This window comes from Legionella massiliensis, assembly GCF_000756815.1.
Taxonomy (GTDB): domain Bacteria; phylum Pseudomonadota; class Gammaproteobacteria; order Legionellales; family Legionellaceae; genus Tatlockia; species Tatlockia massiliensis.
In genome coordinates, this window is the sequence record NZ_CCVW01000001.1 from 749,727 (window position 1) to 807,397 (window position 57,671).

Genomic DNA, 57,671 nt, shown 5'->3' on the forward strand with positions numbered 1-57,671 from the left:
ATACAAGTCAATCTAACTAACCAGGGTTCTGTCGCAAAAAATTTTATGCTCTGTTAGCTTATTGAAATTTTTTGGATTTTTGATAATGCCCAATTTCAAATGGAAACATTTCAAGCAGGATATGATATTGATGTTGGTCAGGTGGTACCTAGCCTACTCCCTGAGCTACCGAGATATTGAAGAGGTTGCAATGGAGCTCAGACTAAAAGTTGACCATTCGACCATTAATCGCTGGGTAGTTGAGTATTCCCCTCTTCTGGAGGAAGTCTTTCGCAAACGCCACAAGCATGCGACAGGGATTTCCTGGAGGATGGATGAGACGTATATCAAGATAAAAGGGCAATGGATATACTTGTATCGTGCAGTTGATAAGGAAGGCCATACCATTGACTTCATGCTTTCTGAAATAAGGGATGAGCCTGCAGCACAGGCATTTTTCAGCAAAGCTATTGGTTCAAATGGTGTTCCAGAGAAGGTAACAATGGACAAAAGCGGCGCCAATAAAGCGGGTATTGATATCATCAACTGTAAGCTGGCTTTCCTGTTCTTGATGGGTGGTGTGTTCCTTCAGATTGATGTGAGACAAATCAAGTACCTCAACAATATCGTGGAACAGGATCATCGGTTTATCAAGAAAATCGCAAAACCCATGAAGGGATTCAAGGCTTTTCATTCAGCTCAAGCGACGCTGGCAGGTATTGAGCTTCACCATATGCTCCGAAAAGGACAGCATCTTCAGGCAGGAAATCAATCTATTTTTGAACAGTTCTATGGGCTTACTGCATAAACTCGTCCAGCCTGCCTCTAACCTGATTCTGAAAATTTTTCGCGACAGAACCCAAGTGATGGAACACTAGGCGGTTACTTCGGCGGTCTGAACATAAAAAAAAGGCTTCTCGCGCTTGAACAAGGAGACTCGCAGTGAAATGCCTGAATGGGGCATTATGCTTTTAAACCAGAGTGCGCTGAAGGAGATTCCAGCAAGTAAATTACCGTAGATATCCGCTATAAGAAAACTGTCTTCTTTAGCCCTTAAGAAGTTCAAAAGCGGGAAAACATGAGCCTCTATTCTCCGTTGTGTTATTAACTGCATCACTTCGAAAAGACTGCCTAGTTGAAATACAGGTCACTTTTCTCAATATGTCATATGCGGAAATCTCATATCATTGTCAGATAGATGAATATACTTAAAAATTGTCCCTTGGATAATATTTCCATAATAAACAATTAATATTTCATTAATTAATTCTGTATAGACTTATTATCACCGCAAATATAAAGAGTTTAATTATGAAAAATTTATCTTACGAAGATCGAGTAAAATTAGTTAAGCTAATGCATAAAACCTATGAAGAAAGTCATAGCATAGAAGAGCTAATCAGCCTTCGTAATGAAGGGCTGTTAATCATATGTGAAAACCCTGAGCAAATACAAAATTGGATCAGTAAAGGGACAGCTAATCTCCATGAGCACAGGGAATTCAATAAACTGATTAGCGAATTAAATGATTATCAAATGAAGCTAAAAAAAGCGGAGGAGAAAATCTTATCTGCTGGAAGCAAGTTAAACTCTGATTTTTCTGGTGCCGAATTAGATGCTAAAGAGGCAATTCGCCTCGCAAGTGGTAATCCCAAAAAATATGATGAAGATGAAATGGCAGTTAACAGCTATTTTGCCTCTAGTGAAGCAGCAGATATTAATAATCGAAAAAAAGCGGGTGAAAAAGTCGAGCACCCGAAAGAAATTTTAGCTAAACAACAATTCATTAAAGAATCAAAAAACGTAGTCAATACCCTCGCTAATTCGCTAATGGTAAGATCTCCTGCTTTTAGGGCAGCGAGGATTGATTTTATAAAAAAATCCTTAGAAGACCCGCAATATAATGCAAAATTCGTTGATAGAAATGGTCAAATGCAATTTAGGACAATAAGACCAGATGGTGACTATGGAAAACCTGAAGTCACTTTTAAAGAAGGATTAGCACCTCAATTTGTTAGTATCTGGGCGTTTCAGAGTGGGGTAATAAGCAAGCCTTATGTCAATGATATTTATGCCAACAGTGGCGAGAAAGTGGGCTGGTCAGGAGGTATCACTTCAACTTCTGCAAATTTAAAATTTTGTGCAGCCTATGATTTTGCTGCAAGTTATGGAATGCAAGAAGGTTTAATTTATATCTATGCCTGTGATGAAGCAGCGTCGATCGCTCGCCATATTACTTTCGGTGTTGGATATGATGGAAAAGTAGATCAAAGCATGGGGATTGATCGAAGTAATGCGGAAGCTGCAATGGAATATATGCTTCCTTATCTATCGCCAGAGAGGATTATTGGAGCAAGAGAGGTTCATAAAGATGGTAGTCTCGGCGAATTTTTTCCTAATCCCAATGTTAAGGAAAGTGCCTACGGTGATGTTGAATACTTAAAATTAATGTTATGTGAATCCGTTGATGAAATTAAACTGATAGAGTTTCTGGAAAGAAGAAGCGTTGAAATTATTCATAATTCTAAAAATGCATCTTATGTTAATCAAATGGTTTCATTATTTACTAATCTTCCACCAAATCGCCAAGCTGTGGTATTAAAAATAGCCCAGGCTAGCTTAGTTGCTTTAAACCAACAATTAGCAATGAGCTTTGACCAAAACCTTGAAATCGATGATCCTAATAAATGGGAAATGCTCAATAATTTAAAATTTGCTGATGATCTTTCGCAACCCCTGGAAATATTGCCAGAAACAATAGTGAATATGTTATCTCCAACAAAGAAAGATGAATTAAAAGAGCATTTAGAAACAGAAACGAGTATTCAGGTGCAATCACATTTCATTTATGAGTTTGAGAAAGATAAGCGAACAGATAAAAATATTCCTGCTACACAAAAAATTAATTATCCAGCCCCTCGCTTCTTTAAACAAGAAAAACCTGTAACACCTGTGACTGAAGATGATCTTGCTGAAATTAGTAAAATCGCTCCCCAAAGCTCCAAATAGAAATTGGAAACTGGCTAGAAAATACTCCGAGAAAGGAGTAACTATAGCCAGTTTAGGGCCATTTGATTAAAAAATAAATTCTCTGTATAATTTTCGAATTAAATTGATAGGGAATTTATATGAAAAACAGTACAGAACTAGTTAATAGCGATCCTTTGTTAACACTATTCAACGAAAGCTATAACAACTATGGCCGTGAAGTATTTGAAGATGTGTTTACATCTATCTCTGACAACATAAAAGCAATTTATGAGGTATATCAAAAATTTCCCTCTACTTGCATAAATTTTCTCGAGCAACTGAAACTACCTTTTCAAGAACTTGAATATTTACAACAAGTAACTAATCCAATTAGATTTTATAGTATAAAGCGGAGAAACCCCTCTCTCGAACAGTTAGCCATAAGCCTTGATGCATTACGTGCAATTATTAACGGTAATCAGCAGATGTTCCAAGTACTCTATGAAGCGAATATAAACAGACTTGATTGCGAAAATAAAACGGAGACTTTCAAAAAGGTTGCAAAAGAAGTTTGTATGGCTGTAATTGATATTACTATACACAAACTTGAAACGGATAAGATACATGGACAAGCAAGAATAGAAAGAATGGAACCATCCGACAATAGTTATATAACCTTATCTTAGCAGGTGAGCTTTTCGCTCTTAGTTCACCACACTCCCTCAATAATAGCACTCATCATTGAGTAATAGGTTAACCTCTCATTCCAGTATCGAATTCCCGTGGCTTAGCCGCGGGAATTCGGGATGGGGGTGACCTATTAGATTATTGAGGTGCAACTCTTGCTCATCTAAATCAACAAGACCTTAAATTAACCATCAGAATGCTTAGGGAGCATTTGTTTCAAGTTCACCACAATAACATTTTACATCATAACTTCCTTCATCTAACACGCAAGGTTGAACTGGGAAATTAGCATTCGATGCAACATAACATCCTTGGCTTTTACAGCCAGAAATATAAGAAAAATCGGTTCCAATACAATGTGCTTCACATGAAGAAGTAGTTGCATGAGAGCTCCATGCCGTCACATTTATAGAGCGCCCAGATTGAGGACAAACCGGTAAATTTGGAGGACAGGAGTTCCACTGAGTTGGGCAAGTCGAACTTGCGCAATCATTTTGACAAACACAATACGCATAGGAAGGATAAGTTCCAGAGCAATACTCCCCTTTCCCAGCCGTGAAATACCAACCATTTCCTTTGCTGTTACAAAAATCCTGACAGGTTGTATGAATTGTTTCGTTATTAGAGCCAAAACACTCTTGCTGGGAAGAATAACTTTGGTTTGTATTTACTGTGCCGCTAGGGCAAAAATGATCAGTAGCCCACGCAACGCTAATGCATCCCAAATAGATTGCTATCCCTATTAATTTAAAAATAGATTTCATTGTTTCTTCCTTATTCGTTAGAGTGTCTGAATCATACTGAGAATGCTTTTGTTTTACCTTAACAAACTGCTAGCCTCTATTCTCGTAGGCTATAGACTAAACAACTGAGCTTTATTTAATCACAGACGATTGTCGCAAATTCAGAATGTAATTCGCAGAAAATTGTATCGAGAAGTTCAAATAAAAGAAATGCTGAAACCTATCTATATTTCTTAATAAATTAGTACTATATGTATTTACTAAAAAATATTAACCACCTATTATTTTTAATACTTACTTAGATACCAGCCAGTTTTTGCGGGTTTATTTACCGCCAATAAAAGACAATGAAAGACAACCAAGAGGTAATTCCAAGATCTTTGTTTAGATCATATTTTATATAGTCTCTCGTGGTCTTTGATAATCTTTCATAAAAAGCTAAAAAATCATGGTAGCGGGTTCAACTCCCGCCGTCTCCACCATAAGTTATTGATTTATAATAAAATATTCAATTAATTTTCTCTTGCGGCACCATAAAGGTACCAAAAGTAAAGTTTTTTAGCTCCTTTCCAATTATGAGAGCAGTATCGAACACTTCACTCTAACTTTATAATTTTCTAAATTTCAGACTATAAAATAGGCACAGAATGAGTTTTTTCTCTCACTGAAATCTATTTCAATCAGTTATTCTCAAGATATTGGAGTTGGATTTTATATATTTAGACAATTTCGGAGATAAAGCTCCGAAATTGTTCATTATAATATTTATATCGAGTTAGTCTTCAACTGAGATATCTATTTTTTTCTGGGTTGCTGCTTCTTTTTTAGGTATTGAAATTTCCAATACGCCATGAGCATAACGAGCAGTAATTTTTGCATCATCAGCTGTTTGTGGAAGGCTAAAGCGGCGATAAAACTGCCCGTGAGCTCGCTCCCTTCGTGTATAGCCGTTTTGATGTTCTGTTTTATCGAATTGGCGAATTCCTTTTAATGTCAAAACATGTTGCTCTAGTGAGATATCTACATCTTCTTTTTTTACTCCAGGGATATCTGCAATAACTAGGAAGCGTTCTTTCTCTTCTTTAATATCAACAAGAGGGACCCAGGTTCCTGTTTCGATAAAGGAAGCATCGTCCTGTAGCTGAGGATTTAAAAATTGCTCCAGTAAGCTACTAATGTCACGAGCCATAGGGAATGTTCTGCGTAAATTATTCATAGCATCTCCTTAATTTGTCGTTGATAGACTAAAAATGGTGATTATTTTTAAAAAATCAAGAGTGTCAAACTAAGGGGTTGAATTATAGAAGTAAGGCAAAAGCGAATAAGATAATATTTAATTAATTAGAATAAATTTAAATATGTTTATCATTTCGCTTTTGCCCCACTTCTAAGCTTTGTAATAAACCTGGACGTATGCCGTCTAAGCTCCAGCTATATCTATAGTTTTCATTTGCATATCCATTTGCTTATTACCACGTACAATAGTAACCGTCACTTGGTCGCCTACACTTATTTCCGTAAGCATATTATATAAAACATCATAATTACGAACTGCGTGACCATTAAGCGCTACAATAATATCGCCTAATACTATTCGTCCCCAAGCGTCTCGATGAGTTCCCCTTAAATGTGCTTGAGCAGCTGGGGTATTAGGTAAAACATCTGCAATCAAAATTCCTTTATGTATACCTAATTGACGTGCAATAGCAGATGGGATTCTTCGAATTCCTATTCCTGACAATACTACTCGTCCATTTTCAATAATTTGCGTTACGATTCTTTCAATATCATCAGCAGGAACAGCAAAACCAACTCCAGCAGATGAGCCTGAAGGAGAATAAATCATGGTGTTCATCCCAATCAATTGCCCAGCACTGTTTAATAAGGGGCCACCTGAATTGCCAGGGTTAATTGGAGTATCTGTTTGAATCATATTCCGTATCGTCACACCACCGATCCCTGGTACTTTTCTATTCAAAGCAGAAATCACCCCTTTGGATAAACTATGATCCAAGCCATATGGATTGCCAATTGCAATCGCCTTTTGCCCCACTATTAGATCATTAAGATGTACTATTCGAAAGGGTGTAAATTGTTTTAATAAAGACAATGCTTCCAGTGCCTCGATCTTTAAAACCGCAATATCTTTACGAGGCTCTACTCCCACCACTTTCGCTGGAACTGTCATTTTGCCCAAAGTAATTGCCAACTTATCCGCTCCGTTAATAACGTGATAATTTGTGACAATATATCCGCTGTTATTCCAGATAATTCCAGAACCAGCTCCATCTTTAACTTGCATTTTCTCAAGAGAAAGATTGGTGACTGTTGCCAATCTGTGCACATAAACTACTTTAGGGGACGCCTCATGAAAAACTTTTACTGTATTTTGTTCATCAGGAAGAAGGGTATTTATATCTAAACTATACCCTGGAAAAGCAAGAAATAAGAATATAAAAAAAGAAGTAAAATATATAAACAGTTGTTTAGCCATCGATATATCTCCACCAAATTACATTAGCCTAGGAACCTTGCATAACCAGCATTAAAAAGACAAAACATCTAAAAAGGGAAATACCCTAGATCACGAAAAATATTTTGTAACCTATCAAAAATGCTGTCAATAACCAAATGTGGTCAATTTTTTTACTTATTATTCTTTAGCCTAGCACTCTGGAACTTGCACCCTATTGACTTGGTGTGTACATTGGGACTGTTTTTGGACTAGATTAAGACTTTTAGTTAAAATCGTTTTTACTAACTACCATAGACGTTGTATTTTTTATAAAGGTAGATGTATTACCGATCTCATATCCATCATTTTAAAATTGATATGACTTCAAAAAACAAGGTAAATAATTAAATTATTGTTATTCGAACATTTACGAAAACCATTAGTAAAAGTGATCAGCATAATATAACCCTAGACCAAGTAATTGATTTGCTGCACAAGGGAAATCAACGGTTTATTCAAAACTTGCGATTTACTATAACAAGGTGTGCCTGACGACAGGCCTGTCATATAATCGTGAGGTTTCTGCAAGTAGAGATTATTCTTAGCGAATCACTTTCAATAGCCTTCGACTATTACAATCAATTAAAAAAAAGAATAGCCCATGAGGCCTTGTTTTTTCATTTTTGGCTTTGGTTACACCGCAAAAGCGCTCGCCCCCAAACTCATTGCACAGGGCTTTAAGGTTATTGGAACTTCTCGTACTCCTAATGAGAAAAAACAAAATAATGTAGATGTTGAGCTAATTGATTTCGATATCCCCTGATATGCAGGATTACTTAAGCTTAGCAACACATCTTTTAATTTGTATTTCTCCTACCAGAACCCTGAGTGAGATCGTATTAATTAAATACAGTGAATTAATTAAAAAACAAGCCCCATATCTTCAATGGCTTGGCTACCTTTCTTCCACGGGTGTTTATGGCGATCATCAAGGGAGTTGGGTGAGTGAAGAAAGTGAATGTATTCCACATACTGTAACAGGAGTTGCACGCTTAAAAACAGAGCAAGCCTGGTTTTTGTTCGCTCAAAAACATCAATTGCCACTCCATAGTTTTAGGCTATCAGGAATTTATGGCCCAGGAAGAAATGCGCTTGAACGACTCATACAAGGTAAAAAGCATAGTATATTTAAAAAGCATCAGGTATTTTGTCGCATTCACGTGGAAGACATTGTTACTACTCTTCTTGCTTCAACTCAACTACCTAATCCCTTACCGATTTATAATGTCTCTGATGATGAACCAGTGCCAGCCCATGTAGTAGACCACTACGCCGCTAAACTCCTTTATCGAGATCCACTGCCTTTGATTCCTTTTTCAGAAGCTGAATTATCACCCATGCAGCAAGAGTTTTATGCGAATAATCGTCGAGTATCTAATTTAAAAATTAAAAGGGATTTGCATGTTTCTTTAAAATACCCAACTTATAAAGAAGGGCTAACTCAAATTTGGAGAAATGATTTTGAGCGCAAATAGGCCAATGAAATTTCAGGTAGTCTAAAAAACACACAAAATCATTGTAATTCCTTATATGCTTTGGCCGGTGAATTAAAGAATTACCGATAGCATACAATGGCAATTAAAGACGCAATTTAATGATTTTGAAAAAGAATCTTCCTGCTAATGCTAAACCAGTCTAATCAGAGAAGGGAATGAGAAATCGTTTTTGACTTTGGTGAATCACCTTTATAAAAAGATATTTAAATACTCTTGAAAAAAATATTTTTAACCTAATATTAAGTAAACCATTCAATATTTTGGAGATTTTTTCAATTAATTCATAATGTTATGAACTCAAAATAGAAAGGCACCTTAATTTTTTGTTATTTTTTAGTTTTTATTAAAAATGAGAATTAAGAGGATTTAAACTATGACAACCGTTCAAACAATCGTTCGTGGTATTTCAACAACCTCAGGAATCAATTTCCAGATCAATAAGCATTTCAATAAGCTTAAAAGAGCCTACTGCAAAATAAAGAAATGTAGGGTAAGCATTGAGTTAGCAAAAAATAATACACACAAAGACAAACTTTATTGTGTGTGCATTAGTATTACTATTCCTGGGAAACAACTAATTAGTAAAAAGTAAGAGCCTAATTTATTCATAGCCATTCGAGATGGTTTTTTAGCAATCGAGCAAATATTAGAGAAAAATTATAAAAAGAAAGTGTTTTTCAAAAAGAGTTACTCTCATTATCTGTGTGGTGCAAATGAGACAATCAATGACTCGAGGCAGTTGATCTAATACCCAATTGAGGGAGTAGGCATCGCCTAGGCAGGGCTAAAAGCCCTTGCCACTAAATTTTCAAAAGTTAGAACCCAATTACTCTAAAGAAAGAGGCTGATATGAAGAAAGGGCTGATTCTAGTTTTATCTTGTGCACTCATATTCGCAGCAGTAAGGAGATGCTATGAGTAATTTACGAGAACCATACCCTATCATTCGTGATATGGGCAGTTTACTGGAGCATTTTTTAAGTCCTCAGTTACAGGATGATGCTTCACTAATTGAAACTGGAACTTAGGTGTCTCTTGTGGACATCAAAGAAGAAAGAGATCGCTTTCTAGTTATTGCTGATATCCCTGGCGTTAAGAAAGAAGATTTTGATATTTCTTTAGAGAAACATGTTCTGACATTAAAAGGATTCCGATATTTTGATAAAGCAGATCAGCAAAATGGCTATACAAGAAGAAAGCGGATTCAAGGGCAGTTTTATCGTCGCTTTAGCCTTCATCAAACAGCCGATGATGCAAAAATTACTGCGCGATATGCACATGGAGTATTAGAAATCTCGATTCCCAAAAAAGATACACTCACTCAGAAAAAATAGAAATTTCTGTGGAATAGAGCAAATAACCACAAAGGCTTATGTGCCGTGTCTTATCTGTTTCTGTTAGTGGTTACTATGCCTGTCGTAATCGGAAACCTTCCGCCCTTTCAGAAAAAGATAAGGAGCTATCTAAAAAGATAAAAGCCATTTTTGATGATGAGAAATCACGTGCTGGACCCCCAACGATCGCTAAATGCCTAAAGAGCGAAGGTGAGCGAGTCGGAAAGCATCGTGTTGCTCGAATCATAAGTGAACAGGGTTAGAGAGCGAAAGCAGCTAAGAAGTTTAAGGCAACAACTAATAGTGAGCATCAATTACCGGTTGCGCCTAATTTGTTACAGCAAAATTTCTTAGCTCATAAAACCAATGAAAAATGGGTAAGTGATATCACCTGTTGTTGGACGGAGGACGGTTGACTTTACCTTGCTGTTGTGATGGATTTGTACTCACGCAAAGTGGTTGGATGGGCACTATCCGAGCGTATGACAAAACAGTTAGTTAATGTGTCCGATTTTCCGGAGCAAGATCATTGTTGACTACTATCCGTAGACTATCTGAAATTCGGTGACCTTAGTTGATCTTCGTCGATCTCCTTTTCATCGGAGGCCGCTTCCGCTCTTTCAGTAATATCGCTTAATTCTCGACGCATATCAGTAGTAATTCCAGGTTGTACTTTTGGGGGTTCACTGGGATGGGGTGCAGATGGTACAGCAGATGGCACTGTTGGAGCTTGCGCTACCGGAGTTGCAGGGTAATGGTGTTCTCTGGCTAAACGGTTAATGTGACTTAGGCTTGTCTGCGCTTCGAGCAAACTCATGCGGTTTGCAGGTTCCAAGGCTGTCATCTGAGAGATCACTGTTTTCATGGCTTCCCCTTGAGGGGTATTAAAATAGGGATGACTAAAGTCCAGAGGATTTTTTTGAGACCATTGAGCCTTAACCCATTGATATTCGCCCCAATCCTCCGGAGGAGGTATAAATAAAAGTTGTGGGCGCACAAGATAATCATAAAGCGCCAATCCAAATTGATAGCTCATGAATGCTTCTGCACTAGATACTGGAGAACGAGATTGTGTTCCTATATGTTCAGGAGGAAGATAAATTTTTGTAGCGGCACCTATTTGACGAAGCTCATTATTTTCATTGCATGTCACAATTCCCTTGGTATCACTCACGACTATCTTACCCTCTTTAGCAAGAAAATTAGTTAATTTGATATCTGTGTGTGCGCAATTATTGGCGAGTAAGTGTTGCCCAAATTGTGTTAATTGACTAAATATATCAGTAGCTTGAATGGTCAATTCATTAGGCTCCGGTACATCTCCCAGGCGATTCCGTTGTGCTTGTAAGTCTCCCTCCGGAATGTATTCTGAAATTGAAATTGAATGATTTCCAAGAGAAACAGGATATGAAATATTTTCATCAAGAGTAAACATAGTCTCTATATTCTCAGGTAAAGTTGATATATATGTTTTTGCAAACAACTGTTGAGCGGGACCTAGAGAGAGTTTGTGCAATATGTCTGCATTAGGGGCTCCCATAGGTTTAGCACAACGAAGCATATATTCACGGCCATTGTGCTCATCTAATATTTTCCAATTTGAATTATTACTTCCTCCCAAGCGGGACAGTTGCAAATGAGGTAAACCAGGAAATAACAGCTGTTTTAGTTTGGGGATATCTTCTTCAGAGGGAGGCTTTTTTCTCATCACTGTGTAAATCTCTTTTAATTGATCTCGCGTCAAACTCTCGATTGCGGAAGACCATGTTGCTTGATTTTCATCGCCGATGAGCTGCTCTATGTATTCTTCTTGCAAATGCGGAATACGCTGCATGCAAACGTTTAACTCATTGTTAACACTGCGAAGTGCTCTTTTGCAATAGCGAATGCAATCGGGATCAGTGAGTTCAAACGCAAGTTTTTGAAGTAAAAAGTTTTTGAATTTTCTCAGGTCATAATAATAATTTTCTTGTTGCGCTGCTGTACTATCGGCTTTTGGTTTTTGAATGCAAACTCTTGCTAGCGCATCAGCTATCTCGCGGAATTCGCCACCGGTTGTTCGTGTAGCCTGTAAGACCTCAGTTAGATTTTCTCGAGATTTTGATAATTGAATCAATTGCACTTCACTATTGTAATCCGTTGTGAATGCTTGGGAATAATATGCAATCTCATCAGTGATCCCTGAATATTGAACAAGCCCATCTAATGCTAGAGTATCAGCAGAACTGCTAGATTCCTGGCACCCCATGTTGAACGTAACTTTAAGAGCATTAATCATAAAATTGATTTCTTCTAGAAGCATCGCTTTTTGAACTATTAATTCTGCGTAGGGTAAATCTTCGGAAATTTCATTGTAATTTTTTATTTTATCATTCAATTTTGCTATGCGAGGATCATTTAGTTCATTGGCTACCAAGTGCAACATTGAAAGAACTCCCTGCCCATATGATATTTACAATTACCGAACATATTTCATTAATCTTTTTTCCCGCAAAGATTAATGAAATCAAGCTCTCATTCGACTCACAATTTCTCTTTAGAGAATAGTGTAGCCTGATTGATCTCCATGGAATTAAATTTTCGATACGATAAATCGCCTAATATTTGCTAATCTTGTATTAGTATAGATCATTAAATTAAAGGTAATCAGAAGATACAATCAAAACGGAGATTCATATAAAAAAAGAAGCGCAAGCCAGGCGCATGCTCTAATAGATTTTGCTCCTGTATTCGAGCAACAAATGTATTGAAATGTCAGGCCGTGCAAAAAATAAATAGGTATATTCAAATTCAATCTGATTTTACCCTTGAAATTGGCTTTTAAAGAGGTAACTAAGGCCGAATTTTAATATACCCATTTGTTTTATATATAATATTTGGGGAATATTTGGGGTCAGACCCCCATAGTAAGATGCAACCTGGTCCTCGAGATAAACTGCAGAGGACCGATTGTCAGCATATCCTAATTTTAGCGAGGGTTAAAGCCATTTGTTTCTCTTTCTTCCTTGGTTTCTTCATCAATAGCAGGACACTCAATAAAAGGCATTCTCTTGAAAAATGCATCCCAATAGGCTGGATTTTCAAGGTACTCTCTTCCGTATTGAATACTTTTATAGCGCAATATCCTGAATTTAATGTCAGTTGCTCGCTGAGGGAATGGTAACATACCGGTTTGGTTAACAGTGGGCAATGATTGATTCGCTGCATTTGCTGGATGTTTGTTAGCGGATATTGTACTAGAAAGTCCATCATTCGGGGTTTTAGATGGGACTTGTTGTTGAAGACTATCATTAGAATGGATAGCTGTGGTTGGTCTATCAATAGTAGGGTTGCTACTGTTAGAAGAGAGAGCCCGATTATTATCCTTAGAACGGTTACTACCAGGCTGAATAGAGTTAGTTACCACCATCGGTAAAGCAAACGCTCCCTTTGGTATTCTGGCACAATTTATTGCTTTTTTAAGCATATCTTTTACTGCACTCTCTTCCATTTCATTGAACACTTCATTAAAAAGATCAAGTAGTGGTTTTTTGTGTTGATTTCTGGCTGGCCAGTTCTTAAATTCTTCATCAATGATATCTTTTAAGCTATTAAATTCCTCGGCTACAACAAGTTCTCTGATTGCATTAGCTATTATTCTCTCATTATATTCCCAGGTGCTGATGACTGTTTTTGCACTGTTTAATGTACTTCTAATCAGCTGCAGTGCATTTACGGTAGATGCTTCTTCTTTCTCACGGCGTAACATAGCTCCATTCTCCTATAAATTAGATTCTTGTAAATTATCGAGGGGCAGTATGAAAGAGGAATATTAAGAGTTAATTAGCTAGCAATGAAATATACGAATTAAACAAATTTGGTTTTGGAAATCCCTGACATATCCTGGCTAGGCACCCTAAAATAAATTAGGTTATCTTTTGAAAAACTTGGGCTAAAGCTCGGATTGCAAAGTGTAGAAATAAGGCCGCTTTCTAATCAAGGCTCTAGTAGCTGTAAGAAATAACGCGTGGTTTTAAAGCTTTATGTGTTATATTTGCTAATTTTGTATTATTGTGTTCCATCCAGCTGAGAGTAATAAGGGCTGTGTTGCAAAAAACATCATAACCGCAAAAATCTGAATTTTAGGAACAGTTCATCAATATAGTCCAACTTGCTCATTAATAAATGAAATTTCATTACGATTTCCATACATCGAAATATTAAACTGCCCCTTTTTAAACATTCGCATGACTTCAAAACCCTTGATGGTTGCATAGGCGGTTTTCATGGATTGGAATCCTCGGACAGGATTGATAAGTCGCTTGAGCTTTCCATGATCGGCTTCAAGCCGGTTATTGCGATATTTTATCTGTGAATGACTTACGTGAGAAGACAATTTTCCTTCCTGTTTTAACTCCTTAATTGCCTGACCATAAGCCGGGTTTTTATCTGTATCTATGATGCTGATGTCACAGGATGGATTGTTCTTGATAAGTTTTTTCAGAAACCGCTTCGCAGCAATAGCATTGCGTCGATGAGATAGATAGAAATCAATCGTATTCCCTCGCTCATCAATTGCACGGTAAAGGGATTTCCATTCGCCCTTTACTCGGATGTAAGTTTGATCTAGGTGCCACCTTTGGGAATAGCTCCTTTTGTACCATTCCCGCCGTTTCTTCAATTCCGGCGCATAGTGCAGAACCCAGCGATACATAGTGGTATGATCTATTTTCAAGCCGCGTTCTAGCATCATTTCTTCCAGATCACGATAGCTAATTCCATATTTACAATACCAGCGTACGCATTGCATTACTACTTCACTATGAACTAGAACTCTAGAGCAGTATCTATGGACTATCGGATTAGTATTTGTCTTTCTGTACAATAGTAAACGAATCGAAACTAGTTTTGACAAAAATTTAGAGTTAGTAACCGTCAAAACAACCTGGGTTATTAGTTGGACTCAAACCTATTCATTGAGTGATGTAAAAATAATTGCATTCCAACAGACTAAGGGTGATAGGATGCACCTTATAATGAAGTTAAGCTTTAACGCCGTTGATTTAGGTGACATTTCAGACCTGAGTGTTATAGAACAGAAACAACTTCGCCGCTCAATCAATGACTTTTTAGGTCTGTCTGTTCCCACTGCCTAGTACCCCGCTCCCAAAGAGCTTCCTTCATTTTTTCCCGAAGATGAGTCCTTTAGTAGTCACGCAGGTGTAATTCCTTTAATTAATCAGGAAGTTAATCCTCGGTTATCAAAGGCTATTGCTGTTTGGGCAATCTTATCTTTGATATCTTTGAGTAATAGCGTATTCAGGGTAGATTTGTCATCACTAAATTAGGTTTTAAGGGTAATAATCAGGATGAATTTGAATATATGTATTTATTTTATAAAACATATTTTTTATCCGACCCGAGGTATTTGTAGAAACTCTCTTAAGTATTTCAATTCAAGAGAGTTTCTGCATTATGGATTACGAGAGTAGCTTGACTAATGCTTGTGCGCCAGCGGTTGAAGATGCGGGGTTTTGCCCTGTAATTAAATGGCCATCAACGATAACAAAACTTTGCCAATTAGGTGCTTTTTCGAATAGGCCTCCTAATCGTTTCAACTCATCTTCTACGAGAAATGGAACTACTTCTGTGAGCTGTACTGCCTCCTCTTCACTATTAGTGAAGCCTGTCACTCGTTTTCCTTTGACTAGGGGAGCACCTTCATAATTGACATGCCGCAGCACTCCTGGCGCATGACATACTAAGGCAATAGGTTTTTCAGAACTATAAAATGATTCAATTAAATTGATTGAGTCAGAACTCTCAGCAAGATCCCATAAAGGGCCATGACCGCCCGGATAGAATAGCGCATCAAAATTTTCTGCTTTCACATCCGTAAGTTTGGCGGTTTGGGATAGTTCATTTTGGGCTTGCTTGTCTTGCTTGAATCGTTGCATGGCCGGGGTCTGACTTTCAGGTAAATTACTTTTTGGATCAATAGGAGGCTGGCCTCCTTTAGGTGAGGCTAAGGTGAGCTCAATACTTGCATCTTTAAATACAAAATAAGGAGCTGCAAACTCCTCCAACCAGAAGCCTGTTTTACGCCCCGTATTGCCGAGCATATCATGTGAGGTTAGCACCATTAATATTTTCATTCATTTCTCCTTAATAGAATGCTGAAGATGGCAATGCTCTTTCAGTATAATATACAGTTAAGCTACATGAAGCATGGCTATAAAATTGTTAAAACTGTTTCTGCCTATATAGGTGCTGAATACCCAGATGCATTCAGATGTATTATGGAAAAAAATTTATCTGAAAAAATAGCAAATTTAAAGACTGTAAATCGCTGTAAAGTATCCGTCTTGGATGATGTGCAATTAACGCAACTAACGAATAATGGAACTTGCTTTATTAGAGACACCAATCAAATCGTATTCGAGCTCATGAAAAATGCCTAGATGAACTTTTACCTTTAAAAATTTAATTAGTGGTTGCGCTGAAGAGCCATTCAAAATGGCGGCGTGGAATATAGCTCTATTGTGGTATGCTGTGATTCAATTACTAGATTGAATAAAGGATAATCCATGAAAGCAAGATTTATTTGCTCATCCTCGCTACAACATTATGCAGCTTTTCTCCAGCTTATGCCTCTTTAGCTAAATATGAGTCCACTTGTAATGTTTAAAGAAATATCCAAAACAGAAATCCAATTGGCTCGGCAAGCGCTATGTCTTTTGGATACTTCACTCTTCAAAGCAAATGAGGCCATCCCTATTGATGATTGGCGAACAAAAGAGGGAGGGTTTAAAGGTCTTGTAAGACTTATATTGGAACAACAGGTATCAGTTGCTTCTGCCAATGCGATCTGGAATCGGCTTGAGGTTGGACTCGGGATTGTTGAGCCACAGCAGATACTTACTAAAACAATTGAAGAGTTAAAGGGTTATGGCCTATCAACACCAAAAGCACGCTATGTGCATGGAGTTGCCCTGGCACATGAACAGGGTGAAGTCGATTTTAATGAACTCAAAGATCTCGATGATAAGGTTGCTATAGCCAAGCTAACAGCTTTAAAAGGCATAGGTCGATGGACAGCCGAAGTCTATCTAATGTTCTGTGAGGCACGCAGAGATGTATTTCCGGCTGCAGATTTAGCCTTACAAGAAGCAATCAGGATTCTTGATAGTGTTGCACACCGTCCTTCAACGGAAGAATTATACTCAAGATCTGAGATGTGGAGCCCATACCGAAGTTTTGCTGCACATCTTCTTTGGGGCTATTATAGGGCCATCAAAAAAAATATTATTCCTATGCCACAGGGTGTACCACTATTGATAAAATCGATCAGATAATTACTCAGCGTTCAGAGATCTTTTGAAAAATCAAAAATAGACACTCCGTCTTTATTATTAGGACGTTCAAATATTTTGGGATGTTGCAAGGCAAGGGAAGCATCTTGATAACCAGCTTGCCAGTGGTCTCTCATACTTAAGCGAGAGAACTCATAGTCCTTAGAGTGGCCTTCGTATTGTCTTGCATGATAAATAAGTTGAACAATACTATACACTTTGTGATCTGCTACTTTTTTTAGTATTGCTACCTCTTCATTATCCTGCAATTCAGAAGACAATTCTGAGAGTAAGTTAGCGAGTGCATAGCGAACTCGTTGAATATTCTTGAAGCGATCGGTTGCAGCACGTGTTCGACTAGAATATTGAATTTCTTTCTGGCGTGTTATCGCTCCAGATAGATTGCTGGGTATATTGCCTTGGGCACTCCAAAGATCAATCTGAGATGCAAGAGTATCTTGGCGAATTTCTCCATCTACAACCCATTGTAAAGGGGTGTTAGAAATCAGTCCGCCATCCCAATAGAGCTCACCATCAATCTCAGTAGCTGCAAAGCCCGGCGGTAATGAGCCACTTGCCATTATATGTTCGGGACGAATATTTTCATGTGTGCTGTCAAAATAAATTAAGTTTCCACTGCGCACATTGACAGCACCTACGCTAAACCGGACCTCTCCATGATTGATGCGATCAAAATCGACGAAACGCTCAAGAGCCGTTTTCAGTCCGCTAGTATCATAAAAACTGGTGGCTTCAATCGTTCCATCTGGATGGAAAAAAGGGGCGGGGGAGCGTGGCACAAAAAAATCAGGAGCACCGATCATCATAGTAAAATTGGCACTCATTTTATTAAATAAATTGCGTTCTAGATCGGTACCTGGTGTCAAATGTTCAAACATTGTTATCCAATCCAACCCGGGCTTAGAGGTTATGGTTTCCCAGAATCCCCTGAGTTTTGCTACCCTTTCCTTAGGGGGATTACCCGCAATAATAGCTGCATTGATAGCCCCTATTGAGATTCCAGCAATCCAGTCAGGATATACTTCCACCTCAGCAAGTGCTTCGTAAACCCCTGCCTGATAAGAGCCTAAAGCCCCACCTCCTTGCAAAACAAGAGCAACACATTCAAAAGGTAGGCGCTTTTTTGCAGTATTGTTTTTTTTTATTCGTGGCGAAGATTTTTGAGTTTGCCCTGTCATGAGGATCCTCCTTGAATATAATAAAGCATAGCAGACGGGTATCTGAGTTAACTAATCATTTATTGGCTTTTATTTATTGCTGCAACTATGGGCTTTTATGTAAATAAACAGAGCCGCAGTCATTCTTTAGGTATCGCAATGCAGGTGACTTCAACTAACAACTCAGGAAGGGCTAGGGCTGCAACCCTACAGAAGTACTGGTATAAGAGGAAACCGGCATACATTTTTTTCTTGTTGCAAAATAAGTGAGCCCATTTTTCTCAATGTTAATGAGGTAGGAAGTCATAGATATAATTTGTTCCAAACCAGAGTTTGCGGTTTGAAGAGCATATTCAATATTTTTGAATGCTTGTTTAGTTTGATCTTCAATATTATCTGCAATGACTCGTCCTTCTTTATCTTGCCCTGCTTGGCCGGTTACAAAGATTAAATTATTCACTTGGACACATTGAGTAAATCCATATTTTTCATAGGAAAGTAACTCCGGAACCTCAATTACTTTTTTCCATTATTATTCCTTATCTACGTTTTCTTTGATCACTCTTTCCCTATCTAAAATTTACTCTTGCTTTAGAAGAGGCAAAACCAAATAATATCTAAGATTAATTAACTTCAGGGAAGTCAGATGAGACGATTGATACAAATCAGTAATAATAGATTGGATGTACTCGGTGAAGCAATAGGCTCCAGAATGAATACATTTTTGCCCATATTCTCAATAACTCTAGCCGAAAACACAGCTACACTAGCTTTAAATAGTTCGTCAGAGGGTTATTACCAAATTCCCAAAGATAAAAGCGTAAAGGACCAATCCCTTTATCTGATAAGTTGTTTAACTCGTTGCGAAGAAGACAAAGAGAACGATATGCACACCGTGATTAATGAATTTTTTGATGGAAAATTCACTGATAAAATCGCAATCAAATTCTTTAATAGAGAAGGGTTTTCATCCGAAAATTCTGAGCCTCAAAATAAGCAGCAAATGGTTTTTAGCTAACAGGCCAGGTATATGTTTGGAGCATTGAGTATCATCCACAGTGCTGCCAGGGTTCGATACTGAGGTGGGGGCTGACCTATTACGAGAAGGCTTTGTATCTGAATCTCGGTGAGTTTGAGCGATGCTCTTCAATCTCCTCTTCCTCGGGCGCAGGTGGTACAACAGGTGACACTGTTGGAGCCTGCACCACCGGAGTTGCAGGGTAATGGTGTTCTCTGGCTAAACGGCTAATGTGAGTAAGGCTTTCTTGTGCTTCGAGCATACTCATGCGGTTTGCAGGTTCCAAGGCTGTCATCTGAGCAATCACTGTTTTCATGGCTTCCCCTTGAGGGGGGCTAAAATAGGCATGACTAAAGTCCAGAGGATTTTTTTGAGACCATTGAGCTCTAATCCATTGAGGTTGGCTCCAATGTTCTTCCGACGGTGGATATATCAATTGGGGCTGCACAAGATACTCATAAAGTGCTAATCCAAATTGATAGCTCATGAATGCTTCCGCACTAAATTCTGAAGGCCTTGGTTTTCCTCGGGCAAATTCAGAATGTATTCTGAAATTGAAAGAGCTCCAATATTAATAGTATGTGTGTAACCTTCACAAACAGCAAAATTAATAAATACAGGCTCAGGTAAAGTTGAGCACAACGAAGCATATATTCATGGCCATTGTGCTCATCTAATATTTTCCAATTGGAATTATTACCTCCACCCAAGTGGGACAGTTGCAAATGAGGTAAACCAGGGAATAACAGCTCTTTTAACGTGGTGACATCTTCTTCAGAGAGAGGCTTTTTTTCATTACTGCATAGATCTCTTTTAATTGATCTCGCGTCAAATTCTCGATTGCGGAAGATCATTTCTGCCGATTTTCATCGCTGATGAGCTGCTCTATATATTCATTTCGCAAATTCGGAATACGCTGCATGCAAACGTTTAACTCATTTTTAACGCTGCCAAGCGCTCTTTTGCAATAGCGGATGCAATCGGGAGCAGTGATTTCAAATGCAAGTTTTTGAAGTAAAAAGCAATATTTGGGGTCAGACCCCTATGGTCGTTCGGTAATTTAGCCCATATGAATACTATTTAGGCTGAAATTGTATGAAATAACGCGTGGTTTTAAAGCCTTGTGTGTTATATTTACTAATTTTGTATTATTGTAACTCACCCAATTAAGAGTAATAAGTGTATGCAATCTAAAAGAGAGGCTCATATAAGTAAGAAGAGCAAGATAGCCGATGTTGTGTCTAACTCATCTGAAGGAGATATAAATAGTTTTGTTCCTGACTTCGAGCTATTGATGCAAACAGATCTTGCGCATAAGAAACGCAGCCAACCAACTTCTTTAGTTTATGATCAGGTCAAACGAGAGGTTAATGACGCAGAAGAAGAATTTAACAAAATCAAAACAGAAAAAGGTAGATATAAACGAAAATCCACATTAAAGGCAATGATCAGTACAAAGAGAAAGTGGCTAAGTGATGTAGATGATGCAAAAACTAAAAATTATCCGGCTCTTTGGGCCGCCATGTTGCATGGGTATCAACTTGAGCTGGTTGTGAATCAAACAGAACAGGTTAGGCAACAGGGCTTAGTAGTTAAAAGAGCGACTGTAGAATTTGTAAGACTATTTCAAGATGTAATCGCACAACACATTGAAATAGAAGGGAAAACCCTTTCCTGGGCCGAGATAGTCAAATATAAAAACATTTTGAGCCGTTTCCATCAGTCTATTAAAACGATCGTTATTGAAGATAAAAGCGAAATTACTCTAGAAAGGGTTTCTAAGCTTTTCTCAGACCATGATTTAACGATTGAGCATGACTGGGTTGGTCATGCGGCCTATACCCAAATCTATCGAGAAAATAACCAATTAGTCATTACCCATTGCAATCGAGGCATAGGTCTAAGGTCCACTTACAATTTAGTGTATCGCATTAATATCGCAGGCTTAGATTTAAAGCAGTTAAGAACAGTCATTGCAACGATCACTGGATTAGAAGTAAAAGTTGATAATGAAGAGGAGTATAAAAAATTCTATGAGCAATATGATAAAACACTAAATGATTTTGGATTCAGTTTTAGTTGGGGCAAACATGTCATACCGCAAAAGATAGGGAATTGTGTTCTGGCAAATTTAAAAGGTTTATTAAAAGAGCGATTACCTGAAGATATCTATAAATGGTGCACTACGGAAATGAGGGACTTAAGTGCTATTCAACATCTTATAAATCCTATGCTGCAGTCTGGAAAAAATCTAAAAAATAAACAATTCAATATCGATACGGATGATGATTTTTTTCACTTGAGGCAATTAATTAATTATATCTTTGATAAATCAGTGGAAGGAATAGTCAACGATCATCTTGGCAAGGTGCGGAAATCGGAGGCCTTAAAGAAGGCGCTCAAGGCGATAGGAAATTATGAGAGGGTTATTAATGAAAATAAGACCTTAAGCAAGGAAAATCGCTGGAAATTAAAAAATTACATTCACTCAAAAATAGATCTATATAAAAAAATATTACTCAATTCTGAGATGCGACAACCGGAGATACTGTATCGAGTACTTTGGGCTGAGGCACAGAAAATCCTAACCCTATCATCAGAGGATGCGAGCAAAAATGAATTTTTCAAGCATTTAATAGGCCGGGCGGCGAGGAACCCCCATATTTTTAGTGAGCTTTATGATTATTGCTACCGGGAAGAAAGAGAAAATAGTGCTGTCTTACTTAAATTAATGTTTAGCCGAGTTATAGAAGTTATAGCTGGCGATTTTATATTAAGTGATCCAGAAAATATTACTATTTATAGAGAATCGCTGAGAAGAATACTTATTAAGGAGTGTGAAAAGAGACCCTATGATTCTGAGCTGATTGCGCAATTAACAAATACTCATTTGACTCACATCAATCCTACTTTGTATGTCGCTGCATCTGTCGCTATGAACGATCTCAAAAACGAAGGATCTAAGTATGAACTATTAAAATCATTGTTTGATTCTACTTTAAAGAACAGAGACTTTTTAGATTTATTCGTTCGAAACAAGATGCCTCAAACCACCACTTTTTTTAGACAGCAGAAAGAAAGCTTTGACCTTAGAGCCTTCTTTACAGCGGCAGCGGAATTTATTATTGAATCTATAGAACTTCCTTTGACGGGAGAAAAATTGCAGCAGCATCTTGATCAGGTTTTACACTATCCAAATGAGCGTACAGTGGAAAAAGATAAAGTAAAACGATTTTTACAACTGTTCTGTTATAAACAATTACTTGACTCTAAGAAAATAGATGCGACAAATATAATTCATTGGAAAAATATTAATGTCCTTGCGAACCAATGCAAGCAAATCAGCTATTGTGTTCCTGGGGCACTTAAACTAGCAGACAGCGTACTTGATAGATACCACACATTAAAACCTTTAGTCCCTAAAGCAACACCGAGATGCGGTGGGTTAATCTCTGCACGTTGCACTGGTGTACGAGCTCTAAATCCCAAGGGTGATGAGATTGTAGTACCGACAGCCGCTAGACGCTTGTATCAATTCTAAAGAAAAATTAAGATTTGTTTAGATGATATGTTTTAAGCAAGTTCTAGTAGTCAAAGAAACCCTTGAAGGTGAAAAAAGAGTGGCTTTAACGGCGCGAGCTCTAAGGGTTGTAATGTGCAAGGCTCTAAGCATGATCAAATCATTTAACTATTCCTATCAGGAATAAGCCAGTAGCATTATTCATATTCTATTAAGCAGTCATTAAGGCTAAATCGATATACTTTCCTTTTTAAATTTTAGAGAGTCGTTTTATGCCTTTACATCCATCGAACCTGAAAAGGGGTGGCTGTCGTCAAGTGGTCATCTGCTTGAGAGTACACCGGAGTTTATCAAAGAAATCTGTGAACTTGGTGAGGTAAATAGCGATAATTGCCTGCCCTTCTTAGATATTTTTAATGGTGCAAGCAAGTACCATTTAACAGTTGAGAGTGATGAAAGTATGCAATCAAAAATAGACGTCCATATAAAAAAGAAGCGTAAGATAGCAGATGCTGTGTCTAATTCACCTGAAAGAAATGCAATAAATTTTGTTCCTGTTTTCGAGCAACTGATGCAAACAGATCTCGCCCATAAGAAGCGCAGCGAACCAGCTTCCTTAGCTTATGATCGGGTCAAGCAGGAGATTAGTGACGCAGAAGAAGAATTTAAAAAAATCAAAAAAAGAAAAGGTAGAAATAAACGAAAATCCACATTAAAGGAAACGATCAGTACAAAGAAAAAGTGGATAAGTGATGTAGATGATGCTGAAGCTAAAAATTTCTTGGCTCTTTGGGTTGCTATGTTTCATAGTTATCAACTTGAGCTCGTCGTGAATCAAAAAGAACAGGTTAGGCAAGAGGGCTTAGCAGTTAAAAGAGCGAGTGTGGAATTTGGAAGAATACTTCAAGATGTAATCGCGCAACACATTGAAATAGAAGGAAAAACCCTTTCATGGTCTGAGATAGCCAAATATAAAAACATTCTGAATCGTTTTCATGAGTCTATTAAAACGATCGTTATTGAAGATAAAAAAGAAGTTACTTTAGAACGAATTACTAAGCTTTTATCGGACCATGATTTAACGATTGTGCATGACTGCGTTGATCATGCTATCTATACCCAAATCTATCGAGAAAATAATCAATTAGTCATTACGCATTGCAACCGTGGCGAGGGCCTAAGGTCGACTTACAATTTAGTATACCGTATTAATATTGCCGGCTTAGATTTAAAGCAATTAAGAACAGCCATTGTAACGATAACTGGATTAAAAGTAAGGAAAGGTAATGACGAGGAGTATAAAAAATTCTATGAGCAATATGATAAGACACTAAAAGATTTAGGATTCAGTTTTAGTTGGGGCAAACATGTAACACCCCAAAAGATAGGGAATTGTGTTCTGGCAAATTTAAAAGGTTTATTAAAAGAACGGTTACCTGAAGATGTTTATAAATGGTGTACAAAGGAAATTAAGGACTTAGGTACTATTCAACACCTTATAAATCCTATGCTGCAGTCCGGAAAAAATCTAAAAAACAAACAATTCAATATCGATATGGATGATGATTTTTTTCACTTGAGGCAATTAATTAATTATATCTTTGATAAATCAGTGGAAGGAATAATCAACGATCACCTTGGCAATGTGCGGAAATCGGAAGCCCTAAAGAAAGCGCTCAAGGCGATAGGACGTTATGAGAAAGTTATTAATGAAAATAAAAACCTAAGTAAAGATAATCGCTGGAAATTAAAAAATTACATTCACTCAAAAATAGATCTATATAAAAAAATATTACTCAATCCTGAGATGCGACAACCTGAGATCTTGTATCAAGTACTTTGGTCTGAGGCACAGAAAATCCTAACCTTATCATCAGGGGATGCGAGCAAAAATGAATTTTTCAAGCATTTAATAGGCAAAGCCGCGAGGAACCCCCATATTTTTAGTGAGCTTTATGATTATTGCTATCGAGAAAAAAGAGAAAATAGTGATGTGTTACTTAAATTAATATTTAGCCAAGTTATAGAAACCATAGATAATGATTTTCTATTAAGTGATCCGGAAAATATGACTATTTACCGAGAATCGTTGAGAAGAATACTTATTAAAGAATGTGAAAAGAGACCTTATGATTATGAGCTGATTGCGCTATTAATAAATACTCATTTGACTCATATCAATCCGACCTTGTATATCGCTGCATCGGCTGCTATGGGTGATCTTATAAACGAGGGATTTAAGTATGAAATTTTAAAATCATTGTTTGATTCTACTTTAAAGAACAGAGACTTTTTAGATTTATTTGTTCGAAACAAGATACCTCAAATCACTAGATTTTTTAGACAGCAGAAAGAAAGCTTCGATCTTAGAGCCTTCTTTAAAGCGGCAGTGGAGCTTATTATTGAACCTATAGGATTTCCTTTGACGCAAGAAAAATTGCAGTTGCAGCTTGATGAAATTTTACATTACCCAAGTGAGCGTACGGCGGAAAAAGATAAAATAAAACGATTTTTAGAATTGTACTGTTATAAACAATTACTCGACTCTAAAAAAATAAATGCGACAAATATAAACTATTGGAAAAATATTAATGTCCTTGCCCACCAATGCAAACAAATCAGCTATTGTGTTCCTGATGCACTTAAACTAGCAGACAGCGTACTTGATAGATACTACACATTAAAACCTGTAGTCCCTAAAGTCGCACTGAGTCAGGGTGGATTAATCCCTGAACGAAATCAATATATCTGGTAGCTTTTAGTTAGAAGCTGCTCCTTAATCAGAGTCTTCTAACATTGCAGCTTCCTGCAACGAGATTGAGTATGGGGCTTTGGCCTGTTATCTTGCGATAGCTTGTAAATTACCCACACTCAGTTCATCCTCACTAATTGCCTGAGTTAAGTGAGTCAAACTTTGAGGATAAACTATCTTCTTCTTGCAATGTGTAATATCCGGCAGTAGTTGCGGCAAGTAAGGTAAGCCCCCCCCACAGTATTTCTATCTTTAGAGAATTAGTTTAATTACCAATTAGAATGATTTTTTCAATTTCTGATGTTGCTAAAAAATAAACTTTTTGACTCATGTCATAACATAAGAATCCAGCGCTAAAACTTCTTAGTACATGAGTATTAATTAATGTACTCTGATCTTTCTGTAAGATTGCAGAAAGGTCAGAGTAGATAGAAGTTTAGGGTGACTCAGAAAAAATCAATTCACAGCAGAGGGTTGACTGAGGTATCTTAGTTCCTTTAGAAACTGAAGCCTAGCGCAACCGTTCCCAAAGGAAGAAATATCTAAATATTGATGGCTATTAAATACTACAACACTCTTTATCCTTTTGTTTACGGGGTTCATTATTAGAGTCGTTGGCTAAACTTGGAGTAAAAAACAAGTTGGTATTTGTTGACAGTAGTTCACTTTGTTGAGCTAAATTGAGGTAATTTGGTAAAAAGTCTTTGTGTTCTTTCTTTAACTCGGCAAATACATTGTCATATCCATCTGCATAAACTTTAATCACTTGTGCGAAAGAGTCAGGATAGTATTCTTGTATTGTTTTAAGAGCTGTATAAGCCCGGGCCTCGCTAAGAAAGCGAGTATATCTATCCAATCTTAAATAACGAGGTTCTTGTTTTAAATCAAGCAATAGTCCAGTGATTATTATTTTAACCGCATCTTCATTATTGATCTTTTCATCTTTTATATATAATCCCTTTGTCCAAGTCATTTCACACGCAAAATGAAAAAAATCCAAGGGGGTTTGGCCTGTATGGGGAGTGCCGTGATATTGAAGACTGGGATCATCGTTAATAAGATTTCTAAATATGGTTGGGCCTGTGCAAAATATAGTCCAATTTAAAATAAAGTCGGAGGTAGATAAGCCGTAATGCTCATTCAACTGAGAATAATTATATCTTGTAATATTGCGGTATTGCTTTAATTCTTCTTCTCCAAAAAGCTTATCTGGAGAAGTCTTATAATTTTCTACAATTTGTGTTCTAACTCTTTCAATAAAAGGATGATGTTGAGTAGCCATAATAAAATCATTATTTTGATTATTTTTTATTTGATCATATTTAAATGCGGCTTCTAAATCATCTTGCCCTTCCTCATTGTCAGACTCGAAGGGACATATAATACCGGTAACATCACTTACTTTATGCTTTTTTTGCAAAGGATGCGTGTTCCAATTAACAAATTTTACCGGGCCGTTATTAAGGAACAGCCCAGTTGGAGAAATAACATCGATAATTCTTGCTGGATCATCAAGAGATAAGACGTCGGTATCCATATACACGCCTCCCCATCTCCTTAACAATTCCACACGAAATGAATCTGTAGAAGCAGCGTAATTTCCACGAAGTAATTCTAATTTATACATGGGTTCAACTTCTCCCATATAACCATCTAATACAGCGCAATCCATTAGATGGATTTGATTCTGAATGCAAGTCTCTCTTAAATGCTCTAATTCCTCTTCAGTATAGCAATAAAAATTGACCCATAGGATTACATTGTAACTCTCATATAGTCTTTTAAAACGTGTAATGGTTTCCAGATGATCTGTATTTCGCAAGGGGTTAACTTGATAAATAAAATGAGCACGGTTAGGAATTAAATTATTATTATGTTCATGACCGTTCGATGGCATTACTTGAACGCCTGTTTGATGCAGATTGAGTAATTCAGGTAAATCGGACAAAATTTCTTGTTTATTCTCTACTTGTAGTAGTCGAAAAGGATCAGGTCCGAAGGGGGTATGGGAATTAATATCAGGCTTTTGTGTAAGTTTAATGGATTTCATAATTACTCCGCGTGTTGGTTTGAACCAGCATCTTATAAAAACCAAATTAATTGGGGATGAACGGGCAATGAAATTTTTAGATTAGAGGAGTTCTACTTTGGAATGCTGCTGAGCTTTCAGTAAAGTATCGATGAATGAGCTGTTAGGGGTTGTGAATGAGTTGAATTGCCAGCTTACTCCGACCTTATTTAGAGAACCTATTGATTTTAAATTGTTAGTTATTTAATTTTGGTGTCCATTAGGAATACATAATTCCCAATGATGCCAGGCAAAGAGTTACCAAAGGTTATTGAAAAGTCTCAAGAAGAGATAGAAGAAATCATTAACTTGGTTCAATCATTGAATCTTCCTGAAGAAATAAATCCCTTTATGATTGGTTGCATTAACCTTGCCTCATGGATACCTAAAGCGTTAATCGAGCACAAAATAACGATATCGAACTTAAAGCGGCTTCTTTATATTCTATACTTATTGATAAAAGCTGATCTTTTATTATTAAAGGAAACTGATTCTAAAGGGTGGTGATCATGCTAAATTCAGAACAACTAATTGCGCTCCGAGATCTAATGGATTCAATTGGTTTAAGCACGCATTATGAAGGTATGGTCGAATTGATAGGCAAAGATCCCGTCCTTGCCTCACCTCATAAAGTAGGAGAAGCCGTTTCAATCGCATTACTGTTAGCAGCTGTAGCTAACAGTGTGATTTGGAAACATCGTACAAATATTGATAACAATTTAAAAATAGATATTCATGATGCTATTCACTATCTTCACCCAGTCCATTTTGTTTGGCAGTCTGGCTATAACATGGATCTAGGCGCAGACAAGGTTCAGATTAATTTTAATTATAAAACCAAAGCCGGGCGTTCAGTTTGGATACAGTGCGGCCCGCCTTACCCGAAATTACAAGATGGATACTTGAATTTTTTTAATTGTGGAAATAATAGGGCCGCTATTGGCAAGGTAATTGAACAGTGGGATGCTTTCGAGCTTGAGGAAAAATTAGCAGAATTAGGATTGCCCTGTTGTGTTGTGAGAACAAAAGATGAATGGCGAAATCATCCACAAGGAAAATTGCTGTTAAATACACCCGTTATAGAAATTGAGAAAATTTCAGAGGGTGCTCCATCTGGACTTAAAAAAGAAGAGTCGCTCGATTATCCTCTAGAGGGAGTCAATGTACTTGATATGACTCATGTTTTAGCAGGTCCTCGATCGGCCATGAGTTTGGCAGAATTTGGAGCAAATGTTTTGTATGTCGCTTCCCCTACACATCTTGATCCAAAAACCATTAATTTGGGTGTTAATCATGGTAAAAAATCAACCTTTTTGGATTTAGAAGATGCAGGTGATTTGAATATTCTGCAAAAGCTTTTAACCCAAACAGATGTCTTTACTTATTCTTATCGTCCGAGTGTCGCGCAACGTTTAAGCCTGGAACCCAAAAATATTTGTGGTTTAAACCCTAAAGGGATGATTTATCTTTCCATTAATGCTTTTGGGCACGAAGGCCCTTGGAAATTACGTCCCGGTTTTGATCAGAATGCTCAGATGGTTACAGGTTTTTCAGTAATAGAAGGGGGGGCATTAGAGACACCCAAACCGTCCCCTGTCTATTATATTAATGATTTACTGTCCGCATACTTTGCCTCAGCCGGCGTCATGACTGCGTTGCATCGCCGTGCAACCGAAGGTGGAAGTTATCATGTAAAAATATCTTTAGCCCGGAGTTGCATGTGGGTACAGGATTTGGGCTTAATTTTGCCTGAAGATTACTTGCAGATGCCTAAAAAGGATATTTATCCGAAACGTTTTAGTACGGATCCAGCTGAATACACTTATTTACCCAAATTTATAACAGAAAGCTCTCCTTATGGGGATTTGGTAAGACTGGCACCGGCGGTGGAGTTTAGTAACATGAGAAAAATCAAAAAACTGAATGTTGTACCTTTTGGTTCCTGTAAACCAGAGTTTTAACCATCCTGTTGCATTAAAATGAGGAAATTTCAGCCTGGAAACATTAGGCCACCTCTTAAAATCATCGAGGCTATAGGCTAAACAACAGAGCGGTCTTTAATCACTCACGTTTACCGCAACCACAGTGAATACTACCGTTATGTGCTTTTCTTCATTGATATTAGAATTATGAATATGAGATATCGCCAGATTTCATTGGTCGTTTACTATTCTCTGTGTTTAAATGTCGTGCAATTCTTGCTTGCCAAAAACTTTATAAAGTTGTCTAAAAAAGGAAGAAGTATTTATTTTTAAAAATCTTTATTTTGGAGTTTTCATGAGATTTAAATATGAAGAATACATTAGAGCATTTTCAGCCTTTGATGATAGTTATACAGAAAAAGCAAAACCTACACTTTTTGATGCGAAGAAAATCTATGAAAATACAAATAACTACTTAGATTCTATAGCAAATACATGCAGTACAGACAACGATCTAAATAAGATTGTGCAAACAATCCGTCAATTAAACACACTATGTTGCGCAATCTTATGCCGTGGCTTGAAAGGTCAGTTCAGTTTTGACGCCAACATTACAATGGAAACTGCCCTTGCTAAACTTCAGTTTTCTACAGATTTTGCGCAAGATGTACTAAAAAGGCCTTATAGTTTTTTAGATACAATCGTTGCATATGAGAAATCAATTGCAGAAATGAAACTGAACTCACAGTCTATTAGCCTACATAAAAGCCTAAGTGATGGAGACCGTCTACTATTGAGCAGTCAAAACATCGATACTCCTTTCTCAGGCCAAAGATTTGGCGGAGGAAATTATACTGCATGGACCAATTATGACTCTATGACAAAAAGAACAAATAATTCTCTGTTTTTTAGCGGTGGCTTAGCGCATTTACAGGATCAATCCTCACCATTAATTGAAGAGGAAAAAATTGCTAAAGCTTTAATGCAATTTCGTCAGAATGTACTGATAACACAGAATTATTTTGGTATAGAAGTACCAGAAAATTATCGGCAGGAAGAAAATCCTTATGATGATATTGAAGAGGATTTTGCTGGCGCATATGGCAAGCGAGTCGCTGTCTTGTGAAAGATTTAGTCCATGAATGGACTAAATCGACTCGCCAACGCGACCAGTATTTTGGCCTCGACCGCCCTGTGTTCGGCACGTTGCGCTGAACGCGCAAACGTACGCCTACCACAATGGCTCAACGGTAGCAGATAGTTTTTCTTAACATTCCTGCGGGCTGATTAATAAAATCGCGACCTATCTCGGACTTCAGGCCTCGGTCTTCGACCTTCATGGCTTGCAACGTATGTAAGTTATTAACATTTACTTTCATTGTGTAAGTAAGTTGGGCAGTTAACCTAAGGAAAAATAGCTAAAATATCTCCTCATCTGCCCTTCGAGCATCTCCTCCCCGCTCGCAGAGAGAAGGGACTAGGGGGCGGGTCACTATCATTAAGTTAAGCACTATACCCTTGCCTACGTCCCGCGACTCGTTCCTGAGAGAGCCTCACAAAAAATAGAGAAGAGATAAGAGCCTGACCTCTTACAAAAGACCGTTATAATTTATGTCGTATCAGAATGGGGAGTGACTTCCAACCCTTTTAAGCCCTATCATTAAACCTAGCATTCAACGGTTTCTGAGATTTCAGTTTATAACTCCAAATAGGAATAACTCATGAAAATACCTCTCTTCTTTACATCACGATTTTTTATCTGCTCCATAGCTATAGGAATTTCTTGTTTTTTCATGCGCAAAGACTATTTCTATTTTTGTTATCATAGTTACTTTATGGGCACCCCTTCAGAGGTACCTTATCATTGGAGTCTTGTTTGTAATATTGATGCGCTAGTTAAAATTATTATCAATTTTGCTCTTGTTTATATTGGCTCTGTAATATTAAGCCGCTTGTTGTCAAAATTTTTTCATGTCCCGAAGAATTCACCTACTCTAACAATAGGTTCTATCCTATTTACTATAGCGCTCATTATAGGAACAGGTTTTGTATTTTCCCCATTGGGGGTTACCGTATAAGAGCCGCTTTGTTGCCTAAGCCCTTGCATTGAGAAGGTCAGTCTACCTTTTGGCCTGTTGGTTTCGCACTGATTTTTGCCGGTCTAAGGTTGTTGGTGATACGAGAGACAGATCGATCAACTCGTCGCTGAAGCATAATTTCAACCATTAGAGTTTCATTTGGATGAAGAATTTTGTTAATGTCGGCGAGCGAGGAATGAAAATCAAGTTGCCTGTAAAAGGCAAGGGCTTGGTTGCTTTCTTCAGGGTGGGCCTTAATACGAAACCCCAGATTACCTTGCATTTTGGGTGTATTAATTCCAGCTTCCATGATGTCGTAGTCAAGAAAATAAGTCAGTTTTCCTCGAGCCTTTTGGTTTTGCTGGCGGTCTGCGAAGAAACCTTTAGGAAGCGCATTCTCGCTGTATTTGGGGCCGGCGGTTAGATAAAGATCATAATCGTCAAGATGATTGCCCCGGTCATCAATAAGTCGAAATATAATCATTGAGTAGCGGTTAGTGATGAATTCGCGTTTGTAAACAAGTGTTCTCACAAGTTCTGTCTGCTCATTTTTCTGGGTTTCTTTTGTAAGATTATCTAACTCTTTTGCCAATTTATTATAGGCGTCACGACTTTTTACTTGGAGGCATCGTAGGACCCATAGAGCCGTGGGATGGGTAGCGGCATTATCCATAGTAATACTGCGAATGATTCCCATTTTTTTACCGGAATGTGAACAGCCAGGCAGAATCCCAAAGGCCATTGGCTGTGACCTGGTCATCTTAGCTACAACGAGGCTTTCACCGTTACTTCCCTCCTGATGTAACTTTAATAGGCTGTAATTCATATTTGCAGCAGTTGCTCGTACAACGCCATCAGAACCGGCTTCTCCCGTGTAGGAGTTAACCGCATCATAAAGTTGGCGATCAATTTTCTGGCCTGTAAGTACAAAGGAATAGATGCCCTGAGCAGTACAATCGTAATCAAGCCAGCTTTCATTAAGTTGCCAGCTCATCTCGCTCCCGAGCTCAAGCCAATCAAGTATCTGCTGTCCGGGTTCAATACCCTCAAAAAAACTTTTTATACGACTTAGCCGGGATTTACCAAGCTGTGCAAGCGCCGAACCATGGTTGGCAGGAGCTAGCATGATAAGATGACTCAAGGGGCATTTCGCAAGATTATTCTTAAAGTATAAATCCATCCATTTACGAACAACGGGACCGCCAGTAGAGTGCGTGATGCAAGCAAAGCGCTCTCCCTTTCGTAGTTTCTCAGTAATTTCATCACGAACTGCATGATTAAAGGCGCGTGCTATATCGTCGATTGTTAGTGTATCGTCAAAGCTAATATAGTGCCCAAGATAGATATTGCCCACTTGAATATCCATTTTTCCTGCTTTGCTCTGACTTTCAAGCCATTGAGGAAGCTCTCCATAAGTATTGGTATGTGTAACACTCCAGCCATGGACGAAGATAACGATCATAATTATTGAGGTGACAGGCGGTATTATTGAATAAATCGATGATATTGGATTATTTTACAAGAAGATAGTTTCCCCAAATTAAAAATTTGCAATAGCCACTTCACAAACAGATTCTAAGTGTTGTTGCTCGCAAAACTTAACCTAGTCTTAGCAAGGCATTCCTGAGCGGCATCCCCCAATACATACTTTCATAGGAGGTTAAGGGCCTCTTCACCCTGGTTTTATAGACTGAAGATAGTTAATTACTTACTAAGTTTCCTGGTCTCTGACAGGGAATTGAATAGGAAGTGAATATTATGAACTTTAAGTCAAAGGTCGCCGCTTATTCTTACACTATCTCGTTGTTAAATAAGATCAAACAACAAAATAACTCTGCAGATTTGCTGATTCAAAATTGTATCGAGAACATTAGGCTGGATAAAAAAGCATTATTCGCAGCTTATACCGATTCAAACGACCGAGCAAAACATGGCGCTTGAATTAGCTGATAGTGTTCTATCTAGCCCGTAGCCTGGATGTAGCGAAGCGCTGAGAGATCCTGACATTTTTTAATCAAAGTATCATTTAGATACCTATATGGACATTAATAAGTTACTTTGACTTATATTTGTGTCATTCCCGCGTAGGCGGGAAACTATTTCTCAAAGTGGTTCCTCACTTTGTTTGCACGATGGTTTCCCGCCTACGCGGGAATGACACACAAAAGAACAGGAAGAACTTATATGGCACATGCTTTCTGTTTAAAAAAATGCCAGGATTCCTCAGAGCGAAGCGCTTCGCTGCATCCAGGCTACATTTTAGGTATTTTGAAGACCTGTAGACATAATCGGTTGATAACTTCTATCCAGAGCCACTACCTTAGAGCGACAATCAAAAAGGGTCTTTACCAACTTATGTTCGGATAATTTGGGCGTTGCTTTAACATAATCATGCTGTAATAGCGCCATAACCATCTCTACCTTCGCTGGCACCCTATGCTCTTCAAGTTCTTTTTCCAATAATTTGACACAGGCAGAGGCACTTTCGCCACTTGCGATGCCATCATCAAGAAGAATGATTTTTTTACCTGTTAAGGCCTTAATTTTTTCAGTGGGTAACTCAACAGCATCAGGATCACCATAACCTTTGCTAAATTGTTCTAACTGAACGGCCTCTTCTGGCATTTTGTACCCTCCTTTTTTACGAATAACATAAAGAGGAAGTTGCAAATGGTTTGCCACCTGAGCTGCAATTGGAATACCACGAACCTCGGGTGAGGCGATGATCAGGTCCCCCCAAATCAAATTATTTTTCTCTACATAGCGAGCGACTTTCAGGCTTAATTGCTTCACCATATGCGTATTAAGACCAGCATTTTGATGCAAACTCAGGACATCAAAGAATTTATTACCCTTATAGTCATGAGAAGACATATGACGCATCGCTTCGTCTCTCCGTAAATGCCAGCTGACATGATAACGTTCAGGACTAACAGGAACATTCTCATCAGCTGATTGTCTCTCAACAGGTTCAGTAACTTTTTTAACCTTGAATTCGATCGCTTCAATCCGATTAAAAAAATGTGTTTTAAAGAAATGAGTATAGGCTTGGCCTACACAACGTCTTGCCCCAGCAGAATGATAAAGGCCTGCTTGTTTTAGATTTAAATAGACAATAGATCCCGAAGGCAATTGGCTTCCATCATCTAGAGTAATCGCTTCCTCTAAGACTCTTGTACGGATAGGGAAAAGATAGCCTTGCTTAACCCCTTGCTCGTAGACTCTAGCGCGAACCGAATCATCACGAAGGTCGGCATTTTCTTTGACAGCAACAGATAAGGCCTCATACATAACATTCTCGAGAAAGTCTGGCTCAAAGATCAAATCAAAGACGCAATCAGCTACAATTTCAGCAATTTTTTCCTTCTTTAAACCAAGACTTTCTTGCTCGTTTATCTCTAATAAAGCCCCTTCAAAACGCCTTACCATTGAATCAGGCATGGCCTTATTGATAAAGGACATAATGGTTATCTTTGCCTCTTCTAATTCGTTATTTACCGGATAATGGTATAACCAGGACGATAATCCAGTTGGGTCTAAACTTTTATAATAGTTTGAGTAAAAACAGAGTTTCATTGCGGCCAGCAATTTAGTACGGTTCTGCTGATAGCTTTCTAGTGATACTGCTTGCCCAAACAGATATTCCGCCCAAAATCCACAGAAAAAATCGTCAAAGGTTGTATCCAGATCAAAGGTTTTTTGCGCAAAAAAAGTCTTATCTAAATGGATATCAATTAAGCGCTCTATGCGTGCACGATCGTTTTTTAGGGATTGGCCAAAGGCATTGTGAATTAACTTCCATATATTCACCTGCCCATGTTGCCCTTGATAGGAGCTACTATCGCCCTGATCAGTGGCAACAAAATCATATTTTAACTTTGCTGCAGTCGAGAAATGGCGGTAGACATGGCCTAAGTGGCTTCTTCCTTCCAATACCTTCTTAACCTCCTTTGGTGTTTCAAGATAAACCACTTTTTTGTTCAATAAAGAAAAGGAAAAATTTTGTGTTTGATAACTCTTTTGAAGCTCTCTAATCGAACTATATTCAATCCCTGTTTTCCACCATTGCGAGAATAGGGATGTTAGCCAAATTTGCTTTACGCCACTATCGTGGTTTGTTGTTTTTTGAGCAGGTGTAGGCTCTTTATCTAATACCTTGTGTACGGCCTCATTGCGTTGTAATCCAGAATAAAGATAAAGACTGGTACTATGAATGGAATCTTCTGTACTGACTGTCAGGGCGTTCTTCCCTAGATCCTGTTTTATTCGATCCAGTAAGGGCTTAGTAGTTGTTTGATAAAAATGGAGGCGTCGGGTAATGGCTTCTTGATTATCATCGGAGCGGGATTCTGAACGCTCTTGCATCCGCTCTTTAAGAATTGTTTCATCGACGTCCAGATGAATTAAACCATTAGGTTTACCCCAGGCGCTTATAAAATCCTCATATTGGGTATCGGTTCGGGGATAACCATCGAGTAAAACAATAGTGTCCACTTCTGTTATTTTTTGCAATTCTTCAGCCAAGATTCGCTTAATGACCTCATCGGGTAATAAATGCCCCTGGCTTATACTTTCTTTGTATTCCTTAGTAATTGGATGCTCTGGGTTTGCTAAACATTGGCGAACAACCTCACCTAAGGAGAGATGTTTAAATTTTTCATTCATCGCCATCAAGGCTAAACCCTGAGTACTTTTTCCACTACCTGGAGCACCAGCCAACAATATAATTTTCATATCAACCTCTATTAATTAATTCTGGTAAGATGATATGCATTTTTTATAATTTTTAGTTCCCGTAATGATTACGGGATAAAGTCTTTGCTGAGAATAATCCATGCAGATAAAAATTGATTTGAGCCATAGAATTTATCGCTGCCAAAATGGCATCAGGCTTGTAAACCCCACAGAAGCGACACTTCTCCCAGATAATAATTATGGGCAGGCGACCCCTCATACAGTCTCCAGCGTTTTAGCCCTGCCCTTTAATTTTTTTTTCCTGAATACACAGGGGCAAACTGAGTTGATGAATGACGAATGTGCTTTAATTTGTGGTTTTCAATCTGCAGCGGATTCGATTGGAAAATCGCTCTATGACGTTTCTGAAAAAGAAAGCGCAAAAGATTTAATTGATAATTGTACTGAAGTTATCAAGTCGAAAACGGTTGGGATTTTTGAGGAAGAAAATCTACGTAATGATGGAACAAGCCTTGAATTTCTTACCATAAAATGCCCTTGGTATGATGAGAGAGCTCAAGTAATTGGTGTTTTTGGTTGCTCGATAGTTCTCGGTAAACACAAACTGGCAAGCTCATTGTCTGCAGTCATTCAGCTTGGTTTATTTGATTCTGAGCAATTACCCATGAAAGGCACTAATAACCTTAATATCAATAAAAATTATTTGTCTAAGCGCGAAATGGATTGCTTACAATTAACAATAAAAGGCTATACCGCTAAACGCATCGGTCGTGAGCTTGGTATTTCACATCGCACCGTCGAAGAATATCTAGTTAACCTGCGCATGAAAATGGGCGCCTCTTCTAAGGCAGAGCTTATCGAAATGACAATCGATCAGTTTATTAGCTAAGGCATTTCATCAATGCCTATACTTGAGTTTGATATGAAGTAACTTCTCACTACGTCATAGGTCACGTCCCCCACCTCTTATCTAAGGAAAACCTTGATTAGGCTGGAGTGAAAGAATCTTGATTCTCTAGAACCTTTTGATCTTCTGGAACCGCATCTTGAGTTTTTCTGTCAGGGGTTGTTGATAAGAATCCTAGGGTTGAGAGCAGCGTAGCAGCTGATGGGCTTGTAGATGGCTCATAAGAGGGGGTTGAGCTTGCTGCTATAGAAGAGGAAGCTGAGCTTGTTGGCTCAAAAGAGATGTCTGAGCTTGAACTTGCCGCTGTAGAAGATGAGGCATGATGAGCGCGTTCCAAAGTAGTGTTGTCAGTTATTGTAGCAAGTGAACTGTTCGTTTGTGCACGCACGAATTTCCATTCCGATACTACGTTAAGCTGTCTCTCGTATTCTTCGCTGCGACGATCTAGAGTATTTAAAACAAATTCTCCTAAACGCTGTAGGCGTTCAGCCAAATTCCTTGCGTAGACTGACTCGTTACCTTCTGTGCGGGCAATCTTTTGCAGACTAGATAATAAATGGGCAACCTGCGCATCAGTACTGCGTACACGATCGATTTGTGAAGAAGGGTGGTCTTGCAAAAACACACTCAATGCTCGCTCTGCAACTAAGAGCTCTTCTCTTGAGTTTGCTTTTAAATGAGCGATTTGTAAGCATTGAAACGCAGTTTTAAGCGAGACTTGATTATTAAAGACTACGGAGCCTTTCATTGCTAAAGAAGCCAACCGCAGCATTTGGGTTGACGAAGCATAGTTCAGGTTTGCTCTGATGGTAAGAAGATCTTTTTCTCTGTTTCCGGGAATAATATAGAAACCATCAACCTCTTTTAAGAGTCGAGTTAACTCCTGAGTTTGGGCGATAAGTTTGGTACTTCTGGCAATTGTTTGAGCATATAGCTTCCTTTGTTCAAGGCTTTGTGCTACGTCGAGATTTTTGGACATCTCATGCTTAGATAGAGACACTAGGCCTGCGTCGGCATAAGATTGAAGAGCCTCTTCCACACCGTCTAAATGTTGTTTCTTATCATCAAAATAAGTTATAGCAACAGGGCCATGCTCCATAAGTAACTCACCGATTGCGTGCTGCATCATCAGGGCCTTATTGTCTGTAACTTTGCTGCCTTTGGCTGTAATTTCTCTTGTTGGATCTTGTTTTTGAACAACCGCATATTTAGATTTATCTTCAGGATTGTTTAGTATTTGGTGTAATGCATCTAAATCCACTATCTTAGTTTCCCTTGTATCTCTGTCGACTATAGCAAAGGAATAATCTTTATAAGTTTTAGACTCGTAGACAGGGGTTTCGATGCGTGCTCGTGCAATAGAGCTAGCCAAACCCCATTGAGCGTCGTGGTGGTAGTAATCAAAGAGGTCTTTGCCATTTGAGTTATGCTCGGCCCGATCTAAGGGGCCATTTTCTTCTACCTGTCGCATTAATGGGCGATAGAGCTCGTCGTAAGCTGAGCCGATTGGCTTCAATTGGCCATTTTCATCAAGGTAACCTGGATCTGCGGAAGTAATTACTTTAAGGACGTTAAATCCCTGCCTTTCCATTTCTGCGATTATTCTGTGGCGAGTTACGCGTTGCCTGTAATGGGGGATATCGCCCAAATCCATGTTAGTAAAAAAACACACATCTGTGATGCCTTGTGCTTTTAAGCTATCTAGTAGGGCTTGGTTAAGATGCTCACCTCGGTACAACAATGTTTCGTCAACGTCTAAAAGCATAATATGTTTCATGATTCACCTCATTTCAAGTAATTGAGCAAATTATGAATGCTTAGGCTTTTGTTAATATTAATTTTCCTCAGAGAAAACTGATAGTCGTGATGAAATTTTTAAATGCAATCAGGTTGATGTTTAAAACTGGCAATAGGGGAGTGTCCCGGCGTAACTGCCATTAAGTTAACGTCAGTTTGGGATATTTACATCCGTTCGCGCTGAGGTCTGTGCGCTAACTCACGCCTCGAAGCGTCACAGAGTGCAAGGCTTCGAGACGGCCTAAAGGCCTCCTCAGCCCGAACGGTTTGAGGTAACATCCTTATTTTTCCGCAATGGCCCCTTATTCTATGCAAATAACTCGCCCACACATTTCAACAAAAATTAACGCTCTCATTCTGGCTTTGTTAGTACAGATTTGTATAGCCGGTTTAATTTTCATCGGCGGACTTTTAGATCCTTTGCTTGGTCTTTGGATTGCAGGCATCTACTTCTTTCTCGTTGGCATATATTTGCTTTATTATTTTTTCCTAAATAAATGTAATAGGTCAGCAAGTTAAGTCATTTTTTTAAATGAAACCTTGATTGCTTGTAATGGCAGTGTGAGTTAATTACTTTCAATAGTTCGAAATGTTAAATTAATTCTAGGCACGCACTCTATTTTTGTTGGTGGCAAACGGTGAAGCCAATGGCTCTGAGTTGCGTCTTTCATCACTAATAAGCTGCCATGCTGAAGAGTTTTTGAAAGAATTTCCTTGGTATTTTTATGCTTGAATGAAAACTTACGCTCCGCACCAAAACTAAGTGAGGCTATCGCACCATTTTTCTTCAAATCTTTTTCTGCATCACTGTGCCAGGCCATTCCTTCGTTGCCATCATGGTAGAGATTGAGGAGGCAGGAGTTAAAAGTTTCTTCGCATTCTTTTTCCACCATTCTTTTTAGCTCATTGAGAATAGGTAGCCAGGGTTCGGCTGTTTTAGTTATTTTTGAGTAGGTATAGGAAAAGGGCTGATCGGCATACCAGGCAACTTTACGTTTAGTAATTATTTTTTTTCCATAAATGATGGCTTCATCATTTTTCCATTGAATATTTCGTAGTAGGGCATTGTAGAAATCATCAGCGATTAGCCTGGACATAATGGGGCCATAGTAATGCACTGTACCGTCATATGGGAGTAGGTTATGTAGTTGCCCATTTATTTGCTCGATAAGATCCATGCACTAAACTCTTAGCTGGGCAGCTTCCCAGCCGATAATTGCCTTTTTCTTAGTATTCCCCCAAAGATATCCACTGATTTCTCCACTGCTGCGAATTACCCGATGACAAGGAATAAGGAAGGCGACAGGGTTGCTGCCAATAGCAGAGCCCACTGCTCTTGATGACTTAGGGTTTCCAATATTTTGTGCAATATCCCCATAAGTTACTAAGGCACCCATAGGAATTTTTAGAAGACTTTCCCATACCTTTAATTGAAATGGTGTTCCTGCTAAATGCAGTTTAATTTTATCAAGATGCTTCCAGTCTTTTTGAAAGATAAGTAGAGCATCTTGTTGAAATTTATCGGTAATTTGTTGGTATTTGGCATTGGGGAAGCGGTTTTTTAAATCGAGAATCGCTTTATTCTCATCATCCTCAAACGATATATTGCATACCCCTTTTTTAGTTGAGGCTACAATAACTTTTCCAAAAGGGCTTTCAGCAAAACAATAATTAATGGTTAAATCGGCTCCGCCATTTTTAAATTCTCCTGGAGTCATCCCCTCAATACTCACAAATAAATCGTGCAAACGGCTGCAACTGGATAAACCAGTTTCATAAGTCACATCGAGTAATCCCATGCGGTTTTTTAATAAACCTTTGGCATAGTTAAGACTGAGGTATTGCATAAATTTTTTCGGACTAACGCCTGCCCATTCGCTAAATATTCGTTGAAAATGATAGGGACTGACATGAATTGCTTGGGCAATATCATCTAAAGAGGGCTGCGCCTGAAAATGCTCATTAATGTAATGAATGGCTTTTTCTACGCGCTGATAATTGGTTTGACTTTGCTCGTTCATTTGCTTCAACTCTGTAATTCACCTAAATTAACGTCAGTTATGGATAAGCATCGTTTAAACTCTTCGATAAATCAAAGTACTCATCGTTAAAAGCGCCCAAAAATGCTCGAATTAGCCCTGCTAGTCCTGCGCTTTTTGGGCGCTTTTGCCTCGATTACATTGATTTCTCTCGATTTTAAACGATGCTTATCCATAACTGACGTTAAATTAATGATAGATTTTGAGCAAAGTTTATTCTATCCGTTTCTTGCGCAATTTTAATTAAAAAAATCGACACGAACATAACGAGCTTTGTACGGGACAAAAAAGCCTAATCCCAGAAAAGACACGAATTCCCGCGGTCAAGCCCATAGGTATCTACATAAGTGTCTAAAAGCCTTACAGATAAGGGTTTTAGCCATGAGCAGTGCTCCAACCCACAAAGCTTAATTGATGACTATCTTTATCTAAGGAAAACCTTGATTACGCTGCTACGAGCTTTTAGAAATTTGTGTAGATACCTATGGGTCAAGCCGTGGGAATTCGGAATGATTAAGAGGATTTTTAATTGTTGTCCTGAACAAAGCAAAGCGAGTAAAACTCAATCCAGTTGCTGATGTAGAAACTCGTATGTTCGTTTATGGGCGAGATCTGCTGCTTCAGCGTTATAGTGCGCCCCATTATGCCTAGAGAAGGCATGGCGCTGCCCTGGATAACTATAGACTGTCGCGTTTGCTTTACCTGCGAGTCCCGCTTTAATTTCCGCTTGTGCAGACTTGGAAATGAATTCGTCTTCTTCGGCCAAATGCATGAGCAGGGGGGCGTGAAGTCCAGCAACTTCGTTCAGATACTTTTCGGTATCACTACCATGGTAGGCCACCGCCGCATCGATATCATGGCGCAGGGCCATTAAAAAAACCATTAGCGCCCCAAGGCAATAGCCAAGCACGGCAACCTTGCCTGTGCACTCGGGTAGTTTGGATACCAGGCCAACTGTATCGTTAATGTCCCTGACCCCCGCGTCTCGATCGTAAGCTAGATAGAGTTGCAGACCGTGCTGCCAATCGGCCTCCGAACTAACGCCAAGATCGACCCCAGGCTCTTGCCGCCAGAATAGATCAGGAGCAACAGCAATAAAGCCTTGCATGGCAAGTTCGTCGCACGTCTTGCGGATGTCGGCATTTACCCCAAACAACTCTTGCAGAACTACGACAGCGGGAGCTGGCAAGGACTTTGGTCGCGCGATATAGGCGTTAAATGTGCCATCCTTGCTCTCAACTTTGATCTGATTCATTGTGTCCTCCTTCGTTATTTTAGATGCATTAATGTATTAAGAATTATGGCGCGAGAACTATCAATTTCATGGGTAATTTTGTCAGCGCTTTCCTCATCTGTGCGAATTTTTTTCCAATTGTCTCCCCAAACACGAACAAGCTCATCAACTTTCGCAGGTATTGGTGGGGGTAATAGCTGACCTAAGTCACTTATCAAAGAAACATGACCCCAGCCAAGAATAGGATTAATCGATTCGGAGGAGTTGGCTATATAACGGGTATTATTGACTACAAGCTGTAATTGTCCAAGCTCTTTGAGAACCTCAAAAGCAGCAGGGCGGATATTGCGATTTTTTTCTGTTGTCTCGTTACGCCAGGTATTATATGAAAGCGCGCTAATTGCGACAGTCAAGCTAATGAGCGCTATGAGATTATTATGAATCTGAGACCATATTGAATTTTTTAGCATCTTTCTTTTGTAGTCCTTACACATTAGAGATCTATTTTTTAGAAGCAGACATACTGCCAGATGAAACATTGTTTTTGGCAGTATAATCGATAATGTACTGAAAACTATTGAACCTTTCCACCCTGTTTTAAGCACTTGGTTTTTGTAGTTTGAATTAGGTCCTCTCCTTGGTTGAATGAATTTAAAAAAATCAGGTATATTGGGTCATCATTTCAATTAAAAAATATCCCTCTAACTTGCAAAGAAGACGCAATAAACTTTAAAAAGGTGCTTAGATGATCATTAGAGAGATTCATATTGCGCAATTAACTATCCCATTAATCCGCCCATTTATAACTGCTGTAAGACGTACTGACTGCGTTGAGGATGTGGTGGTAATGATTAAAACGGATAGTGGTAATGTGGGTTATGGGTCCGCAGCTTCAACTCCAGCCATCACTGGAGACACTACGGAATCGATTATCACTGCAATTAAAACCATTCTTGGTCCACAGCTAATCGGGCGAAGTATTTCTGAAATGAATGGTTTACTGCAAATGAATAACCAGGCTCTAGTAGGAAATAGCTCTGCAAAAGCAGCTATTGATATCGCCTTACATGATTTATTTGCCCAATATTGCGGTCTACCCCTTTATCAATTGTTGGGAGGTAATAGGAATAGCATTAGCTCCTGTATAACCTTAAGCGTTAAAGAGGTTGATGCCATGGTGCAGGATGCTATTGAGCTGGTTAATCAGGGGCACCAAACAATAAAAATAAAATTAGGATTAAATCCAAGTGAAGACATCAAGCGTGTCCAGGCTATTCGCCAAGCTGTAGGCAATTCTATCACCCTACTTGTAGATGCTAATCAAGGATGGTCTTATGAGGATGCCTTAATGGTTATTGCTTCCTTGAAGCAACAGCACTTGAATATCGCTTTGGTTGAACAGCCCGTAAGTGCTAAAGATCTGTCGCAGTTAAAGGCTATTAGCGAACAAGTAGACTGCCTCATCATTGCCGATGAGGCTTGCTTTTCCCCCGAAGATACTCTGAATATTGCGAAGATTAATGCCTGTGATGGCGTCAATATTAAGTTGATGAAAGCAGGTGGCCTTGAAAATGCTCAAGCGATTTACCATATCGCTAAAACAGCAGAAATGAAAATAATGGTCGGTTGTATGTTGGAGTCACCTATTGGTGTTGCTGCTATAAGCAGTTTTGCTTTAAGTAAGCCTGATATCTTCTATGCAGACCTTGATCCCATTTATTTGATTCGTGAAAATTATATTCTTGGTGGAGCACAATGCCTTGGCAATAAAATTATTTTGTCAGACAAACCTGGGTTAGGAATTGAGGGTATTAGTCAAGGATTAAAGCAGATTGGAGTGATCCACTAATGTCTTTTTACATTCAGTTATCTAGTTTAGCCATTATTGTTCTTTATGCCCTGATGTTATTTCGCAATGTTAATGCTTTAGTAGCCACTGCAATCTGTGTTGGGCTGGGCTATTTGTGGAATCTCAGCAGTCCAATTGCCATCGGAAATTCTATGGCTGCTGCTTTAGGCTCATTCATGGCCTTGGTGGGGTTTATTATTATGCTAGGCCATGGCCTAGGTGAGGTCTTAACGCATACTCAGGTCAGTCATACTTTGGTGCATCAAATTGTTCATGGAATTGGGGTTAATACCCAGCGACGAGCAAAAATTGGTATTGTGCTTTCTTCTTTTGTTGTTGTCGGTTTGCTTGGCACCCTGGCTGGGGGATTAGCTATTTTAGCTCCTAGTTTACGCCCTATTGCAGGTTCTGTTGGACTATCACGCCCTAGTTTGGCTGTGTTAATGCAGGCCTCAGCCGAAGAGGCACTGATTCTTGGGCCCTTTGCTCCGCCTCTAGTCGCCTTGCTCGGCGTTACAGGACTAAATTATGTAACTGTACTTCTTTATGCTTCTCTTCCAGTAGCCTTGGTAACTTTAATCACTACATGGATTATGGCTAGCCGATTACAACTAAAGTATGCCAATGAGTCTTGCGCAGACGAGGATACTTCAGAGCCCTTTGTTCCCAATAAACAACAAAAACGTACGACTTTGCTCTTTTTAATCACCTTTATAGCCTGTGTGATCTATGGCTTATTTACTCATGCACAAACCAGCTATGTTATTTTTGTTATGTTATTTCTCGCGCTTATTGTTGGATTGGCGAATAAATTAAACCTAAATCAAATTTTCAACTTGCTAGTTGAAGGCATGCGAAAAAGTATGCATATCTTCTTTCTATTTATTTTATTTGATCCTTTTATGGTTTTAATTCATCAAGCCGGCGGATTTAGCGCATTAACGGAACTATTAACTCCATTAATTAATTTAGGAGGAAAACCTGTATTAGCGATGTTGATTGGTTTCACCGGCGCTTTTGGTATGCCTGGTGCTGCGGAGGCGACTATTAAGTTACTGCATCAACTTTTTTCCCCTAGCGTGCTTCAAATGCAATTACCGATGATAAGTTTTGCCTTATGTATGATTTTCGCGACCCGTGTTACTAACTATGCCTATCCAGGGGCTAATATGTTTGCTGCTATGGGTTTTGCTGGAAGTGAGAATGTCAAAGCAATGATACAAAACGGACTAACCGTGACGGCGGTGCAAGTCTTGTTTCTAATTGTTTATAGTTTATTTCTTTAATGGGTATGTAATAGGTCACTCCCCTTTCGTCATCCTTCACTACGCTCCCAAAGACGTACGTCATGTCGAACGTAGTGAGACATCTCCTAAGTGTGGCATTGTGCTAGTCCCGGAGATCTCTCACTAGGTTCGAGATGACGGGCTATGTTAGGGTGATGGGGGGATTACGATTATTTTCCTTTCTTAACGTCATACATTTCGGAATCAGCAAGAGCGAGCATAGCTTCAAGTGTTCGGTGTTCATTTTGATTATATTGAATACTACCAACACTGAATTCAATTATATAACCATTGGTTTCTACCGCTTGCAACGCCACTTTTAGGCGTTGGATTATGCCAGATACCTTTTTTTGATCTAGGCCAGAACAAAATATACAAAATTCATCACCACCTAAGCGGGCAATCAGATCATAGGAGCGAAAGTTCTGAAGAAGAAGATTAGAAAATATCTTTAATACCTTATCACCTTCTGCATGGCCATATTTATCATTAATTTGCTTGAATTTATCTAAATCAAAAAATAGCAGGGTAAATACTTTATTTTCCGATTGGCATTTTTGAAACAAATAGTTGGCTAGTTTTAAAAATCCACGTCGATTAGATAAGCCAGTTAATTCGTCAGTGATGGATAAATGAAAGGATTCCAATTCTGTTTCCACCATTTGAGCCAGATCGTAGACGACATTGTGATCGATATCACTGATTGACCGAGGTTTGTCATCGATCAAACAAATCACACCAACATTATATTGTTTGATTTTTAAAGGACAGCCTAAGTAAAATCTGAAATGCGGTTCTCCGAGAACAAAGGGATTATCGTAAAACCGTTTATCTTGCGTTGTATCTTCAACGACCATAATTTCATCGGAGAGAATAACGTGACCACAAAAGGATGTTTTTCTTGCAGCTTCTTTGATGGCAAAACCGTGAGTGGATTTCATCCATTGGCGCTCAGCTTCTAAAAATGAGATTACAGAAATGGGAACAGCAAAAAGTTTGCAGGCAATACGCGTTACGCGATCAAAGCGCTCTTCTTGCTCGGTATCTAATATTTGTAATCTATACAGTGCTGCTAAACGTTCAGCTTCATTTTCTGGTTTGTCTGGTGGAATCATTATTATCCTTGCAAATACACTTATACATCCTTGATAACTACTAACATATAGTATATATCATTATTCTTTATGAAATTTGAACGTCAAGGATCTCTATGAGAAAAAGCAGGAAGCTATTCACGGCGGTTTTATTTCTATTAAGTTCAGGAATACAAGCCAATAAGTTATCGGAACAATTTCAGAAAGATCTTGATAACAGCTTAAAAGATCATTCATCACCAGGTGCCGTTTTGCTAGTTGCTAATGACCAAATGGGTCCTTTGCTTTTTGCTTCTGGCGAATCGGATATAAAAAATCATAGGCCAATGGCGATAAATGATACCTTTCGCATAGCAAGTATGAGTAAAACATTCTTAGCTGCTGCAATCTTAAAACTGGTTGATTCACATCAACTTGAATTAGACGATTTAGTCAAAAAATATCTAGCTAATAATCTTGAAGTGGCTCGTATTCCGAATGGTGATGAGCTTACTATTCGCGAGCTATTACAAATGCGAAGTGGCATCCCAGATTATTATTTAGGTGACAAATATAATGCCCTATTCGATGAGGATGAAAACCATATTGCCACTCCAGCAGAGGCAATAAAAACAATTTATGGTGAAAAACCATTATTTAAACCAAATCAGAAATACAATTACTCAAATACAAATTATGTGTTACTGCATATGGTTTTAGAGCAAGTCACTAAGAAGACCTTAGCGCAGGCAATGCAAGATTTAATTTTTCAACCCCTGCATTTGGATCATACCTATATAACCCAAGAAAAAGATTTTGCTAACAAGGATTTTAATGGGTTAACGACTCATGGTTATACTCTGGGGGATAATAAGCAATTTGAAGATGTAACCAGAACCTATGACGGTAATGGCTTAGGTGATGGGGCTGTCGTCACTAATGCGTCAGAATTATACCAATTCCTTAAAGCGTTATTACAAGACAAGACCGTGCTTTCTCAGGAAAGTTTAAAGGAAATGCTACATTTTGTTGATGGTTATGGCTTAGGGATCTCAGTCGAAAAAGCGGGCGGCGATACCTATCTCACACATAATGGGACTGCCAGCGGCTACTCCGGGCAATATTACGTGGATTCTGAGAACGGTTGGGTGATTATTCTTACCAATAGCGATGGTAGTGAGTTTATTGTTGACCTAAGCGATAAAGCTTATCAGAACTTATATTCGTAATTCATGGTGTGCAGATCTCAATTAGACGCTCATTTAATATTGAGATAACATAATCTCAATATTAAATGAGGTCACGCCTATGTCTCGCTCTAATCTTTTATTTTCCTTATCACTGACCCTATCAACCTTCACCTTGAGTGTTTTTGGCGCTGAGGCAACAAAGCTTCCCGATGACTTGCAATATCAAGGCAAGGCCATTGATAGTCTTTGCTTTGAAAATTCAGAAAAAACCAAGTTGGATTTGACGCAATGTGGTGCGAAACAGCAGAAAGTCGAACCCAAGGATAGCGACGATAAAATGCTGCAAAAGGGTTATATCGGCTATAACTGGAAGGATCCCTCCATGCCCGAAGATGCGCCAACTGGGTATTCCTATTACCGATTCTTTGATGCCGGTAATCATCAGTATTGGGTTTATACCCTAAATGGTGGCGGTGGGTCGGGGGCATTCACCAATATTTACTTAGTGAAACGTAGCGACCCTAAAACCTTGGAGCTTACCTTTGTTGCAGGTGGTGATCGTTGCAATGGCGGTATCGGTGATAATTTGTCAGTGAAAAATGGGAATTTGAATTTTAATGTTAATTTGACATCTTATGATTTAATCGCACTCGCCAAGCCTCAATTAACTCATTTGAAAGCCTATGATGATTTGGCTGCTTGTGCAGCTTGCTGTGCTGCGACAGGTGCTTATACCGCTAGTTTAGATAAGCAGATAACGTTCAGTTATGCGGAATTAAATAAAACGGATAATGAAGAGGAACTGTCTGATCAAGGCAAATATCAAGCCTGTTTTAATAAGCATTATATTGCTTATGTTAAAAAAAATGATGTGAAGATGGATCAAGAGCAACTGAATAGGTTCGCGGACATCTTTAATAAGTCTTGTATTGCGAGTGAAGCGAAATAAAAGGCCTATTTACCGAAAGTCTGTATTGCCCTTCTATTCTGATAGTTATAGATCCATATTCTCCCCTTACGGTCGTTCTGAATAAGGAAGATGTATTAGAGACTAAATTTGCGATTTATTAGCCGAGAGAGCAGCTCTATAGGGAGAACTATGCTTGTGTCTACTATAATTTTATTATTCTAAATATAGATGGTGGTTATTTTCATGAAGAACTCTACTTCCTCTCTATGTTTTTTGAGTGCAATGGAGTTGCTCCGCTTGCTGAAAAATAAAGAAATCTCGGCAGTTGAGTTGATGCAGGCGCATCTCGATCAAATTAAAAAAATCAATCCTATAGTGAATGCTATTGTTATTCTTTTAGATGAAGAAAGGTTGCTGGAACAAGCCCGTGCTGCCGATATATTATTTAGCAAAAATGCCATAAATGGTCTATTACAAGGCATACCGCTAACACACAAAGATATGGCACCAACTAAAAATATCCGCACAACCTTTGGCTCACCTATTTTTGCAAACAATATTCCTGATTTTGATGAACTTATTGTGGAGCGCACAGCAAAAGCCGGTGCGATATTAATAGGGAAAACAAACACTCCCGAGTTTGCGGCTGGTTCACATACTTACAACAAAGTATTTGGTGCTACGGCCAATCCTTGGGATATCACAAAAAGCGCTGGTGGCAGTAGTGGTGGGGCAGCTGTTTCCTTAGCTTGTGGTATGAACCCCTTATCTTGTGGTGCTGATATGGGCGGATCGCTACGAAATCCGGCTGCCTGGAATAATATAATTGGTTTACGTCCATCACCTGGCCGTGTTCCTACGGCTCCCAGCAAATTACCATGGTTAACTTTGGCAGTAGAAGGCCCAATGGCACGAACAGTTGCTGATATCGCCTTGCTCATGAGCGTGATAGCAGGGCCTACAAATGGTACCGCATGTGCTATTGAAGAGCCTAATACGATTTTTACTCAATCACTGCATCGCAACTTTAAGGGAGTTAAGATAGCGATGTTTCAAAATGTATGTGGTGACCTACAAGATCCTGAGATAAAGAAAATAGTAAGAGCTCAGACTCAAGTTTTTGAAGAGCTTGGTTGTGTTGTGGAGCAAAGAGATCCAGATTTTCTTGATGATACTGACGATGTATTTCGCTGTGAACGTGCCATGATTTATGGCGCTAGTTATTATGAATTAATGACTGATGAGCAAAAGCTGAGTCAAATTAAGCCTGAGGTGGTAGAAGAGTTCAATTTAATGAAAAGCTTTAATTCAAGCTATATTGCGCAAATGCAACGAAAAAAAGGGGAAATTTTTGCCAAAATGCGGGCATTCATGAATAACTATGAATTTTATATTCTACCAACAACATCAATTCATCCTTTCAATATCGAACTGCCATGGCCTAATGAAATAAATGGCCATAAATTAGATTCTTACCTCGATTGGATGAAAATATGTTGGTGCATTACCGCGACAGAACATCCTTCACTAGCAATGCCCTGTGGATTTGGAGCAAATGGAATGCCAGTTGGCCTACAAATTGTAGGTAGATGGCATGATGATTTTGGGGTATTGCAACTAGGTCATGCTTATGAGGCTCTCACTGGATATGCTAAGCAGCGACCACCCTTAGTTGACTCTTAAGAATTTTTACATCCGTTCGCGCTGAGGTTTGTGCCTAAGCACAGTGCTCGAAGCGTCATAGTGAAAGGCTTCGAGATTGCCTAAAGGCCTTGTCAGCCCGAACGGTTTTTATGTCGCGGCAGGGGTATCCACCAAAATAAAAACGTTGAGACTCAATCCCTATACCTTCACAATAAGCAGTTTTAATTAAAGGATTCTTATGGCAAAACTTTATTTTTACTACGCAGCTATGAATGCGGGTAAAAGCACTCTGCTTTTACAGTCTTCTTATAATTACCGAGAACGAGGCATGTATACCTTGCTAATGACTCCTGCAATCGATACACGCTTTCAGATGGGAACTATTAATTCACGGCTTGGTTTGACCGAAGAAGCTTTAATCTTTGATAAAAAGGATAACCTTTATTTAAAGGCGCAAGAACAAAATGTGAACTATTCCTGCGTCTTAATTGATGAGGCTCAATTTTTAACCAAAGACCAGGTTTTTCAACTCACTGAATTGACCGATAAGTTTAACATTCCAGTCTTGGCTTATGGCTTACGTACTGATTTTCAAGGAGAACTGTTTGAAGGTAGTCAGTATTTACTTGCTTGGGCGGATGAGCTCATAGAGCTTAAAACCATTTGCCATTGTGGTCGTAAGGCAACCATGATTTTACGGCTGAATGAAGCGGGAGAGGTTCAATCCAGTGGCGAGCAAATTGTTATAGGTGGAAATGCAATGTATGTTTCTACTTGCCGTAAGCACTTTAAAGAAAAAAGTTATAGCAATCAAAAGTAATGGTTATTTTATAGAGCATTAATAGTACTCGATACCCAATAATGCTCTAGAGCCCCACATGGTTAGTTATTCAAGAATTCCCAAGAGCCGGATTGTCTATACTTAACAATAGGTTGGACCCTTCATTTAAATGAATTATGAACTCTAATAGCCCTTTTAAGTATATGCTTGATATTTATAAAAAAGGTTTCCGGCAGCAACATGAGGCGACCTGTGGTCCTGCCTCGATTATTCTTTCTGCTACTGGGTTGGGTTTAGAAAAAAAAGAAGAATCTGAGTGGATAGATAAGCGCTTTAAGCGTTGGTTACCTGTTCATGAATTTCTAGATAGGGGGATGGCTTTGCATGAGCTTCTTTTTATTTCTGAGCTTGTTTATGCCGGCAAAATAAGCCTGACTTTATATCGAAGCTATGAAGAAAATTATGCAATTTTTATAGATGAAATTAAGAACGCCTTTCAAACTAGAAACGCTGTTCTTGTTGTTAATTTCTTGCAAGCTGATTTTATTAAAGGTCTCAGTTCTGATTCAAAAGGGAATCCGCATTATTCTCCCTTAGTTGCTTGGAAAACTAAGGAGAACGAGGTTTTATTGTGCGATGTAGATCAAGCAATTCAGGAGCCTTACTGGGTAAAAATTGATGCAATTTTCCAATCGATGGCTAAATATAATCCGGCATATAATCTTCCTCGAGGCTGGCTAGTACTCAAAAAACGTTAGAGGGTAAGCGGGTAGGCCAACGGATGAGCCTAAGAGCAAGAAACCCACCCTGACCACTCTTTTAAAGCTTTTGCTGCCCTAAATAATCAATAGTCATTTGCCATACATTTTGATAAGAAGAATCTTTAGTGTTTCTTACTAATTTATCCTGTTCTTTAAACAATCCAGCTAAGCTATACCATAACGGCCACTTTATATCCTTATCATCAATAAGCCAGAAGCCTTCTTGTTGCTGTCCGCTAATTTCATTATTACGGATTTCCCAATATAAAATATAGGGCGGTTGCCACTTTAAAAATTTAAGCAAGATTGCTCGATTGGCTTGTTCATGTTGTTCTTTATTGTAATTATAAATCTTGGCCTGCATTCCCATTTCACCTATAAAAACACGTCTGCCCATAATATTTGCTTTGCTAGGTTTAAGTTTGGATTCTATGTAGTCCAGTGTATTACTTATCTCAGATTCATTTTCTTTTTGTACATCATATGTAGAGTAAGAAACATAATCCACATCGGTTTGCGGTAAAACGGCATTTACCATACGAATTTTGTCATGATGTTTGTATTCTTCATAAACTTGATTTACTTCAGCATAAAGATAAATTTTTGATTTACTCGCAACTTGCTCCCTAGCATCACTAACCGCTTTTTGTCGTATATTCAACCATTTAGCCATGTTGTCAGCTTGAAATTGAGTGGGTTCGGTTGTTTTACCGTTTGTCATTTTCAATAGATACCAATCACCCTCCCAATTGCCAAGAAAAAAGGTTTTTTCTTTTTCTTGAAACTGAGTTAATAATTTTTTAGCAAAATTAAAGGTTGCGTCATATTCTTGTTGAGCCGCTTCATCATTAAAACCATTTAACCAATAGTCATTCGATCGCCACCAGAAAAAATAAGTATCAAAAGGCATATTAAGAATTTTATTTAAGGTTTTTTCTTCCTTAGAATTAGGTTGCATCATTTCAGAACTGATGCTGATTTTGATCGTTCTGGAACCAAGCTCTAAAATTTCATCAGCGGCTTGATCAAGTGAACATAACCCTCCACAACCATGAAGATTACCAATAGCTTGGGTGCCTATCATTTGATTAAATTGTATTTCAGGATTAGCGAAAGTCTTAAATGTTATTGCGCATAAAAATAAAGGTGTTAAGAAAACATTTTTTATACAGCCCATAATCTTCCCCACTTTAATTAATTAGCGCTCCTAGTATCTCCTTATAACAATTAACAAATAATTAAGAACTGTAAGTTAGAATCGAAAGATGAGGAAAATCTAATGTTCCAAATAAATATCACTGATATCTATAGGATAATAGGCATTCCATAATTTAATAACCAAATCATCAATATAACTAGGAAAAGGATGATATCCGGGGCTTAATTGATTTTCTAATAATAACTGGGCTCCTAAGTTATGAGCATAAAAAATAGGATCAATAAAATGCAGTAGTGTTGGATGTTTTAAGGAAAAATTAATTGCTGTGCGGTTACACAAGATCTTTTCATTTGTAAAATTGGGACCAATTTCATCAGCAACCCCCATATTAGCAATAAGGGCTTGTGGACAAAGATCGGAGCTAAGCCATTGTGATAAGACATGGTGTTGCCCTGTTGCTGTTACCAGGCAAGATGCTTTTTGGGCAGAGTTTCTAATATCTGCTGCTTGAGAAACGTGCAAAGCATTAATCCCCATTTTCCTGGCATGCTCCAATAGCTTTTCTGACCGTTCTACTACAGTGATATGCGGTGTTTCCTTCAAGAGATACTTTACTATTCCCTGTCCTACTTTGCCGAAACCAAAAACCATAAAGGTCTCATTCTTAATATCTCGATTAGTCCTTTCCTTGAAGGCTCTAACAAAACTTTCACCTGTACCATACATGCCTTCTAGTTTTTTTAAATTAGAATCATCAACATTGATCACAGGAAAGGCTGTTTTTGTTTTTTTAAAAACCTCTCCACCGCTTTGAGTTAACTCAACCAAACCCTTAGTAATAGTTACTTTAGGCATCTGCATTACTTCCGCACAGCAATCCAAAGCAATATCAAACTCACCCTCAATGTCTTCATGCTGGGGAGTATAGGTTATTCCTAATTGGCTTAATAAATCGACTATATCGGTTGTAGGTGGAGTTGATACAAATTTAACCTGTGTGACTGTCAAATCAGCCCCGGCAGCGACTAAGGACTCTAACTTAACTAAGGTTTCATAGGTTAGAGGGATATTATGCAAAATCTTGATTCCGGCAAGAGGCTTAGTTTTAGACCATAGCTGTTTCAAATTATCTAATAAGAGCGCTTTTGTGTTCCTAAAAATGGATGCGTTGTGTTGAACTAAACGAGCTAGTGGTTGATTGTTTAACATAAGCCTATTTCTCTATCTAAAGATTAAGGAAGGGGAAAGGTCATTATTATACAAATGGACTAAACTATGAAGTAGCTAAATAGGAGCGTTAATCCTGAGACTACACATTCAAAATAGCGGAGGTTTGGATGACTACTAATTCACGAATAGACTATTACAAAGTTTCCCCTGAGGCGGTTAAATCGCTAATGAGCCTCGAGGGATATGTTAATAACTGTGGCTTAGACAAATCGCTAAGGGAGCTCATAAAACTACGTGTCTCCCAAATAAATGGCTGCACATTTTGTGTTGATCTGCATTGCAGTGATGCACTGAAAGCGGGGGAGTCACAAAGACGAATTAATGCAATTGTTGTATGGCGAGAGGCTCCATTTTTTACTGAGCGCGAGCGAGCAGCCTTGGCTTGGGCAGAGGCTGTGACTTTATTATCAGAGACCCATGCGCCTGACGATTTATACCAGGATCTCCTCAAGTATTTCAGTGAAAAGGAAGCTGTTGATCTAACAATGGTAATTATCACAATCAATAGCTGGAATCGGTTAGCTGTAAGTTTTCGTAAATTACCTTCTAGAGGGAGTTCAGGCTAAGCTTTATTTTCATGCTATATACGAGGTATAGTGACGCTGAGTTAGTCATAATAAAGGTAAGACCACAAATGAAAGTTTTAGCTGCAATCTTATTGTCGATCGGTTTAGCTGGTTGTGCTGGCTATGTAGCAACACCAACGGCTGAAATTGCTTATGAGCCAGATGTTCTCGTCGGTGATTATGCTGTTGGTTACTATCGTGAAGGATTTGGATATTGGACAGGGAATGGCTGGGATGCTAATTTCTACGCACATGGCCATCCAGGGTGGGGACACTATTATCGCGGCGCTCCTCGTGAAGCCGTTGGTGTCTATCGAGGCGGTCCGCATTATCGCCGTTGGCGATGATCCGCTAGGCAATCATCGATGAATCTTTGTATTCGCTCAGGGGGGGAACGCCCAATGGCGTCAGCTTAATTAAATTTATGCCGCATCTCCCCCTCTCTCTAGCTCTCACTGACGTTAACTTAATGGCAGTGTCCCCAAGGGGAAAGAGGACATATCGTCTTCGAACCTGAGGTATTGCTCCTTAAGTTGACGCCATTGTATGAATGCCTACGAATTTTTCCTTGTCTCTAGGAAGGCAATAAATCGATAAGTCAGTGATTCCTTAGGCGTATTAGGTGGCCACACCGCGTAGACAGGAGTCGATTCAACCTGCCATTCAGGTAGTAGTTCAACAAGATGTCCTTGAAGGATATCCTCTACTACAAAAAACGCCGGTGGAGTTGCTAGTCCTAATCCATAGATGGCTAGCTGGCAAACAGCATCCATGTTATCCACAATAATTCTTGGCTCAAAGTTAATTGTATAAGTTTTTCCCTTTTTACTGACTAAGGTCTTGGTATTAGGACGCATTTTAAGGCCTATCCAATCCCAATTGAGTAAATCCTGTGGTCGTTGTGGGGATTGGTGTTTTTTCATTAAAGAAGGCGCTGCGACGAGTTTGCGTGGCATAGTAAAGAGTTGTTTAGATTTTAAAGTACTGTCTTTTAAGTCCCCCATTCTAATCGCAAGATCGATGCCTTCCTGAATCAGATCCTGCTGTATATCGCTAAAATTTATTGAAAGCGCTACTTTGGGGAACTCCTTGGCAAATACTGCAATATCTTCAACAAGCGGGCTTTTTGTGAGCATGGCTGGAAGCGTCAAATTTAATTGGCCAGCTGGCTCTGTGGCATGATAGGCAATGCTATTCAATCCCTTTTCAGCCGCCTCTAGCATTGCCTGGGCACTTATGAATAGCTTTTCGCCTTCATAACTGAGGGAAAGTCGCCTTGTTGAACGATAGAGTAGTGCCGCCCCAAGTCTCTGTTCCAATTGTGCTAGATGATGGCTTACAACTGAAGGTGAAAGTTTTAGTGCTTTTGCTGCTGAGCGGAATGAACCTGCTTCGACTACTTTAGCGAAAATTGCCAATGCCCGTAGTTCATCAATCATTATCTCATCCAATAGAACAATAAATTCAAATTGTAACATCTAATCATTCATTTCAGGGCATGATAATCTATTAACGTTATTAAAGTTGGGAGAATAGTGATGGCAGTTTTATTAGCGATGGTTTCATTTTCTTTGGTTATGTCTATTACACCAGGTCCTGTGAATATGATTATTCTATCTTCTGGTATTAATTACGGAGTCAAAAGAACCCTTCCTTATGTATCAGGAGCAACAGTCGGATTTATCTTATTATTAGTTTTTATAGGATTTGGCTTTTCGCAGTTTATTAATGCCTACCCATCTTTTCTTAGTTATCTAGCGATAGTAGGCTCGTTATATATAATTTATATCGGATACAAAATTGCGTCTTCAAAATCAGAGTTAGAGATAAGCAAAAAAGAGGCTCCTAAATTTTACGAAGGCTTCTTACTACAATGGGTAAATCCGAAGGCATGGATTGCCTGCGTATCTGGAGCCTCCATCTTTTCCAGCACAGCAAGCTACGATTCGCTTTTAACCTTTACCCTTATTTACTTTGTTATTTGCTATATCTCGCTTGGTGTTTGGGCTGTTTTAGGTGATAAGGTTTCGTATTTCTTAAAAGACCATTTTCGTCTGCGGCTCTTTAATTTTCTTATGGGACTTTTATTAATGATAACTGCTGGATATTTATGCTATGCGCAGCTTTCTGGTTAGTTTTCGCTTGCCGTACAATCACAAACTAACAGTACCATTTCTATTAACTTACCTTTTGGTTTACTAGCCTAAGATGCAATCCTGGGCGCAGCTTCCTCATCCTGCGCGCAGACTCGTCATCCAGAGCGCAGCGAAGGCTCTCCTGAATGTGGCACAGTGCTAATCCCGGAGATCCTTCGCTGCGCTCTGGATGACGGGCTGTGTTAGTCCTTCAATCCATGCAGCAGAGCCTTACAAACTGGTTTCATTTCTGACGTACGGTAGTTAATCTTAAGGTAAGTATTAGCTGTTACTTTCCAGGTTTTTATCTTTGGATAGTCTATGAAAAGAAAACTAGAGTCCGGGAATGAGCAGGGTTTTTTTAAAAAAACCAAAATATTAGATGAAGCTAATCAGCGTTTGGCGTATAAGCTAGTTAGTTCTGCTTTAGCTTATGATGGTAAGTTAAACCATATTCCAAGTAGTGGATATTATGTGGTCAATGCATTTTTCTACACTAGGGCAAATGATTTTGTGCTGAATTTTTGTGACAGTATCGGTGAAATACCTCAGGCCATTAAACAGGCAGTATCAGAAAAATTCGCATTATCAAAGAGGGCAACAAATAAGGCCGCACATGTTGATGAGCAGCCACATTTATGTTGCTGGGAATTTTGCTTTCTAGTCTTGAACGATATCGGGCTAGTGTCTAAGGAACAGCTTGATGAGCTCTGCTATATTGTCCACAAAATTAATGAGAAAAGTCTGGCTCAAGAGATCGAGATAACGCTGCTACAGGCTCTTTTTAAACTACCTCTAGAAAACTATAGAAAATTCGTTAAAGGT

At 38.6% G+C, this 57,671-nt stretch carries 51 protein-coding genes (1 of these 51 only partly in view); 29 read left to right on the forward strand and 22 right to left on the reverse strand.

The genetic code is table 11. The features are described 5' to 3' along the window. The first annotated feature begins 85 nt into the window (after positions 1–85). The 3 genes from BN1094_RS03185 to BN1094_RS03200 all read left to right on the forward strand — a co-directional run bounded on the left by BN1094_RS03185 (position 86) and on the right by BN1094_RS03200 (position 3,635). Positions 86–787, forward strand: coding sequence for an IS6 family transposase (locus tag BN1094_RS03185; protein WP_043872924.1), 702 nt, complete (start codon positions 86–88; stop codon positions 785–787). 503 nt (positions 788–1,290) lie between these two features. Continuing rightward, positions 1,291–2,988, forward strand: coding sequence for a hypothetical protein (locus tag BN1094_RS03195; RefSeq protein WP_043872926.1), 1,698 nt, complete (start codon positions 1,291–1,293; stop codon positions 2,986–2,988). A 119-nt stretch (positions 2,989–3,107) separates the two neighbouring features. Continuing rightward, complete coding sequence (locus BN1094_RS03200) at positions 3,108–3,635, forward strand: hypothetical protein (protein WP_043872927.1); 528 nt, start codon at positions 3,108–3,110, stop codon at positions 3,633–3,635. A 201-nt stretch (positions 3,636–3,836) separates the two neighbouring features. On the opposite strand, the gene BN1094_RS03205 is transcribed toward BN1094_RS03200, so the two are convergent. From BN1094_RS03205 to BN1094_RS03215, 3 genes are all read right to left on the reverse strand, one after another. Continuing rightward, a complete protein-coding gene (locus BN1094_RS03205) occupies positions 3,837–4,400 on the reverse strand; it encodes a hypothetical protein (RefSeq protein WP_043872928.1) in 564 nt (187 codons plus the stop codon). Positions 4,401–5,154: 754 nt separating this feature from the next. Continuing rightward, positions 5,155–5,595: an Hsp20/alpha crystallin family protein gene (locus tag BN1094_RS03210; RefSeq protein WP_043872929.1), complete on the reverse strand. Its 441-nt coding sequence runs from the start codon at positions 5,593–5,595 to the stop codon at positions 5,155–5,157. Positions 5,596–5,799: 204 nt separating this feature from the next. Further along, entirely contained in the window at positions 5,800–6,873 is a 1,074-nt protein-coding gene (locus tag BN1094_RS03215) for a S1C family serine protease (RefSeq protein ID WP_043872930.1), read from the reverse strand. 622 nt (positions 6,874–7,495) lie between these two features. Between BN1094_RS03215 and BN1094_RS20045 the strand changes: the two genes are divergently transcribed. From BN1094_RS20045 to BN1094_RS18705, 5 genes are all read left to right on the forward strand, one after another. Beyond that, the gene (locus tag BN1094_RS20045; RefSeq protein WP_245614148.1) at positions 7,496–7,657 is read left to right on the forward strand and encodes a hypothetical protein; all 162 of its coding nucleotides are present in this window, start codon (positions 7,496–7,498) and stop codon (positions 7,655–7,657) included. A gap of 1 nt (position 7,658) precedes the next feature. Then, the gene (locus BN1094_RS03220; RefSeq protein ID WP_245614150.1) at positions 7,659–8,369 is read left to right on the forward strand and encodes an NAD-dependent epimerase/dehydratase family protein; all 711 of its coding nucleotides are present in this window, start codon (positions 7,659–7,661) and stop codon (positions 8,367–8,369) included. A 394-nt stretch (positions 8,370–8,763) separates the two neighbouring features. Further along, positions 8,764–8,982 (forward strand): hypothetical protein, encoded by a 219-nt coding sequence (locus BN1094_RS03225; protein ID WP_043872931.1) that lies wholly within the window; start codon positions 8,764–8,766, stop codon positions 8,980–8,982. A gap of 444 nt (positions 8,983–9,426) precedes the next feature. Further along, on the forward strand, positions 9,427–9,723 hold the full coding sequence (locus BN1094_RS03230) for an Hsp20/alpha crystallin family protein (RefSeq protein WP_245614152.1): 297 nt from the start codon (positions 9,427–9,429) through the stop codon (positions 9,721–9,723). Positions 9,724–9,761: 38 nt separating this feature from the next. Then, on the forward strand, positions 9,762–9,986 hold the full coding sequence (locus BN1094_RS18705) for an IS3 family transposase (protein ID WP_052403110.1): 225 nt from the start codon (positions 9,762–9,764) through the stop codon (positions 9,984–9,986). Between the two features lie 287 nt (positions 9,987–10,273). Here the strand turns inward: BN1094_RS18705 and BN1094_RS03240 are convergent, their stop codons facing one another. From BN1094_RS03240 to BN1094_RS03255, 4 genes are all read right to left on the reverse strand, one after another. Continuing rightward, positions 10,274–12,148 carry a protein kinase family protein gene (locus tag BN1094_RS03240; protein ID WP_043872932.1) on the reverse strand — a complete coding sequence of 625 codons (1,875 nt, stop codon included), beginning with the start codon at positions 12,146–12,148 and terminating at the stop codon, positions 10,274–10,276. 543 nt (positions 12,149–12,691) lie between these two features. Then, entirely contained in the window at positions 12,692–13,471 is a 780-nt protein-coding gene (locus BN1094_RS03245) for a hypothetical protein (RefSeq protein ID WP_043872933.1), read from the reverse strand. 387 nt (positions 13,472–13,858) lie between these two features. After that, on the reverse strand, positions 13,859–14,560 hold the full coding sequence (locus tag BN1094_RS03250; RefSeq protein WP_281175058.1) for an IS6 family transposase: 702 nt from the start codon (positions 14,558–14,560) through the stop codon (positions 13,859–13,861). 622 nt (positions 14,561–15,182) lie between these two features. Then, positions 15,183–15,857 carry a type 1 glutamine amidotransferase domain-containing protein gene (locus BN1094_RS03255; protein WP_043872935.1) on the reverse strand — a complete coding sequence of 225 codons (675 nt, stop codon included), beginning with the start codon at positions 15,855–15,857 and terminating at the stop codon, positions 15,183–15,185. A gap of 33 nt (positions 15,858–15,890) precedes the next feature. Here BN1094_RS03255 and BN1094_RS03260 point away from each other — a divergent pair, with 33 nt between their 5' ends. Together BN1094_RS03260 and BN1094_RS03265 are read left to right on the forward strand one after the other, a co-directional pair. Beyond that, on the forward strand, positions 15,891–16,163 hold the full coding sequence (locus BN1094_RS03260) for a hypothetical protein (protein ID WP_141650409.1): 273 nt from the start codon (positions 15,891–15,893) through the stop codon (positions 16,161–16,163). Between the two features lie 219 nt (positions 16,164–16,382). Further along, positions 16,383–17,057: a DNA-3-methyladenine glycosylase family protein gene (locus BN1094_RS03265; protein WP_043872937.1), complete on the forward strand. Its 675-nt coding sequence runs from the start codon at positions 16,383–16,385 to the stop codon at positions 17,055–17,057. Positions 17,058–17,068: 11 nt separating this feature from the next. Here the strand turns inward: BN1094_RS03265 and BN1094_RS03270 are convergent, their stop codons facing one another. Both BN1094_RS03270 and BN1094_RS03275 read right to left on the reverse strand, forming a co-directional pair. Then, positions 17,069–18,253 carry a patatin-like phospholipase family protein gene (locus BN1094_RS03270; RefSeq protein WP_043872938.1) on the reverse strand — a complete coding sequence of 395 codons (1,185 nt, stop codon included), beginning with the start codon at positions 18,251–18,253 and terminating at the stop codon, positions 17,069–17,071. Between the two features lie 172 nt (positions 18,254–18,425). After that, the gene (locus BN1094_RS03275) at positions 18,426–18,692 is read right to left on the reverse strand and encodes a RidA family protein (RefSeq protein WP_245614154.1); all 267 of its coding nucleotides are present in this window, start codon (positions 18,690–18,692) and stop codon (positions 18,426–18,428) included. A gap of 186 nt (positions 18,693–18,878) precedes the next feature. Between BN1094_RS03275 and BN1094_RS03280 the strand changes: the two genes are divergently transcribed. Beyond that, on the forward strand, positions 18,879–19,250 hold the full coding sequence (locus tag BN1094_RS03280) for a hypothetical protein (RefSeq protein WP_043872940.1): 372 nt from the start codon (positions 18,879–18,881) through the stop codon (positions 19,248–19,250). 79 nt (positions 19,251–19,329) lie between these two features. On the opposite strand, the gene BN1094_RS03285 is transcribed toward BN1094_RS03280, so the two are convergent. After that, positions 19,330–19,737 carry a hypothetical protein gene (locus BN1094_RS03285; RefSeq protein ID WP_043872941.1) on the reverse strand — a complete coding sequence of 136 codons (408 nt, stop codon included), beginning with the start codon at positions 19,735–19,737 and terminating at the stop codon, positions 19,330–19,332. 696 nt (positions 19,738–20,433) lie between these two features. Here BN1094_RS03285 and BN1094_RS03295 point away from each other — a divergent pair. Next, positions 20,434–22,791 (forward strand): hypothetical protein, encoded by a 2,358-nt coding sequence (locus BN1094_RS03295; RefSeq protein WP_176695252.1) that lies wholly within the window; start codon positions 20,434–20,436, stop codon positions 22,789–22,791. Positions 22,792–23,230: 439 nt separating this feature from the next. Continuing rightward, on the forward strand, positions 23,231–25,525 hold the full coding sequence (locus tag BN1094_RS03300) for a hypothetical protein (RefSeq protein ID WP_043872943.1): 2,295 nt from the start codon (positions 23,231–23,233) through the stop codon (positions 25,523–25,525). 556 nt (positions 25,526–26,081) lie between these two features. On the opposite strand, the gene BN1094_RS03305 is transcribed toward BN1094_RS03300, so the two are convergent. Then, a complete protein-coding gene (locus tag BN1094_RS03305; protein ID WP_043872944.1) occupies positions 26,082–27,572 on the reverse strand; it encodes a TcdA/TcdB catalytic glycosyltransferase domain-containing protein in 1,491 nt (496 codons plus the stop codon). Between the two features lie 258 nt (positions 27,573–27,830). Between BN1094_RS03305 and BN1094_RS03310 the strand changes: the two genes are divergently transcribed. The 3 genes from BN1094_RS03310 to BN1094_RS03320 all read left to right on the forward strand — a co-directional run bounded on the left by BN1094_RS03310 (position 27,831) and on the right by BN1094_RS03320 (position 30,638). Next, the gene (locus BN1094_RS03310; protein WP_245614156.1) at positions 27,831–28,097 is read left to right on the forward strand and encodes a hypothetical protein; all 267 of its coding nucleotides are present in this window, start codon (positions 27,831–27,833) and stop codon (positions 28,095–28,097) included. A gap of 2 nt (positions 28,098–28,099) precedes the next feature. Next, positions 28,100–29,551 carry a CoA transferase gene (locus BN1094_RS03315; protein WP_043872945.1) on the forward strand — a complete coding sequence of 484 codons (1,452 nt, stop codon included), beginning with the start codon at positions 28,100–28,102 and terminating at the stop codon, positions 29,549–29,551. Positions 29,552–29,867: 316 nt separating this feature from the next. Further along, on the forward strand, positions 29,868–30,638 hold the full coding sequence (locus tag BN1094_RS03320; protein ID WP_043872946.1) for a hypothetical protein: 771 nt from the start codon (positions 29,868–29,870) through the stop codon (positions 30,636–30,638). 989 nt (positions 30,639–31,627) lie between these two features. Here BN1094_RS03320 and plaB read toward each other — a convergent pair. Beyond that, positions 31,628–33,052, reverse strand: a complete 1,425-nt coding sequence (gene plaB / locus BN1094_RS03330; protein WP_043872948.1) for a phospholipase PlaB — start codon at positions 33,050–33,052, stop codon at positions 31,628–31,630. Positions 33,053–33,348: 296 nt separating this feature from the next. Here plaB and BN1094_RS03335 point away from each other — a divergent pair, with 296 nt between their 5' ends. Beyond that, positions 33,349–33,531, forward strand: a complete 183-nt coding sequence (locus tag BN1094_RS03335) for a hypothetical protein (protein WP_043872949.1) — start codon at positions 33,349–33,351, stop codon at positions 33,529–33,531. Positions 33,532–33,849: 318 nt separating this feature from the next. Here the strand turns inward: BN1094_RS03335 and BN1094_RS03340 are convergent, their stop codons facing one another. Then, positions 33,850–36,324 carry a nucleoside monophosphate kinase gene (locus BN1094_RS03340; RefSeq protein WP_043872950.1) on the reverse strand — a complete coding sequence of 825 codons (2,475 nt, stop codon included), beginning with the start codon at positions 36,322–36,324 and terminating at the stop codon, positions 33,850–33,852. Between the two features lie 100 nt (positions 36,325–36,424). On the opposite strand from BN1094_RS03340, the gene BN1094_RS03345 reads away from it, so the two are divergent. Beyond that, complete coding sequence (locus BN1094_RS03345) at positions 36,425–37,174, forward strand: LuxR C-terminal-related transcriptional regulator (protein WP_043872951.1); 750 nt, start codon at positions 36,425–36,427, stop codon at positions 37,172–37,174. 97 nt (positions 37,175–37,271) lie between these two features. On the opposite strand, the gene BN1094_RS03350 is transcribed toward BN1094_RS03345, so the two are convergent. The 5 genes from BN1094_RS03350 to BN1094_RS03370 form a co-directional block, all read right to left on the reverse strand. Next, on the reverse strand, positions 37,272–38,969 hold the full coding sequence (locus tag BN1094_RS03350) for a hypothetical protein (RefSeq protein ID WP_043872952.1): 1,698 nt from the start codon (positions 38,967–38,969) through the stop codon (positions 37,272–37,274). A 586-nt stretch (positions 38,970–39,555) separates the two neighbouring features. Next, a complete protein-coding gene (locus BN1094_RS03355; RefSeq protein ID WP_043872953.1) occupies positions 39,556–40,167 on the reverse strand; it encodes an alpha-ketoglutarate-dependent dioxygenase AlkB family protein in 612 nt (203 codons plus the stop codon). A 3-nt stretch (positions 40,168–40,170) separates the two neighbouring features. Next, positions 40,171–41,010, reverse strand: coding sequence for a bifunctional helix-turn-helix domain-containing protein/methylated-DNA--[protein]-cysteine S-methyltransferase (locus BN1094_RS03360; RefSeq protein WP_043872954.1), 840 nt, complete (start codon positions 41,008–41,010; stop codon positions 40,171–40,173). Positions 41,011–41,590: 580 nt separating this feature from the next. Next, positions 41,591–42,283: a dienelactone hydrolase family protein gene (locus BN1094_RS03365; protein ID WP_043872955.1), complete on the reverse strand. Its 693-nt coding sequence runs from the start codon at positions 42,281–42,283 to the stop codon at positions 41,591–41,593. 14 nt (positions 42,284–42,297) lie between these two features. Next, positions 42,298–42,732: a hypothetical protein gene (locus BN1094_RS03370; RefSeq protein WP_043872956.1), complete on the reverse strand. Its 435-nt coding sequence runs from the start codon at positions 42,730–42,732 to the stop codon at positions 42,298–42,300. Positions 42,733–43,007: 275 nt separating this feature from the next. Between BN1094_RS03370 and BN1094_RS03375 the strand changes: the two genes are divergently transcribed. Beyond that, entirely contained in the window at positions 43,008–44,111 is a 1,104-nt protein-coding gene (locus BN1094_RS03375) for a dipeptide epimerase (RefSeq protein ID WP_043872957.1), read from the forward strand. Next, positions 44,111–45,397, forward strand: a complete 1,287-nt coding sequence (locus BN1094_RS03380; protein WP_043872958.1) for a Na+/H+ antiporter NhaC family protein — start codon at positions 44,111–44,113, stop codon at positions 45,395–45,397. Before BN1094_RS03375 ends, BN1094_RS03380 begins: the two co-directional genes overlap by 1 nt. A gap of 170 nt (positions 45,398–45,567) precedes the next feature. Here the strand turns inward: BN1094_RS03380 and BN1094_RS03385 are convergent, their stop codons facing one another. Beyond that, positions 45,568–46,512, reverse strand: coding sequence for a sensor domain-containing diguanylate cyclase (locus tag BN1094_RS03385; RefSeq protein ID WP_043872959.1), 945 nt, complete (start codon positions 46,510–46,512; stop codon positions 45,568–45,570). A gap of 95 nt (positions 46,513–46,607) precedes the next feature. On the opposite strand from BN1094_RS03385, the gene BN1094_RS03390 reads away from it, so the two are divergent. The 5 genes from BN1094_RS03390 (at position 46,608) to BN1094_RS03410 (ending at position 51,753) form a co-directional block, all read left to right on the forward strand. Further along, entirely contained in the window at positions 46,608–47,699 is a 1,092-nt protein-coding gene (locus BN1094_RS03390) for a serine hydrolase domain-containing protein (RefSeq protein ID WP_043872960.1), read from the forward strand. Between the two features lie 79 nt (positions 47,700–47,778). Then, on the forward strand, positions 47,779–48,609 hold the full coding sequence (locus tag BN1094_RS03395) for a hypothetical protein (protein WP_052403111.1): 831 nt from the start codon (positions 47,779–47,781) through the stop codon (positions 48,607–48,609). A 204-nt stretch (positions 48,610–48,813) separates the two neighbouring features. Further along, complete coding sequence (locus tag BN1094_RS03400) at positions 48,814–50,253, forward strand: amidase (RefSeq protein ID WP_043872961.1); 1,440 nt, start codon at positions 48,814–48,816, stop codon at positions 50,251–50,253. Between the two features lie 199 nt (positions 50,254–50,452). Then, positions 50,453–51,034, forward strand: a complete 582-nt coding sequence (locus BN1094_RS03405; RefSeq protein ID WP_043872962.1) for a thymidine kinase — start codon at positions 50,453–50,455, stop codon at positions 51,032–51,034. 137 nt (positions 51,035–51,171) lie between these two features. Then, on the forward strand, positions 51,172–51,753 hold the full coding sequence (locus BN1094_RS03410; protein ID WP_043872963.1) for a phytochelatin synthase family protein: 582 nt from the start codon (positions 51,172–51,174) through the stop codon (positions 51,751–51,753). Positions 51,754–51,814: 61 nt separating this feature from the next. Here BN1094_RS03410 and BN1094_RS03415 read toward each other — a convergent pair whose 3' ends face one another. Further along, positions 51,815–52,933, reverse strand: coding sequence for a hypothetical protein (locus tag BN1094_RS03415; RefSeq protein WP_043872964.1), 1,119 nt, complete (start codon positions 52,931–52,933; stop codon positions 51,815–51,817). 99 nt (positions 52,934–53,032) lie between these two features. Continuing rightward, the gene (locus BN1094_RS03420) at positions 53,033–54,124 is read right to left on the reverse strand and encodes an NAD-binding protein (RefSeq protein WP_043872965.1); all 1,092 of its coding nucleotides are present in this window, start codon (positions 54,122–54,124) and stop codon (positions 53,033–53,035) included. 128 nt (positions 54,125–54,252) lie between these two features. On the opposite strand from BN1094_RS03420, the gene BN1094_RS03425 reads away from it, so the two are divergent. Next, positions 54,253–54,711, forward strand: coding sequence for a carboxymuconolactone decarboxylase family protein (locus BN1094_RS03425; RefSeq protein ID WP_043872966.1), 459 nt, complete (start codon positions 54,253–54,255; stop codon positions 54,709–54,711). Positions 54,712–54,779: 68 nt separating this feature from the next. Then, positions 54,780–55,058, forward strand: a complete 279-nt coding sequence (locus BN1094_RS03430; RefSeq protein ID WP_043872967.1) for a hypothetical protein — start codon at positions 54,780–54,782, stop codon at positions 55,056–55,058. Positions 55,059–55,265: 207 nt separating this feature from the next. Here BN1094_RS03430 and BN1094_RS03435 read toward each other — a convergent pair whose 3' ends face one another. Then, positions 55,266–56,189 carry a LysR family transcriptional regulator gene (locus tag BN1094_RS03435; protein ID WP_218054598.1) on the reverse strand — a complete coding sequence of 308 codons (924 nt, stop codon included), beginning with the start codon at positions 56,187–56,189 and terminating at the stop codon, positions 55,266–55,268. Between the two features lie 60 nt (positions 56,190–56,249). Between BN1094_RS03435 and BN1094_RS03440 the strand changes: the two genes are divergently transcribed. Together BN1094_RS03440 and BN1094_RS03445 are read left to right on the forward strand one after the other, a co-directional pair. Then, positions 56,250–56,846, forward strand: a complete 597-nt coding sequence (locus tag BN1094_RS03440) for a LysE family translocator (RefSeq protein ID WP_043872968.1) — start codon at positions 56,250–56,252, stop codon at positions 56,844–56,846. Positions 56,847–57,167: 321 nt separating this feature from the next. Beyond that, positions 57,168–57,671, forward strand: partial view of a hypothetical protein gene (locus BN1094_RS03445; RefSeq protein ID WP_043872969.1) — the 5' portion only. 411 nt of this gene lie beyond the right edge of the window; only the first 504 of its 915 coding nucleotides appear in the window; it begins with the start codon at positions 57,168–57,170; the stop codon falls past the right edge of the window.

Bases quoted from the DNA above. Each gene is read 5' to 3' on its own strand.
- BN1094_RS03185 (WP_043872924.1), top strand. From the start codon at position 86: ATGCCCAATTTCAAATGGAAACATTTCAAGCAGGATATGATATTGATG.
- BN1094_RS03195 (WP_043872926.1), top strand. From the start codon at position 1,291: ATGAAAAATTTATCTTACGAAGATCGAGTAAAATTAGTTAAGCTAATG.
- BN1094_RS03200 (WP_043872927.1), top strand. From the start codon at position 3,108: ATGAAAAACAGTACAGAACTAGTTAATAGCGATCCTTTGTTAACACTA.
- BN1094_RS03205 (WP_043872928.1), bottom strand. From the start codon at position 4,400: ATGAAATCTATTTTTAAATTAATAGGGATAGCAATCTATTTGGGATGC.
- BN1094_RS03210 (WP_043872929.1), bottom strand. From the start codon at position 5,595: ATGAATAATTTACGCAGAACATTCCCTATGGCTCGTGACATTAGTAGC.
- BN1094_RS03215 (WP_043872930.1), bottom strand. From the start codon at position 6,873: ATGGCTAAACAACTGTTTATATATTTTACTTCTTTTTTTATATTCTTA.
- BN1094_RS20045 (WP_245614148.1), top strand. From the start codon at position 7,496: ATGAGGCCTTGTTTTTTCATTTTTGGCTTTGGTTACACCGCAAAAGCG.
- BN1094_RS03220 (WP_245614150.1), top strand. From the start codon at position 7,659: ATGCAGGATTACTTAAGCTTAGCAACACATCTTTTAATTTGTATTTCT.
- BN1094_RS03225 (WP_043872931.1), top strand. From the start codon at position 8,764: ATGACAACCGTTCAAACAATCGTTCGTGGTATTTCAACAACCTCAGGA.
- BN1094_RS18705 (WP_052403110.1), top strand. From the start codon at position 9,762: ATGTGCCGTGTCTTATCTGTTTCTGTTAGTGGTTACTATGCCTGTCGT.
- BN1094_RS03240 (WP_043872932.1), bottom strand. From the start codon at position 12,148: ATGTTGCACTTGGTAGCCAATGAACTAAATGATCCTCGCATAGCAAAA.
- BN1094_RS03245 (WP_043872933.1), bottom strand. From the start codon at position 13,471: ATGTTACGCCGTGAGAAAGAAGAAGCATCTACCGTAAATGCACTGCAG.
- BN1094_RS03255 (WP_043872935.1), bottom strand. From the start codon at position 15,857: ATGAAAATATTAATGGTGCTAACCTCACATGATATGCTCGGCAATACG.
- BN1094_RS03260 (WP_141650409.1), top strand. From the start codon at position 15,891: ATGCTCTTTCAGTATAATATACAGTTAAGCTACATGAAGCATGGCTAT.
- BN1094_RS03265 (WP_043872937.1), top strand. From the start codon at position 16,383: ATGTTTAAAGAAATATCCAAAACAGAAATCCAATTGGCTCGGCAAGCG.
- BN1094_RS03270 (WP_043872938.1), bottom strand. From the start codon at position 18,253: ATGACAGGGCAAACTCAAAAATCTTCGCCACGAATAAAAAAAAACAAT.
- BN1094_RS03280 (WP_043872940.1), top strand. From the start codon at position 18,879: ATGAGACGATTGATACAAATCAGTAATAATAGATTGGATGTACTCGGT.
- BN1094_RS03285 (WP_043872941.1), bottom strand. From the start codon at position 19,737: ATGAGCTATCAATTTGGATTAGCACTTTATGAGTATCTTGTGCAGCCC.
- BN1094_RS03295 (WP_176695252.1), top strand. From the start codon at position 20,434: ATGCAATCTAAAAGAGAGGCTCATATAAGTAAGAAGAGCAAGATAGCC.
- BN1094_RS03300 (WP_043872943.1), top strand. From the start codon at position 23,231: ATGCAATCAAAAATAGACGTCCATATAAAAAAGAAGCGTAAGATAGCA.
- BN1094_RS03305 (WP_043872944.1), bottom strand. From the start codon at position 27,572: ATGAAATCCATTAAACTTACACAAAAGCCTGATATTAATTCCCATACC.
- BN1094_RS03310 (WP_245614156.1), top strand. From the start codon at position 27,831: ATGATGCCAGGCAAAGAGTTACCAAAGGTTATTGAAAAGTCTCAAGAA.
- BN1094_RS03315 (WP_043872945.1), top strand. From the start codon at position 28,100: ATGCTAAATTCAGAACAACTAATTGCGCTCCGAGATCTAATGGATTCA.
- BN1094_RS03320 (WP_043872946.1), top strand. From the start codon at position 29,868: ATGAGATTTAAATATGAAGAATACATTAGAGCATTTTCAGCCTTTGAT.
- plaB (WP_043872948.1), bottom strand. From the start codon at position 33,052: ATGATCGTTATCTTCGTCCATGGCTGGAGTGTTACACATACCAATACT.
- BN1094_RS03335 (WP_043872949.1), top strand. From the start codon at position 33,349: ATGAACTTTAAGTCAAAGGTCGCCGCTTATTCTTACACTATCTCGTTG.
- BN1094_RS03340 (WP_043872950.1), bottom strand. From the start codon at position 36,324: ATGAAAATTATATTGTTGGCTGGTGCTCCAGGTAGTGGAAAAAGTACT.
- BN1094_RS03345 (WP_043872951.1), top strand. From the start codon at position 36,425: ATGCAGATAAAAATTGATTTGAGCCATAGAATTTATCGCTGCCAAAAT.
- BN1094_RS03350 (WP_043872952.1), bottom strand. From the start codon at position 38,969: ATGAAACATATTATGCTTTTAGACGTTGACGAAACATTGTTGTACCGA.
- BN1094_RS03355 (WP_043872953.1), bottom strand. From the start codon at position 40,167: ATGGATCTTATCGAGCAAATAAATGGGCAACTACATAACCTACTCCCA.
- BN1094_RS03360 (WP_043872954.1), bottom strand. From the start codon at position 41,010: ATGAACGAGCAAAGTCAAACCAATTATCAGCGCGTAGAAAAAGCCATT.
- BN1094_RS03365 (WP_043872955.1), bottom strand. From the start codon at position 42,283: ATGAATCAGATCAAAGTTGAGAGCAAGGATGGCACATTTAACGCCTAT.
- BN1094_RS03370 (WP_043872956.1), bottom strand. From the start codon at position 42,732: ATGCTAAAAAATTCAATATGGTCTCAGATTCATAATAATCTCATAGCG.
- BN1094_RS03375 (WP_043872957.1), top strand. From the start codon at position 43,008: ATGATCATTAGAGAGATTCATATTGCGCAATTAACTATCCCATTAATC.
- BN1094_RS03380 (WP_043872958.1), top strand. From the start codon at position 44,111: ATGTCTTTTTACATTCAGTTATCTAGTTTAGCCATTATTGTTCTTTAT.
- BN1094_RS03385 (WP_043872959.1), bottom strand. From the start codon at position 46,512: ATGATTCCACCAGACAAACCAGAAAATGAAGCTGAACGTTTAGCAGCA.
- BN1094_RS03390 (WP_043872960.1), top strand. From the start codon at position 46,608: ATGAGAAAAAGCAGGAAGCTATTCACGGCGGTTTTATTTCTATTAAGT.
- BN1094_RS03395 (WP_052403111.1), top strand. From the start codon at position 47,779: ATGTCTCGCTCTAATCTTTTATTTTCCTTATCACTGACCCTATCAACC.
- BN1094_RS03400 (WP_043872961.1), top strand. From the start codon at position 48,814: ATGAAGAACTCTACTTCCTCTCTATGTTTTTTGAGTGCAATGGAGTTG.
- BN1094_RS03405 (WP_043872962.1), top strand. From the start codon at position 50,453: ATGGCAAAACTTTATTTTTACTACGCAGCTATGAATGCGGGTAAAAGC.
- BN1094_RS03410 (WP_043872963.1), top strand. From the start codon at position 51,172: ATGAACTCTAATAGCCCTTTTAAGTATATGCTTGATATTTATAAAAAA.
- BN1094_RS03415 (WP_043872964.1), bottom strand. From the start codon at position 52,933: ATGGGCTGTATAAAAAATGTTTTCTTAACACCTTTATTTTTATGCGCA.
- BN1094_RS03420 (WP_043872965.1), bottom strand. From the start codon at position 54,124: ATGTTAAACAATCAACCACTAGCTCGTTTAGTTCAACACAACGCATCC.
- BN1094_RS03425 (WP_043872966.1), top strand. From the start codon at position 54,253: ATGACTACTAATTCACGAATAGACTATTACAAAGTTTCCCCTGAGGCG.
- BN1094_RS03430 (WP_043872967.1), top strand. From the start codon at position 54,780: ATGAAAGTTTTAGCTGCAATCTTATTGTCGATCGGTTTAGCTGGTTGT.
- BN1094_RS03435 (WP_218054598.1), bottom strand. From the start codon at position 56,189: ATGTTACAATTTGAATTTATTGTTCTATTGGATGAGATAATGATTGAT.
- BN1094_RS03440 (WP_043872968.1), top strand. From the start codon at position 56,250: ATGGCAGTTTTATTAGCGATGGTTTCATTTTCTTTGGTTATGTCTATT.